Annotated in this window: 49 protein-coding genes; 30 read left to right on the plus strand and 19 right to left on the minus strand. The window is 66.7% G+C overall.

What is annotated here, in order from left to right:
* The first annotated feature begins 120 nt into the window (after window positions 1–120).
* The 6 genes from gcvP to lipA all read left to right on the plus strand — a co-directional run bounded on the left by gcvP (window position 121) and on the right by lipA (window position 8,797).
* The gene (gcvP, locus tag ACV095_RS18475; protein ID WP_478222452.1) at window positions 121–2,994 is read left to right on the plus strand and encodes an aminomethyl-transferring glycine dehydrogenase; all 2,874 of its coding nucleotides are present in this window, start codon (window positions 121–123) and stop codon (window positions 2,992–2,994) included.
* A 9-nt stretch (window positions 2,995–3,003) separates the two neighbouring features.
* Window positions 3,004–4,152 carry a glycine cleavage system aminomethyltransferase GcvT gene (gene gcvT, locus ACV095_RS18480; protein ID WP_224084231.1) on the plus strand — a complete coding sequence of 383 codons (1,149 nt, stop codon included), beginning with the start codon at window positions 3,004–3,006 and terminating at the stop codon, window positions 4,150–4,152.
* A gap of 49 nt (window positions 4,153–4,201) precedes the next feature.
* Window positions 4,202–4,585 (plus strand): glycine cleavage system protein GcvH, encoded by a 384-nt coding sequence (gene gcvH, locus ACV095_RS18485; protein WP_018772259.1) that lies wholly within the window; start codon window positions 4,202–4,204, stop codon window positions 4,583–4,585.
* Window positions 4,582–5,904 carry a serine hydroxymethyltransferase gene (gene glyA / locus ACV095_RS18490; RefSeq protein ID WP_478222453.1) on the plus strand — a complete coding sequence of 441 codons (1,323 nt, stop codon included), beginning with the start codon at window positions 4,582–4,584 and terminating at the stop codon, window positions 5,902–5,904. Before gcvH ends, glyA begins: the two co-directional genes overlap by 4 nt.
* 392 nt (window positions 5,905–6,296) lie before the next feature.
* Entirely contained in the window at window positions 6,297–7,736 is a 1,440-nt protein-coding gene (locus tag ACV095_RS18495) for an L-serine ammonia-lyase (protein ID WP_478222454.1), read from the plus strand.
* Window positions 7,737–7,783: 47 nt separating this feature from the next.
* On the plus strand, window positions 7,784–8,797 hold the full coding sequence (gene lipA, locus ACV095_RS18500; RefSeq protein WP_144601432.1) for a lipoyl synthase: 1,014 nt from the start codon (window positions 7,784–7,786) through the stop codon (window positions 8,795–8,797).
* Window positions 8,798–8,822: 25 nt separating this feature from the next.
* Here the strand turns inward: lipA and ACV095_RS18505 are convergent, their stop codons facing one another.
* The 3 genes from ACV095_RS18505 to ACV095_RS18515 all read right to left on the minus strand — a co-directional run bounded on the left by ACV095_RS18505 (window position 8,823) and on the right by ACV095_RS18515 (window position 12,882).
* Entirely contained in the window at window positions 8,823–11,168 is a 2,346-nt protein-coding gene (locus ACV095_RS18505) for a glycoside hydrolase family 65 protein (RefSeq protein ID WP_478222455.1), read from the minus strand.
* A 140-nt stretch (window positions 11,169–11,308) separates the two neighbouring features.
* Window positions 11,309–12,046, minus strand: a complete 738-nt coding sequence (locus tag ACV095_RS18510; protein ID WP_223993567.1) for an HAD family hydrolase — start codon at window positions 12,044–12,046, stop codon at window positions 11,309–11,311.
* A 218-nt stretch (window positions 12,047–12,264) separates the two neighbouring features.
* The gene (locus ACV095_RS18515) at window positions 12,265–12,882 is read right to left on the minus strand and encodes an alpha/beta hydrolase (protein ID WP_056391027.1); all 618 of its coding nucleotides are present in this window, start codon (window positions 12,880–12,882) and stop codon (window positions 12,265–12,267) included.
* A 172-nt stretch (window positions 12,883–13,054) separates the two neighbouring features.
* Between ACV095_RS18515 and ACV095_RS18520 the strand changes: the two genes are divergently transcribed.
* The 5 genes from ACV095_RS18520 to ACV095_RS18540 all read left to right on the plus strand — a co-directional run bounded on the left by ACV095_RS18520 (window position 13,055) and on the right by ACV095_RS18540 (window position 17,862).
* Window positions 13,055–13,312, plus strand: coding sequence for a DUF6458 family protein (locus ACV095_RS18520; RefSeq protein ID WP_018769660.1), 258 nt, complete (start codon window positions 13,055–13,057; stop codon window positions 13,310–13,312).
* A 268-nt stretch (window positions 13,313–13,580) separates the two neighbouring features.
* Window positions 13,581–14,387 carry a DeoR/GlpR family DNA-binding transcription regulator gene (locus ACV095_RS18525; protein ID WP_056391029.1) on the plus strand — a complete coding sequence of 269 codons (807 nt, stop codon included), beginning with the start codon at window positions 13,581–13,583 and terminating at the stop codon, window positions 14,385–14,387.
* Window positions 14,384–15,421 (plus strand): 1-phosphofructokinase family hexose kinase, encoded by a 1,038-nt coding sequence (locus ACV095_RS18530; protein WP_224084228.1) that lies wholly within the window; start codon window positions 14,384–14,386, stop codon window positions 15,419–15,421. Before ACV095_RS18525 ends, ACV095_RS18530 begins: the two co-directional genes overlap by 4 nt.
* A gap of 2 nt (window positions 15,422–15,423) precedes the next feature.
* A complete protein-coding gene (locus ACV095_RS18535; protein ID WP_056391033.1) occupies window positions 15,424–17,520 on the plus strand; it encodes a PTS fructose transporter subunit IIABC in 2,097 nt (698 codons plus the stop codon).
* Between the two features lie 66 nt (window positions 17,521–17,586).
* The gene (locus tag ACV095_RS18540) at window positions 17,587–17,862 is read left to right on the plus strand and encodes an HPr family phosphocarrier protein (protein ID WP_018769656.1); all 276 of its coding nucleotides are present in this window, start codon (window positions 17,587–17,589) and stop codon (window positions 17,860–17,862) included.
* A gap of 142 nt (window positions 17,863–18,004) precedes the next feature.
* On the opposite strand, the gene ACV095_RS18545 is transcribed toward ACV095_RS18540, so the two are convergent.
* The 3 genes from ACV095_RS18545 to ku all read right to left on the minus strand — a co-directional run bounded on the left by ACV095_RS18545 (window position 18,005) and on the right by ku (window position 20,511).
* Complete coding sequence (locus ACV095_RS18545) at window positions 18,005–18,436, minus strand: SRPBCC domain-containing protein (protein WP_056391037.1); 432 nt, start codon at window positions 18,434–18,436, stop codon at window positions 18,005–18,007.
* A 3-nt stretch (window positions 18,437–18,439) separates the two neighbouring features.
* Window positions 18,440–19,282: a class I SAM-dependent methyltransferase gene (locus ACV095_RS18550; protein WP_223993563.1), complete on the minus strand. Its 843-nt coding sequence runs from the start codon at window positions 19,280–19,282 to the stop codon at window positions 18,440–18,442.
* A gap of 131 nt (window positions 19,283–19,413) precedes the next feature.
* Window positions 19,414–20,511 (minus strand): non-homologous end joining protein Ku, encoded by a 1,098-nt coding sequence (ku, locus tag ACV095_RS18555; RefSeq protein ID WP_134166066.1) that lies wholly within the window; start codon window positions 20,509–20,511, stop codon window positions 19,414–19,416.
* A gap of 40 nt (window positions 20,512–20,551) precedes the next feature.
* Between ku and ACV095_RS18560 the strand changes: the two genes are divergently transcribed.
* Complete coding sequence (locus ACV095_RS18560; protein WP_478222456.1) at window positions 20,552–23,095, plus strand: ATP-dependent DNA ligase; 2,544 nt, start codon at window positions 20,552–20,554, stop codon at window positions 23,093–23,095.
* Between the two features lie 125 nt (window positions 23,096–23,220).
* On the opposite strand, the gene ACV095_RS18565 is transcribed toward ACV095_RS18560, so the two are convergent.
* The gene (locus ACV095_RS18565) at window positions 23,221–23,478 is read right to left on the minus strand and encodes a hypothetical protein (RefSeq protein WP_018769651.1); all 258 of its coding nucleotides are present in this window, start codon (window positions 23,476–23,478) and stop codon (window positions 23,221–23,223) included.
* Window positions 23,479–23,915: 437 nt separating this feature from the next.
* On the opposite strand from ACV095_RS18565, the gene ACV095_RS18570 reads away from it, so the two are divergent.
* Window positions 23,916–25,505 (plus strand): MFS transporter, encoded by a 1,590-nt coding sequence (locus ACV095_RS18570; RefSeq protein WP_018769650.1) that lies wholly within the window; start codon window positions 23,916–23,918, stop codon window positions 25,503–25,505.
* 208 nt (window positions 25,506–25,713) lie between these two features.
* Window positions 25,714–26,829, plus strand: a complete 1,116-nt coding sequence (locus tag ACV095_RS18575) for an FUSC family protein (protein WP_478222457.1) — start codon at window positions 25,714–25,716, stop codon at window positions 26,827–26,829.
* Here the strand turns inward: ACV095_RS18575 and ACV095_RS18580 are convergent.
* Window positions 26,797–27,570: an SDR family NAD(P)-dependent oxidoreductase gene (locus ACV095_RS18580; protein ID WP_478222458.1), complete on the minus strand. Its 774-nt coding sequence runs from the start codon at window positions 27,568–27,570 to the stop codon at window positions 26,797–26,799. The two genes, ACV095_RS18575 and ACV095_RS18580, sit on opposite strands and share 33 nt — an antisense overlap.
* Window positions 27,571–27,734: 164 nt before the next feature.
* Between ACV095_RS18580 and ACV095_RS18585 the strand changes: the two genes are divergently transcribed.
* Window positions 27,735–28,058, plus strand: a complete 324-nt coding sequence (locus ACV095_RS18585; protein ID WP_144601428.1) for a hypothetical protein — start codon at window positions 27,735–27,737, stop codon at window positions 28,056–28,058.
* Window positions 28,059–28,064: 6 nt separating this feature from the next.
* Here the strand turns inward: ACV095_RS18585 and ACV095_RS18590 are convergent, their stop codons facing one another.
* The 7 genes from ACV095_RS18590 to ACV095_RS18620 form a co-directional block, all read right to left on the minus strand.
* On the minus strand, window positions 28,065–28,394 hold the full coding sequence (locus ACV095_RS18590) for a GNAT family N-acetyltransferase (protein WP_018769646.1): 330 nt from the start codon (window positions 28,392–28,394) through the stop codon (window positions 28,065–28,067).
* A 15-nt stretch (window positions 28,395–28,409) separates the two neighbouring features.
* Window positions 28,410–29,750, minus strand: coding sequence for an acyltransferase family protein (locus tag ACV095_RS18595; RefSeq protein WP_224084223.1), 1,341 nt, complete (start codon window positions 29,748–29,750; stop codon window positions 28,410–28,412).
* 89 nt (window positions 29,751–29,839) lie between these two features.
* Entirely contained in the window at window positions 29,840–30,244 is a 405-nt protein-coding gene (locus tag ACV095_RS18600) for a DUF1304 domain-containing protein (protein WP_478222459.1), read from the minus strand.
* A gap of 59 nt (window positions 30,245–30,303) precedes the next feature.
* On the minus strand, window positions 30,304–31,167 hold the full coding sequence (locus ACV095_RS18605; RefSeq protein ID WP_144601426.1) for a class II fructose-bisphosphate aldolase: 864 nt from the start codon (window positions 31,165–31,167) through the stop codon (window positions 30,304–30,306).
* Window positions 31,167–32,633: a GntP family transporter gene (locus tag ACV095_RS18610; protein WP_134166059.1), complete on the minus strand. Its 1,467-nt coding sequence runs from the start codon at window positions 32,631–32,633 to the stop codon at window positions 31,167–31,169. Before ACV095_RS18610 ends, ACV095_RS18605 begins: the two co-directional genes overlap by 1 nt.
* 163 nt (window positions 32,634–32,796) lie before the next feature.
* The gene (locus ACV095_RS18615; RefSeq protein ID WP_018769641.1) at window positions 32,797–33,696 is read right to left on the minus strand and encodes an NAD(P)-dependent oxidoreductase; all 900 of its coding nucleotides are present in this window, start codon (window positions 33,694–33,696) and stop codon (window positions 32,797–32,799) included.
* A 51-nt stretch (window positions 33,697–33,747) separates the two neighbouring features.
* Window positions 33,748–35,226 (minus strand): four-carbon acid sugar kinase family protein, encoded by a 1,479-nt coding sequence (locus ACV095_RS18620; RefSeq protein WP_134166058.1) that lies wholly within the window; start codon window positions 35,224–35,226, stop codon window positions 33,748–33,750.
* Between the two features lie 175 nt (window positions 35,227–35,401).
* On the opposite strand from ACV095_RS18620, the gene ACV095_RS18625 reads away from it, so the two are divergent.
* Window positions 35,402–36,106, plus strand: a complete 705-nt coding sequence (locus ACV095_RS18625) for a FadR/GntR family transcriptional regulator (protein ID WP_018769639.1) — start codon at window positions 35,402–35,404, stop codon at window positions 36,104–36,106.
* A gap of 97 nt (window positions 36,107–36,203) precedes the next feature.
* Window positions 36,204–36,416, plus strand: coding sequence for a dodecin (locus ACV095_RS18630; RefSeq protein WP_018769638.1), 213 nt, complete (start codon window positions 36,204–36,206; stop codon window positions 36,414–36,416).
* 82 nt (window positions 36,417–36,498) lie between these two features.
* Here ACV095_RS18630 and ACV095_RS18635 read toward each other — a convergent pair whose 3' ends face one another.
* Window positions 36,499–36,705 carry a hypothetical protein gene (locus tag ACV095_RS18635; RefSeq protein ID WP_018769637.1) on the minus strand — a complete coding sequence of 69 codons (207 nt, stop codon included), beginning with the start codon at window positions 36,703–36,705 and terminating at the stop codon, window positions 36,499–36,501.
* Window positions 36,706–36,845: 140 nt separating this feature from the next.
* Window positions 36,846–37,745 (minus strand): helix-turn-helix transcriptional regulator, encoded by a 900-nt coding sequence (locus ACV095_RS18640; protein ID WP_056391093.1) that lies wholly within the window; start codon window positions 37,743–37,745, stop codon window positions 36,846–36,848.
* A gap of 211 nt (window positions 37,746–37,956) precedes the next feature.
* Here ACV095_RS18640 and ACV095_RS18645 point away from each other — a divergent pair, with 211 nt between their 5' ends.
* The 11 genes from ACV095_RS18645 (at window position 37,957) to ACV095_RS18695 (ending at window position 49,642) form a co-directional block, all read left to right on the plus strand.
* A complete protein-coding gene (locus ACV095_RS18645) occupies window positions 37,957–38,790 on the plus strand; it encodes an aldo/keto reductase (RefSeq protein WP_056391069.1) in 834 nt (277 codons plus the stop codon).
* Window positions 38,791–38,839: 49 nt separating this feature from the next.
* Window positions 38,840–39,811 (plus strand): aldo/keto reductase, encoded by a 972-nt coding sequence (locus ACV095_RS18650; RefSeq protein WP_056391073.1) that lies wholly within the window; start codon window positions 38,840–38,842, stop codon window positions 39,809–39,811.
* Window positions 39,805–40,827, plus strand: a complete 1,023-nt coding sequence (locus ACV095_RS18655) for an SDR family oxidoreductase (RefSeq protein ID WP_134166056.1) — start codon at window positions 39,805–39,807, stop codon at window positions 40,825–40,827. The genes ACV095_RS18650 and ACV095_RS18655 overlap by 7 nt, the downstream gene beginning before the upstream one ends.
* A gap of 80 nt (window positions 40,828–40,907) precedes the next feature.
* Window positions 40,908–41,618, plus strand: coding sequence for a TetR/AcrR family transcriptional regulator (locus ACV095_RS18660; RefSeq protein WP_166673153.1), 711 nt, complete (start codon window positions 40,908–40,910; stop codon window positions 41,616–41,618).
* A gap of 118 nt (window positions 41,619–41,736) precedes the next feature.
* Window positions 41,737–42,993 (plus strand): acyl-CoA dehydrogenase family protein, encoded by a 1,257-nt coding sequence (locus ACV095_RS18665; protein ID WP_478222460.1) that lies wholly within the window; start codon window positions 41,737–41,739, stop codon window positions 42,991–42,993.
* A 31-nt stretch (window positions 42,994–43,024) separates the two neighbouring features.
* Complete coding sequence (locus tag ACV095_RS18670) at window positions 43,025–44,221, plus strand: acetyl-CoA C-acetyltransferase (RefSeq protein WP_478222461.1); 1,197 nt, start codon at window positions 43,025–43,027, stop codon at window positions 44,219–44,221.
* A gap of 23 nt (window positions 44,222–44,244) precedes the next feature.
* Window positions 44,245–45,801: a long-chain-fatty-acid--CoA ligase gene (locus ACV095_RS18675; protein WP_478223478.1), complete on the plus strand. Its 1,557-nt coding sequence runs from the start codon at window positions 44,245–44,247 to the stop codon at window positions 45,799–45,801.
* A gap of 35 nt (window positions 45,802–45,836) precedes the next feature.
* Window positions 45,837–46,670 carry an aldo/keto reductase gene (locus ACV095_RS18680; RefSeq protein WP_018769628.1) on the plus strand — a complete coding sequence of 278 codons (834 nt, stop codon included), beginning with the start codon at window positions 45,837–45,839 and terminating at the stop codon, window positions 46,668–46,670.
* 132 nt (window positions 46,671–46,802) lie between these two features.
* On the plus strand, window positions 46,803–47,069 hold the full coding sequence (locus ACV095_RS18685) for a GlsB/YeaQ/YmgE family stress response membrane protein (protein ID WP_018769627.1): 267 nt from the start codon (window positions 46,803–46,805) through the stop codon (window positions 47,067–47,069).
* A 126-nt stretch (window positions 47,070–47,195) separates the two neighbouring features.
* Window positions 47,196–47,609 (plus strand): hypothetical protein, encoded by a 414-nt coding sequence (locus ACV095_RS18690; protein ID WP_056391090.1) that lies wholly within the window; start codon window positions 47,196–47,198, stop codon window positions 47,607–47,609.
* 218 nt (window positions 47,610–47,827) lie between these two features.
* Window positions 47,828–49,642 (plus strand): HNH endonuclease signature motif containing protein, encoded by a 1,815-nt coding sequence (locus ACV095_RS18695; protein WP_478222462.1) that lies wholly within the window; start codon window positions 47,828–47,830, stop codon window positions 49,640–49,642.
* A gap of 134 nt (window positions 49,643–49,776) precedes the next feature.
* Here the strand turns inward: ACV095_RS18695 and ACV095_RS18700 are convergent, their stop codons facing one another.
* Window positions 49,777–50,556: a putative protein N(5)-glutamine methyltransferase gene (locus ACV095_RS18700; protein ID WP_478223479.1), complete on the minus strand. Its 780-nt coding sequence runs from the start codon at window positions 50,554–50,556 to the stop codon at window positions 49,777–49,779.
* 266 nt (window positions 50,557–50,822) lie between these two features.
* Here ACV095_RS18700 and ACV095_RS18705 point away from each other — a divergent pair, with 266 nt between their 5' ends.
* Entirely contained in the window at window positions 50,823–51,869 is a 1,047-nt protein-coding gene (locus ACV095_RS18705) for a lactonase family protein (protein WP_018772081.1), read from the plus strand.
* Between the two features lie 182 nt (window positions 51,870–52,051).
* Window positions 52,052–55,207, plus strand: coding sequence for an alpha-amylase family glycosyl hydrolase (locus tag ACV095_RS18710; protein ID WP_478222463.1), 3,156 nt, complete (start codon window positions 52,052–52,054; stop codon window positions 55,205–55,207).
* A gap of 94 nt (window positions 55,208–55,301) precedes the next feature.
* On the opposite strand, the gene malQ is transcribed toward ACV095_RS18710, so the two are convergent.
* Complete coding sequence (gene malQ / locus ACV095_RS18715) at window positions 55,302–57,524, minus strand: 4-alpha-glucanotransferase (protein WP_478222464.1); 2,223 nt, start codon at window positions 57,522–57,524, stop codon at window positions 55,302–55,304.
* Window positions 57,525–57,671 lie beyond the last annotated feature (147 nt).

A 57,671-nucleotide genomic window follows, 5' to 3' on the forward strand; every position in this document is an offset into this window, starting at 1 on the left:
ACGGTGCAAGCGGTCCCCTGCCAACAGCAGGCAACGCGGAATCTCTCAGGTCCAATACAGAGCGGGGAGGAACCCATCCCACGCCGTGCCACCTTCGGCCGGCCAGATCTGGAGTTCCTCATGACGATTCATTCGCATCCAACATCGTTTGTTGACCGCCATATCGGCGCGCGCCGCCAGGCCGACATCGACACCATGCTCAAGGCCATCGGCTACGACAGCCTGGATGGCCTGGTTGACGTGGCCGTCCCCGCGCCCATCCGCCAGGAAACTGCGCTCAAGCTGACCGACGCCCTCAGCGAGGTTGAAGTCCTCACGGAACTGCGGAAGCTTGCCGCCAAGAACAAGACGGCAGTCCAGATGATCGGCCAGGGCTACTACGACACCGTGACTCCGCCGGTGATCCGCCGCAACATCCTGGAATCCCCGGCCTGGTACACCGCCTACACGCCCTACCAGCCGGAGATTTCCCAGGGCCGGCTTGAGGCGCTGCTGAACTTCCAGACCATGGTGCAGGACCTGACGGCGCTCCCGGTAGCCAACGCTTCCTTGCTGGACGAGGCAACGGCGGTGGCCGAGGCCGTGCTGCTGATGCGCCGCGCCAACAGGTCCAAGGCAGCGAAGGACGGCAAGACGGTGCTCGACGCCGACTGCCTCCCCCAGACCATCGCCATCGTGCTGGGCCGGGCGGAGGCGCTCGGCTTCGAGGTGGAGGTCGCCGACCTGTCCAAGGGCCTGCCCGACGGCGACATCAACGGCGTCGTGCTGCAGCAGCCCGGGGTCTCCGGCCGCGTGTGGGACCAATCCGCCGTGATCGCCGCTGCCAAGGACGGGGGCGCGCTGGTCACCGTGGCTGCGGACCTGCTGGCCCTGACACTGATCACACCTCCGGGCGAGCAGGGCGCGGACATTGCCGTCGGCTCCACCCAGCGTTTTGGCGTGCCGCTGTTCTTTGGGGGGCCGCACGCCGCCTACATGGCCGTCCAAAAGGGAATGGAACGTACCCTCCCGGGCAGGATCGTGGGCGTCTCCAAGGACAACGCCGGCACGCCTGCCTACCGGTTGGCCCTGCAGACCCGCGAGCAGCACATCCGCCGCGAGAAGGCCACGTCCAACATCTGCACCGCCCAGGCGCTGCTGGCCATCGTGTCCTCCTTCTACGCCGTTTACCACGGCCCCGACGGCCTGAAGGCGATCGCAGAGACCGTCCACCACAAGGCCAGGGTCCTGGCAACAGCACTCACGTCACTGGGCCGCGAACTGGTCACGGACTCCTTCTTCGACACCCTCACCGTCCGCGTTCCGGGCAAGGCCGCCAAGGTGATCACCGCCGCTGAAGCCCGCGGCATCAACCTGCGCTTCATCGATCCGGACACGGTGGGCGTCTCCGTTGATGAGACGACGACGGCGGCAACACTTTCCGCCGTCGCCGTCGCCTTTGGCGCCGGTCCGGTGGGTGACGCCCAGGGATTCGAACTGCCCGACACTATTTTGCGTTCCTCGGCCTACCTGCAGCACCCGGTCTTCAACACGCACCGGTCTGAAACCCAGCTGCTGCGTTACATCCGCAAGCTCTCGGACCGCGACCTGGCGCTGGACCGCACCATGATCCCGCTGGGTTCATGCACCATGAAGCTGAACGCCACGGCCGAGATGGAAGCCATTTCCTGGCCGGAGTTCGCCTCGATCCACCCGTTCGCCCCGGACTCCCAGACCGAAGGCTGGCACGAACTCATCGCCGGCCTGGAAGCGGACCTCGCCGAGATCACCGGGTATGACCAGGTGTCCATCCAGCCCAACGCGGGCTCGCAGGGCGAACTCGCCGGGCTGCTCGCGATCCGCGGCTACCACCATTCCCGGGGCGAGCAGCAGCGCAACGTCTGCCTGATCCCGGCCTCGGCGCACGGCACCAACGCCGCCTCCGCCGTGCTCGCGGGCATGAAGGTGGTGGTGGTTGCCACGGCTGCCGACGGCACCATCGACCACGACGACCTGACGGCCAAGATCGAGGCCAACAAGGACGTCCTCTCGGCCATCATGATCACGTACCCGTCCACGCACGGCGTGTACGACTCCGATGTCCGCGAGGTGTGCGACGCGATCCACGCCGCGGGCGGCCAGGTGTACGTTGACGGCGCCAACCTCAACGCACTGGTAGGGCTGGCCCAGCCGGGCCAGTTCGGCGGGGACGTGTCCCACCTGAACCTGCACAAGACCTTCTGCATCCCGCACGGCGGCGGGGGACCCGGCGTCGGGCCCGTTGCCGCCAAGGCGCACCTGGCACCGTTCATGCCGGGCGACGCGAACAAGGCGACGCACGAAGCCGGGCACGGTGTGGCGATCTCGGCGTCCCGGTTCGGTTCGGCCGGCGTGCTGCCGATTTCGTGGGCGTACGTGAAGCTGATGGGCGGTGAGGGCCTGACCGAGGCCACCAAGTCCGCGCTGCTGGCGGCCAACTACGTCGCGTCCCGCCTGAACGAATACTTCCCGGTCCTCTACACCGGTGAAGGCGGGCTGGTGGCGCACGAGTGCATCCTGGACCTGCGCGAACTCACGGCGAAGACGGGAGTCACGGCCGAGGACGTGGCCAAGCGGCTGATCGACTTCGGTTTCCACGCACCCACCCTTTCGTTCCCTGTCGCGGGCACGCTGATGGTGGAGCCCACCGAGTCCGAGGACCTGGCCGAGATCGACCGCTTCATCGAGGCCATGATCACCATTCATGGCGAGATCCAGCAGGTGGCCAGCGGCGACATCACCCTGGAGGCATCCCCGGTGCGCAACGCACCCCACACGGCGGCCGCCGTCGTCAGCTCTGGCTGGGACCGCGCCTACCCGCGGGAGCAGGCGGCCTTCCCCGTTGCCTCTCTCCGCCAGGACAAGTATTTCCCGCCCGTCGGCCGGATCGACGGCGCCGCCGGCGACCGGAACCTGGTCTGCTCCTGCCCGCCCCTCGAAGCGTTCGAGGACAGCACAGCCGAATTTGAGAACTGAGGACTTCCAATGACTGAGAACTACACCGCTCTTTTCGAGCAGCACAAGAAGGCCGGGGCCTCGTTCACGGACTTCGGCGGGTGGCAGATGCCGCTCAAGTACGAGTCTGAACTCGCGGAACACCATGCCGTGCGCAGGGCGGCCGGCCTGTTCGACCTCTCCCACATGGGCGAGGTCTGGGTGACCGGCCCCGACGCCGCCGCCTTCCTGGACTACGCCCTTGCCGGCAAACTGTCCGCGGTGGCCGTGGGCAAGGCAAAGTACTCGCTGATCTGCAACGCCGATGGCGGCATCATCGACGACCTCATCACCTACCGCCGGCCATCCCCCGAAGAGGGCGTGGACAGGTACCTGGTGGTGCCCAACGCGGGCAACGCCGCAGTGGTGGCCAAGGAACTGCTGGAACGCGCCGCCGCCTTCGACGTCACTGTGGAGGACGCCTCCGCCAACACCTCGCTGATCGCCGTCCAGGGACCGAATTCCGAAGCGATCCTCCTGACGCTGGTCCCGGCCGAACAGCACGCACTGCTCACCGGGCTCAAGTACTACGCCGCCGTCGAGGTGGGCATCGCCGTCAACGGTACGGTCCAGGACCTGCTCGTGGCCCGGACCGGCTACACCGGCGAGGACGGCTTCGAGATCTACGTTCCCAACCTGGACGCCCCCGCACTGTGGGAGGCCCTGCTCCAGGCCGGCGAAGGCTCCGGCCTGGTTCCAGCCGGACTGGCCGCACGCGACTCGCTCCGCCTCGAAGCCGGGATGCCGCTCTACGGCAACGAACTCTCCCGCCACGTCAACGCCTACGCGGCCGGCCTGGGCCCCGTGGTGTCGCTGGCGAAGGAGAGCGGCTTCGTAGGCAAGGACGCCCTGGCCGCCATCAAGGCCGCAGGAGTCGGTTCAAGCATCGGGCAGAAGCTGGTGGGCCTCAAGGGTGCCGGACGCCGCGCTGCCCGCGCCCATTACCCCGTCCTCAAGGACGGCACCCTGGTGGGCGAAGTAACCTCCGGCCAGCCCTCCCCCACCCTCGGATACCCCATCGCCATGGCCTACGTCGACGTCGAATTTGCTGAAGTCGGGACCGTCCTGGACATCGACCTCCGCGGCAAGCCCGAGCGCTTCGAAGTCGTCCCCCTCCCCTTTTACAAGCGCCAGAAGTAAATCGATTTCGCCCAACCACCACAGGTTTTGAAGAGAAGGAAAGTAGACAATGAGCAAAGTTGTTTCTGAACTGAAGTACTCCGCCGAGCACGAGTGGGTTGCTGTTGACGGATCCGGCCCCGCGGGGATCGGGATTTCCGCCGTTGCTGCCGACGCCCTGGGCGACATCGTGTACGTGGACCTCCCCGAGGTCGGCTCCACCGTGACGGCCGGCGAGACCTGCGGCGAGGTGGAATCCACCAAATCCGTCTCCGACCTCTACGCCCCCGTGACCGGTGAGGTCACCGAGATCAACGACGGCGTGGTCACGGACCCCGCCCTGATCAACAGCGATCCCTACGGTGCGGGCTGGCTCTTCAAGGTGGCCGTTACCGAGGAAGGCCCGCTCATGTCGGCAGAGGAATACGCAGCAGCAAACGGCGGCGAGCTGTGAGCGCCCCGGCAGAAGTGGGCGCCTTCGAGCAGGTGGCCTCCCCAAGCCTGAACGCCGACCTGTCCGTCCTGGACCCTGAGGTTGCCGCGAAGATTGACGACGAGCTTGGCCGCCAGCGCGACGGCCTGGAGATGATCGCGTCCGAGAACCACACGGCCGCTGCGGTCATGCAGGCCCAGGGCTCGGTCCTGACCAACAAGTACGCCGAAGGCTACCCCGGCAAGCGCTACTACGGCGGCTGCGAGCACGTGGACGTCATCGAGCAACTCGCCATCAACCGGGTCAAGGACCTCTTCGGCGCCGGGTTCGCCAACGTCCAACCACACTCCGGTGCACAGGCCAACGCCTCCGTCATGCACGCCCTGATCAAGCCCGGCGACACCATCATGGGCCTCAACCTGGCGCACGGCGGCCACCTGACCCACGGCATGCGGATCAACTTCTCCGGCAGGCTCTACAACGTGGTCCCGTACCAGGTCCGCGAGGACACCCACACCATCGACATGGCAGAGGTGGAACGGCTGGCCCAGGAGCACAAGCCTCAGCTGATCGTGGCCGGCTGGTCCGCTTACGCCCGCCAGCTGGACTTCGCAGAATTCCGCCGGATCGCCGACTCCGTGGGGGCCCACCTGATGGTGGATATGGCGCACTTCGCCGGACTGGTGGCGGCCGGGCTGCACCCGTCGCCGGTGCCGCACGCCCACGTCACCACGTCCACCACGCACAAGACCCTGGCCGGTCCGCGCGGCGGCATCATCCTGACCAACGACGCCGACATCGCCAAGAAGATCAACTCGGCTGTGTTTCCCGGTCAGCAGGGTGGCCCGCTGGAACACGTGATCGCCGGCAAGGCCGTGGCGTTCAAGATCGCAGCGTCCGAAGAGTTCCGCGAGCGGCAGGAGCGAGTCCTTGCCGGTGCCCGCCTCCTGGCGGAACGCCTGGTCCAGCCGGACGTCACCGCCAAGGGCATCAGCGTGATCTCGGGCGGCACCGACGTGCACCTGGTCCTGGTCGACCTGCGCAACTGCGACCTCGACGGGCAGCAGGCCGAAGACCGGCTCGCCGCCATTGACATCACCGTCAACCGCAACGCCGTTCCCTTCGACCCCCGCCCGCCGATGGTCACCTCAGGCCTGCGCATCGGCACGCCCGCACTGGCCACCCGCGGGTTCGGCGAGGACGCCTTCCGCGAGGTTGCGGACATCATCGCCCAAGCTTTGATCGCCGACGCCGACGCCGACCTCTCCGGTCTGCGTCACCGCGTCGAGGTCCTGGCTTCGGCGCACCCGCTCTACCCGGGCGTGGCACCTCTGTCCTGACCGTTTCTGGTCGCCTTTGGCCCGGTGGGAGCGGCATCCTCCGCGTGCTCGGTCGCGAAGACGCCCGCTGAGCGGACGTATCGCTCCCTTAGACGCACGCTTCCGGATACCGCTCCCACAGGGGCCGGGGGCAAGGCACCTTGGGCACGGACGCGAGTTCGCTGCCGCATACGGGTGGGAGCGGAGCGTGTTGTTTTTCTTCCGCCCATCCCGGGTCGCGGAGGCCGTCTCCTGCTTACCCTGTCGCTTTGGTGACGGACCCTTGGGTGGCTGGGGGATTCCGGAAGCGTGCGTCAGAGGCGAGGAACGAGCCAGCACGCGGAGGAATTCCGCTGGCGCCCACCCAAGCCCGGCCACACCAACCGAACCACAGTTTCAGTAAGGATTTAGTTATGGCAGTCGGAGTCTTTGACCTGTTTTCGATCGGGATTGGGCCTTCGTCTTCGCATACTGTGGGGCCGATGCGGGCTGCTGCGGTGTTCGCTGAGGAGCTTAAGGGCGTGGGTGTCCTGGGTGATGTGGCGGGGTTGCGGGTTGATTTGTATGGGTCGTTGGCGGCGACGGGTCATGGGCATGGGACGATGACCGCCGTTTTGTTGGGGTTGGAGGGGTTCCATCCGGAGTTGATCCTGCCCGCCGAGGTGGAGGAGCGGTTGGCCTCGATCGCGGAGACCGGGGTGCTGAGCCTGGCCGGTGCGGTGGCCTTGCCGTACGGGGTGAAGGATATGGTGCTGCGGCCGTTGACGGTGTTGCCGCGGCACACGAACGGGATGACGTTCACGGTCACTGATGCGGCCGGTGGGGTGCTGCATGCGGCGACGTTTTTCTCGGTGGGTGGCGGGTTCATCGTCCGGGAGGGCGAGGAGGACGCGGCGCAGCAGGAACTGGACGCGTCCAAACAGGAACTGCCGCTGCCGTTCCGGACCGCGGCGGAGCTGCTGGGGCACTGCGCGGTGACCGGGCTGGGCATCGCCGACGTGATGCTCGTGAACGAAAAAGTCTCCCGGGACGAGGAGCAGATCCGGGCGGGGCTGCTGCAGATCTGGTCGGTGATGGAGGGCTGCGTGGCCGCCTCGTTGAGGCGGGAAGGGGTGCTGCCGGGCGGGTTGAAGGTCCGCCGCCGCGCCCCTAACTGGTACGACCGGTTGAAGAAGGAATCCGCGGGCGGCCCGGTCGAGGAGACGGATGCGGCGTGGGACGCGGGCCCGTTCGATGCCAGGTATTGGCAGGAGTGGGTTAATTTGGTGGCGTTGGCGGTGAACGAGGAGAACGCCTCCGGCGGGCGGGTGGTCACCGCCCCGACGAACGGGGCGGCCGGGATCATCCCCGCGGTGCTGTTCTACGCCCTGCATTTCGCCCCGGGCATGGACAAGGCCACCCAGGAGGACCGGGACGCTGTGGTGGTGCGGTTCCTGCTGGCCGCGGGCGCGGTGGGGGTGCTGTACAAGGAACAGGCCTCGATCTCCGGGGCCGAGGTCGGCTGCCAGGGCGAGGTGGGGTCGGCGTCCTCGATGGCGGCCGCGGGCCTGGCCGAGGTCATGGGCGGGACCCCGGCGCAGGTGGAGAACGCCGCGGAAATCGCGATGGAACACAACCTGGGCCTGACCTGTGACCCGATCGGCGGGCTGGTCCAGGTCCCCTGCATCGAACGGAACGCGATCGCGGCCGCGAAAGCGATCAACGCCGCGAAAATGGCGCTCTGGGGCGACGGCACCCACCGCGTGTCCCTGGACGAAGTCATCATCACCATGCGCGAAACCGGCAAGGACATGTCCTCCAAATACAAAGAAACCGCCATGGGCGGCCTCGCCGTCAACGTCGTCGAATGCTGACCGGCAACAACCTGCCGCGAATCCCCAAGCAAGCAAAGGAAACAACCATGACATTGGCACCTGAAGGCCGGAAGATGCTGCGGATTGAGCAGCGCAACGCTGCGGTCCCGGTGGAACGCAAACCGGAGTGGATCAAGGCCAAGGTCCAGATGGGCCCGGAATTCGTCCAACTCAAGAACCTGGTGAAAAAGGAAGGCCTGCACACCGTCTGCGAAGAGGCCGGCTGCCCCAACATCTTCGAGTGCTGGGAAGACAAGGAAGCCACTTTCCTGATCGGCGGCTCCGAATGCACCCGCCGCTGCGACTTCTGCCAGATCGACACCGGCAAACCCTCACCCCTGGACCGGTTCGAACCCACCAAGGTGGCCCGCTCCGTCCAATCCATGCAGCTGCGCTACGCCACTGTCACCGGCGTGGCCCGTGACGACCTGGAAGACGAAGGCGTCTGGCTCTACGCGGAAACCGTCCGCAAAATCCACGAACTGAACCCTGGCACCGGCGTGGAACTGCTCATCCCGGACTTCTCCGGCAAACCCGAGCACATCAAGGCCATCTGCGACTCCGCCCCCGAGGTCTTCGCGCACAACGTCGAAACCGTGCCCCGGATCTTCAAGCGGATCCGCCCCGCGTTCCGCTACGACCGCTCCCTGGACGTCATCACCCAGGGCCGGAACCTGGGCATGGTCACCAAGTCCAACCTCATCCTGGGCATGGGCGAAACCCGCGAAGAAATCAGCGAAGCACTCCGCGACCTCCACGCCGCCGGCTGCGACCTGATCACCATCACCCAATACCTGCGCCCCAGCGAGCGGCACCTGCCCGTGGACCGCTGGGTCAAACCCCAGGAATTCGTGGACCTCCAGCACGAAGCCCAGGAAATCGGCTTCCTCGGCGTCATGTCCGGCCCCCTGGTCCGCTCCTCTTACCGCGCCGGCCGGCTCTGGGCCACCGCCATGCGCAAAAAAGGCCGCGACATCCCCGCCGAACTCGCCCACATCGCCGACGGCATCCAGGACTCCGGCACCACCCGCCAGGAAGCCGCCACCCTCCTGGCAGGCTAAGGAGCCCCTGCACGCACCCGTGAACCTAGCTTCTGCCGCGCACCACGGGAATGCTCGCCGTCGGTGGTCCGCTCGGGAAGACTGTGGGCTCCGGCTCCGGGATGCGCTCCAGGTGCACCTGCACGGGCTGGCCCGTGACCATCAACCGCTGGCCGCGGACGTCCACCTCCAGGGGTTCGCCCTCCTGGACCGTGAGCGTAATGGCGTCGGCAGAAAGCCGGACCAGCAGCAGGCGGCCGCGGATCTTCAGGTGGAAGGCAAGCCCTTCCCACTGTCCAGGCAGGCGCGGATCGAAAAACGGGACCGGGCCCTGGTCGCGCAGTCCGGCGAAACCGCACACCAGGGAACTCCATACGCCGCCTGTGGACGCGATATGCACGCCGTCGATGGTGTTGCCGTGGGTGTCGTCGAGGTCGATGAACACGGCGTTGGTGAAGTGGTCCAGGGCCTCCTTGAAGTAGCCCACCTCGGCGGCCATGATGCCCTGGACGCAGGCGGACAGGGTGGAGTCGCCCGTAGTGATGGGATCGTAGAAGTCAAAGGCGCGCTGCTTTTCCTCCGCCGTGAAATCCTGCCACTGCAGGAACATGGCAAGCACCGTGTCGGCCTGCTTGAGGACCTGGTGGCGGTAAATCACCAGCGGGTGGAAGTGCAGGAGCAGCGGATACTTGGACCGCGGCGTGGTCCAGTCCCAGGCCTCCAGGGTCATGAAGTCATTGTCCTGGGAGTGCACCTGCATCCGCTCGTCGAACGGAAGCTGCATCCGGCTGGCCGCGGCCTCCCACATCTGGCGCTCTTCGTTGGTGATTTCGGCATGCTCAAGCGCGGCGGCGGCACGCAGGTTGAAGCGGGCCATCACGTTTGTGTACAGGTTGTCGTTCACCACGGCCGTGTACTCATCAGGGCCGGTGACGCCGTGGATGTGGAAGAGGCCGTCCTTGCCGAAGAAGCCCAGGGAGATCCACATCCGGGCGGTCTCGATCAGCAGCTCGGCACCCATTCCTTCCCGGAAGGCGGCGTCGCCGGTGGCCCAGAGGTACCTGTTGGTGGCAAAGGCGATGGCGGCCGCGATGTGGAACTGCGCGGTGCCGGCGGCGTAATAGGCGCTGGCCTCGAGCCCGTTGATAGTGCGCCACGGGAAGAGGGCGCCGTCAACGCTCAGCTCCTTGGCGCGGATCTTGGCTTCGGGCAGCATGCCGTGGCGGAACTCCAAAACCTGCCGGGCGCCGTCGGGATTGGTGTAGGTGAGGTACGGCAACAGGTACACTTCCTGGTCCCAGAAGTAGTGCCCCTCGTAACCCGAGCCCGTCACGCCCTTGGCAGGGATGCCGGCAACATCGGCGCGCGCGGTGGCCTGCGCCAGCTGGAACAGGTTCCACCGGATAGCCTGCTGCAGGCCGGGCCCGCCGCCCTCAACCACAATGTCCGATGTGGCCCAGTAGCCGCGGAAATGGGCTTCGCTCTCGGCAAAGATGTCATTCACCGGGCGCAGCGCCTCTTCGGCCACTGCAGCTGCGTCGACGTCAGGGTCCTGCACCGTGCGGCCGGCGGCGTAGCTGACGCTCTTTTCCAGCCGGAACGGCTCGGCGGCATCCACTGCCAGGACGTACCGGACGCTGCTGTCGTCCTGGTCCACCAGAGTCTCGAACGGCTGGTGCCCGGGGGACGTCCAGTGGTCAACCGCGATCCCCACGCGCTGCTTTGATTCGGAGGCCTCCCAGGACAGGCGCAGGGAGCCATCGCCGCCGTCGAGCCGCACGGGCAAAAGCACGCGCCCGGCGTGGCGGCCGGCGCGGCGCGGATCATGCACGGAGTGGTCTTCCACCGGCTGGTCCTGCCGGTTGATGACGGAGGAGGTGACGTCCAGGGAGACCTGGCGGTCCGTGGCAACGTCAAGCGAAATACCAAGGCTGCCGCGGGAGGCGAAGCCAACGGCCCGCCGTTCCGTGGTGGTCACCACGGCGCCGGACCGGCATTGCCAGGTGATGCGGCATTCGTAGATGCCGGTGCAGAAGTCCATGCTGCGCCGGTAGTCGACGACCTCGGATTCGGCCAGGCTCAGGCTTTCCCCGTCCACCACCACCGTGAAGTTGTTGGCGTCCGGGATGTAGAGGATGCGCTGCCCCGTCCGGGCGAACCCAAACGCATTCTCGGCGTGCTTGATGTCCCAGATTTCGTGCAGCCCGTTGATGAAGCTGCCCGGGAGTTCGGCGTCGGCCGCAGCCCAATGGGCACCCCGGATGCCCAGGTGCCCGTTGCCCAGGGCAAACAGGGTCTCAAGCGTTCCCGCGTTTTCGGATTCATGGCGCGTTTCAACGAGCTGCCAGGGGGTGTCGGGGAACCGTTCGCGGTCCGCGGTGATCAGTGCCATGGTCGGGGTCCTTTTGGCGATGCCGTGCGGGCGGGCGGGCCGGCACGGAATATTCGGGGGAATGCGGTATTCGAATTGGTGCTGCCGGGGAAGCAGCAGGGGTTGCCCGGGGGAAGGCAACGGGGTTTCTGGCGGCGGGTTTAGGGAAGAAGTTCCTGGAGGTCGTTGACCACCAGGGTGGCTCCGGCATCGAGCAGCGTCTGCCGCCCTGCGCCCCGGTCCACGCCAATGACCGAGTGGAACGATCCCGCGTGTCCGGCCTGCACGCCGGACACGGCGTCTTCCACCACCACGCACCCGGAGCTGGACAGGTCCAGCAGCTTGGCTGCGTATTCGTAGGTGGCCGGGCTTGGCTTTCCGGGGAGGCCACGCTCTGCGGCCACCACCCCGTCCACTACGACGGCGAAATGGTGGCTGAGTCCGGCGGCCTTCAGGACGGCGGGGGCATTGCGGGAGGAGGAGACGACGGCGACCTTGAGTCCGCGCTCAAGCGCAGCCTGGAGGAAGCGCACCGAGCCTTCGAACGGTTCGACGCCGGCGCTCACGATGTCGTTGAAGATCGCGTTCTTCCGGTTGCCCAGGCCCTGGACCGTGTCGTTGGAAGGGTCGTCATCCAGCGGGCCTTCCGGCAGCGTGAGTCCCCGGGACGCCAGGAAGTCGCGCACTCCGTCAAAGCGGGGCTTGCCGTCGATATGGTCGAAGTAGTCGCTTTCGCTGTAACCGGAGACCCCCGGCTGCGAGGCCAGGTATCCGTCGAACAGTTCCTGCCAGGCACGCTCATGCACAGTGGCCGTGGGCGTCAGCACCCCGTCCAGGTCAAACAGGATTGCTGCCGCGCCGGTCCAGGCGGCGGTATCAGCTGCAGTTTGTTGTGTCATCAGCAGTGCGGTGTCCTCTCGGGTTGCGGACTACCGGCCCTGCCGGGACAGCCTGAAGGAAGGTGCTGCCGGCGCATTTGCGCACAGCATCGCTTCCTTGCCCGCCCACTGCAGGACCGATCATGGCCGTAGACGAGTGTAAGCGCTTGCAAATTTGACTTGCAAATGTTTTTTTAGCCGTTCACACAACTGCCCACGGCCATGCAGCAGCATAGGGGTCAGCGCAGCACGTAATGGCGCAGGAAGGCGCTGACGTCCACCATTTCCGCCTTGGACATGGCGTGCCCCATCCCCGGGTAGGTGCGGGCAGTCAACAGCGTGTTCTTTTCGAGCCATTCGGCGGTGTAGGCAACGGCGTCTTCGTTAATCACCAGGTCCGCCTTGTCCCGGCCCCAGAAGAACGGCGGCTTGGCCTCGAACGAATCCATCACGGAGAGGAGCTCGTTGTTGAGTACGAAGCCGGACAGCCCCACGACGGCCTTATAGTCTTCGGGATGCAGCCGCAGGAGGGTGCTGGCCATGGCCATGCCCTGGGAGTACCCCATGAGGCTGACGCTGCTGTGCCGGTCCTTGACGGAACTGATCCAGGCGTGCACCGCGTTGGCGGCCGAGATGACGTCCGCAAAGTCGTTGGCCAGGAAGTAGTCGAGCAGGAACCAGCCCCAGTGGTCGCCGATGGGCATGGGGGCCCGCAGCGCCGCGAAGGTGAACTCCTGCGGCAGGTACTCGAACAGGCGCACCATCCGCGACTCGTCCGTCCCGTATCCATGCATCATCACCAGTAAGGGAGTGCCGGCGCGTTGCCCTTCCGGCCTGGACCACACAACTGTTTCCACCGGACAAGCCTAGCCATGGAACCGCGCCGTCCCGGGCGGGTCGTTGAATCCGGAATCACAGGGAGGTAGCGTGACGCTTGACAGACAGCAGGCTTAGCTTTCGAAGTGTACGCACCACCTTTCCGTCAGGCCCTACCAGCGCCGCGCAGGACGCGGCCCTAAGGAGCAAGTCATGAGAATCGGCTCGTCAATCTTCCTCATCGCCCTCGGCGCCATCCTTGCCTGGGCCGTTGCTCCAGGGCTGATTCCATTCGTGGACCAGCAGCTAGTGGGCTACATCCTGATGGCCGTGGGCGTGATCGGACTGATCGCTTCGCTCATCCTCGCTTCCCCCGGCCGCAGCCGCCGCGTGAGCGAGTCCCGCTCCGTCATTGACCCCAATACCGGCGAGCGCATCACGCGGCACGAAAGCCGCGACGGCGGCGTCTAAGCAAGGCGCAATTCGGGGCAGGTGCCCGGAGAGGCGTCGATGAAAACCCGGAAAGCCGGGCTGGACAGAACCTGTCCAGCCCGGCTTTTGCCATTCCCGGCAACGTCCCCCAAAGAAACGCAAATATTGTTTCATGTTGGTTTCCATTGACAAACCAACAGAAGCAAAGATAAAGTCAAGTAACCCAACATCGATGTGATGCCAGTCACGTCGATGTCGGGAACCCGCAAGGCAACAGAAACAGCAGGACCTACGCAACGGAGGGTACGTGTTCGCCGAGGAGCGCCAGCAAAAGATTGCCGAGCTTGTCGCCGGCAGTGGCCGGGTCAGTGTGACCCTGCTGGCTGAGCGCTTCAGTATCACCACCGAAACAGTCCGCCGGGACCTTGCAGCCCTGGAAAATGCCGGCACTGTCCGCCGTGTCCACGGCGGCGCGGTAGCGGCAGACCGCTTCAGCACCACCGAGGAAAGCGTTACTGACCGGGCCATCCAGCGGCCGGACCAAAAAATCCGGATTGCCGAAGCCGCCCTGGCCCTGATCCCCCGGAACTCGTCCGCCAGCGTCCTCATGGACGGCGGCACCACCACCGAGGTGCTGGCAGACATGCTGGCGCGGCGCACCGCCGTCGAACCTTCCGACGGGAACGGACCCCACCACGAACTGGTGGTCATCACCCACGCCGTCCCCATCGCCAGCAAGCTCTCCAACGTTCCCGGCGTTGCCCTGCAGATCCTGGGCGGCCGGGTCCGCGGAATCACCCAGGTGGCCGTGGGGCAGGCAACCGTGAACGCCGCCGCCCGCATCCGCCCCGACATAGCGTTCATCGGCACCAATGGCATCCACGCCACTTTTGGTGTCAGCACTCCCGATCCTGAAGAAGCAGCCGTCAAGGCAGCCTTCGTCCAGTCGGCACGCCGCATTGTGGTGCTGGCCGACTCCTCCAAGCTGGACACGGAAACCCTGGTCCAGTTCGCCTCCCTGAAAGATCTGGACACCTTGATCACAGACAGTGAACCCGGACCTGAGCTCGCAGCCGCCCTGGAAGATGCCGGCGTAGACGTGGTGGTCGCATGATTATCACCTTCACGGCCAACCCCAGCCTTGACCGGACCGTCGCCCTCCCGGGCCCGCTGGAAAGGGGTGAGGTGCAGCGCGCCGTCTCCGTCCGCCAGGAGTCCGGCGGTAAGGGCGTCAACGTCTCCCGTGCACTGGTGGCTTCCGGCCTGGAGTCGCTTGCCGTCCTCCCCGGGGCGGACAGCGATCCCGTCCTCGCCGGCCTGCGTGAAAGCGCAGTTCCCTTCGTCTCGCTCCCCATCGATGAGCCGCTGCGCACCAACGTGGCGCTCACCGAGCCCGGCGGCGTGACCACCAAGATCAACGAACCCGGCCCCGTCCTGGCCGCCGACCAGCAGGAAGCCCTCGTCAAGCTGCTGCTGGAAAGCTCCCGCGGTGCCAGCTGGGTGGTCCTGGCCGGCTCGCTGCCGCCTGGATTCCCGGACAACTTCTACGCCACGGTGGCCCGGCGGATCCGGGAGGCGGGCAACGGCACTGCGCCGCTGATCGCCGTCGACTCCTCCGGGGCGCCCCTGGCCGCCGCGTTGACTGGCAACGGCGCCTCTGACGCCGGAACCAGCGGCGGACCAGGCACCGGCGGCGGAACAACCACAGGTTCCGGGAAACCGGACCTCCTCAAGCCCAATGCCGAGGAACTGGCGGAGCTGGCCGCAGCCGCCGGCTTCGCCCCGGCCTCCGGTGACGAACTGGAAGCGGACCCGGCTGCTGCCGCGGCCGCCGCAGCCGCCGTCGTACGTTCCGGTGTGGGTGCTGTGCTGGCAACTCTCGGTTCCAAGGGAGCTGTCCTTGTAACGGCCGACGGCGCGTGGCTGGCCACGCACCCGCCGGTCGCCGCGGTCAGCACGGTAGGCGCGGGCGATTCCGCTCTTGCCGGCTACCTGCTTGCCCACGGCCGGGGCGCCGCCCCTGCCGACTGCCTTCGCCAGGCGGTGGCCCATGGTGCCGCCGCTGCCTCCCTGCCGGGTTCCACTGTTCCGGCAGTAAACCAAACCACCCCGGATGCCGTAACCATCACGGCCCTTCGAAAGGATTGACAGTGACCCAGCTCATCACCACGGAACTGGTCGAGCTCGACCAGAACCTGGGCAATGCCCCCGAAACGGTGATCCGGCATCTGGCAAGCAAGGTAGCTGCCGCCGGACGCGCCTCAGAAGTCGAAGGCCTGTTCGCAGACGCCTTCGCCCGCGAGCAGAAGACGGCCACCGGAATTCCCGGCGGCATCGCCATCCCGCACTGCCGCTCTGCAGCGGTCACCGTGCCCACCCTGGCCATGGCCCGGCTCAACCCGAAGGTGGACTTCGGCGCCAAGGACGGACCGGCAGACCTGGTGTTCTTCATTGCCGCTCCGGACGGCGCGGACCAGGAGCACCTGAAGCTGCTGTCCAAGCTGGCACGGTCCCTGATCAAGAAGGACTTCACCGCAGCCCTCCGCAACGCTTCATCGGAAACGGAGATTGTGGAACTGGTCGAAGGCGCACTGGCTGACAAGCCGGCCGCACACGCCGCACCCGCCCCCGCTGACGCAGTCCCGGTTGGCGCCGGCGTCGGTTCAACCGGTTCCCCGGCTGCTGCCGGCGCGCCCGCAGGGGCATCGGCAGGTTCCGCCGGCAAGGGCCCCAAGCGCCTCGTCGCCGTCACCGCATGCCCCACCGGCATCGCACACACCTACATGGCGGCCGATTCCCTCGTGGCAGCCGCCAGGGAAGCAGGCGTGGACCTGCAGGTGGAAACCCAGGGTTCCTCCGGCGCCAAGGCGCTGGACCCCGCCGTCATCGCCGCGGCGGACGCCGTGATCTTCGCCGTGGACGTTGACGTGCGCGGCAAGGAGCGCTTCGCCGGCAAGCCCGTCATCAACGCCCCCGTGAAGCGCGGCATCGACGAGCCGGACAAGATGGTCCAGGAAGCGCTCGCCGCAGCCGACAACCCCAATGCCCGGCGCGTCCCGCACTTCGGGGCTGAGGAGCAGGCCGAGCACGAGGCTGAGGAAAAGGGCGAGCACATCGGGCAGAAGCTCAAGAAGGCCCTGCTCACCGGTGTCAGCTACATGATTCCGTTCGTGGCAGGTGGTGGCCTCCTCATCGCTCTCGGCTTCCTCATGGGCGGCTACCTGATCACCAAGTACGCAGACAACATCGTGGTCCAGAACAGCCTCTTCAACCTGCCCACCGAGTTCCCTGACAACGCCTGGGGCCCGCTGGGCGCCTACCTGGGCGCGGTGCTGTTCAAGATCGGTGCGCTTTCACTGGGCTTCCTGGTCCCGGCGCTGGCCGGCTACATCGCCTACGCGATCGCTGACCGTCCGGGTATCGCCCCCGGCTTCGTTGCCGGTGCAGTGGCCGGATTCATGGGAGCCGGCTTCCTCGGCGGTATCGTCGGCGGCCTGCTCGCCGGTTACATCGCCCACGTGGTGGGCCGCCTGCAGGTGGCCCGGTGGCTGCGCGGCCTGATGCCGGTGGTCATCATCCCGCTGCTGGCATCCCTGGTGGCTTCCGGCCTGATGTTCGTCATCCTTGGCGGACCGATCGTGGCCATCACCAAGGGCCTGAACGCGTGGCTGTCGGGCCTGACCGGCGCCGGCGCCATCGCCCTGGGCGTAATCCTGGGCCTGATGATGTGCTTCGACCTCGGCGGACCGGTCAACAAGGTTGCCTACTCCTTCGCCGTCGCCGGCCTGGGTGCAGCAACCATGGACAACCAGGCACCGTGGCAGATCATGGCAGCCGTCATGGCGTCCGGCATGGTTCCCCCGCTGGCCATGGCACTGGCCTCCACCGTCCTGAACAAGAAGCTCTTCAGCCTGGCTGAGCAGGAAAACGGCAAGGCCGCCTGGCTGCTGGGGGCCTCTTTCATCTCCGAAGGTGCCATCCCCTTCGCCGCAGCCGACCCGCTGCGCGTCATCCCCGCCAGCATGCTGGGCGGGGCCGTGACCGGAGCCATCTCGATGGCGGCGGGCGTGGGGTCCAAGGCGCCCCACGGCGGACTCTTCGTGTTCTTCGCCATCGACAACTTCCTGATGTTCGTCGTCTCAATCGCCGTCGGCACGGTAATCACCGCGCTGTCGGTCATCGCCCTGAAGCGCTGGGCAGTCAAGAAGACCGTTGATACGGTTGAACCGGTTCCCGTAACCGTCTGAACCGGCTTAGCCGCATACCCCACCGGCCGCTGAACCCTCAGCACGCCGAAAGACTAAGGAGCAACAATGCCAGAACGCACCGCAACCGTCGCCAGCCGCGTGGGCCTGCACGCCCGCCCCGCCGCCATCTTTGCAGAGGCAGCCGGCGAGTACGACCTGGACATCACCATCGCCCGTGAAGGCGAGCCGGTCGACGAGGCGATGGACGCCGCCAGCATCCTGTCCCTTATGAGCCTGGGCGCGTCGCACGGCGACGTGGTGGTGCTCCGCGCCGAAGGTGCCGGTGCGGACGATGCGCTGGACCACCTGGTGCAGATCCTGGAAACGGACCACGACGCCTAGCAGCAGCCACGCTGCCTGAGGGCAGCACACAAGCCGGCGGCCGCCGTCGGATGTTCCCCCATTGGAAGAACATCCGACGGCGGCCGCTTGGCTTTTAAGCGTTGGGCACCCCGGTTAAGCGTTGGTTCCAAGGGAGGGCGGGTCAGCGGCGTTCAGCGAGCGCCTTGACGTCGGCCAGGAGCTTGTCCCACATGGCTTTCGAGTGCGCGGCGGCTTCCTCGGTGGGGTTCCTGTCCTGGGCCAGTGTCAGCCGGGTGGCGCCGCCCTGGTCCTCGAGCGTCCATTCGAGTGTGTGGTAGTTGTCCGGCTCGTCCTCCTGGCCGGACAACGGGCTGAAATGGGTGTGGACCAGTTTCCGTCCCGGTTCAACCGCCAGGATTTCGCCTTTGTCCTGGTACGCCTTTCCTTCCCACTCGCCCTGCCAGGTGATGGGGCTTCCAACGTTCCAGTCGGTCTCCAGCGTGGTCCCGAACATGAACTCCTTTACGGCAGCCGGGTCCGTGATCACCTCCCACACCCGCCCAGGACTTGCGTTGATGGTGGTGGCGGACGTTGCCACATGGTTCTCCGCCATGGCTCAGGCTTTCCTGGCCGTGAAGAGCAGGTACTCCCATTCCATCTGGAAAGGCACGTCGCCGTGGGCGTCGCCGAACGAGTCCGCCAGTTCCGTGAGGGCCTGGTCCAGTGCCTTGACCTTGTCCTGGTCCTCGCCCAGTGATTTGTACACGGAGATCATGGGGCCGTAATGGGACTTGAAGTACCTGACGAAGTCCGCGGGCTGGTGGAAGCTCTTGACCGCCAGGTTCTGCTTGCGGGTATGGATTTCGGTAACCCTGTCGCCCAACAGTTTGCGGACATGCTCCTCGCTCCCCCACAGCGGCGCCGGCTGCGCGCCCGGCGGGGGCGGTGGAGCGAACGGCTTCATCGCGGTAAACATCTGCCCGATGAACCCTTCCGGCGTCCAGCACAGCAGCCCTATGGACCCTCCCGGCTTGCACACCCGGAGCAACTCGTCGGCCGCCGCCTGGTGGTGCGGCGCGAACATGACGCCGATGCAGGACATCACAGCGTCGAACTCTGCATCGCCGAAGGGCAGGGCTTCGGCGTCCCCTTCCTGCCACTCGAGGCTGACGCCGCGGTTCGCGGCTTCCCGGCGCCCCGCCTCGAAAAGCTCGGGGGTGAGGTCGCTGGCCACCACTTTGGCACCCATCATGGCTGCGGGAATGGCTGCATTGCCGGTTCCTGCCGCCACGTCGAGGACCCGCTGGCGCGGCCTGATACCGGAGGCTTCGACGAGGACGGCGCCCAGTTCCAGGAGCATCTCATCGGCGAGGGCCGGGTAGTCACCTGACGCCCACATGGCCCGGTGCTTCTTCTTCAGCTCCCGGTCAGCGTCCATCACGTCGGTCTGGTTGTCCATGTCCGTGCCCCTCTACGTGTCCGTTCAAAATGGGCGACAGCACACTGTTGGCACAGCGGAGGCTGCGATGCGACTCATTGTGGACGCGATACAGGCCGCTGTAAAGGCAGGATTGCGGCTGGGCGCCCGGGTCAGGCAGGCTTGCGCGCCCTGGTGGCCTTGGCCGCAGGCTTTTCTGCGGTCTTGGTTCCAGTGGACTTGGTGTCCGTGGACTTGGCCGCTGATTTAGACGCTGTTGATTTGGAGGCGGTTGATTTGGCTGCACCCGATTTGGCGGCCGTTGACTTGGAAGCCGTCGATTTGGCTGCGCTCGACTTGGCGGCAGCGGTTTTCGGAGCCGGGGACTTCGCGGACGCTTTCCGCGCCGGTTTGGCCGGCCCGGCCTCCTCCTCCCCGGTATCTGCTTCGTGATCGGAAGTCCCCGTGGCAGCGGCCTCGCCGCCGCCACGCTTCCTGTCCAGGCTCCGCTTGAGGGCCTCCATCAGGTCGATGACCTCGCCCTTGCCGCCCTCACCGGCTTCGACGCCGAAGGTCTCCTCCGTGTCCAGCGATTCACCCTGTTCGAGCTTGGCCTCGATGAGCTGGCGGAGCTGCACCTGGTACTCGTCGGTGAAGGACGTGGGGTCGAAATCGGCAGCCATGGACTCCACCAGCGCCGCGGACATGTCCCGTTCCTGGGCGGAGATCCTGATGTCGGCGTCCAGGGCGGGAAAGTTCGCCTCCCGTACCTCGTCGGGCCAGAGAAGGGACTGCAGCACCAGCACGTCGTCCTTGATCCGCAGGGCCCCCAGCCGGGTTTTCTCCCGCAGCGCGAACTGGACGATGGCCACCCGGTCCGTGTCCTCCAGGGCCCGGCGGAGCAGCACGTAGGCCTTGGGCGACTTGGAGTCCGGCTCCAGGTAGTAGCTCTTCTCGAACATCATGGGTTCGAGCTGCTCAGACGGGACGAACTGCACCACCTCGATCTCGTGGCTGTTCTCCGCGGGAATGGACTTGAGCTCATCCTTGGACAGGACCACTGTGCGGCCGTCCTCCTCGAACGCCTTCTCGATGTCCGAGTAGTCCACCACCTCGCCGCACACTTCGCACCGGCGCTGGTAACGGATCCTGCCGCCGTCGGCATTGTGAACCTGGTGCAGACTGATGTCATGATCCTCAGTGGCGCTGTAGACCTTGACGGGCACGTTGACCAGCCCGAACGCGATGGCACCTTTCCAGATGGCTCTCATTCATACAGTCAACATCAGAGCGGGCCGGAGGTGAAGCCCCGTGGCCGGGAGTAGGGAACGTGTCCGGGTAGCGGGGCGCGAACTGACGCTGACCAACCTGGACAAAATCATCTATCCGGAGACCGGCACCACCAAGGCGGACGTGCTGGCCTACTACGCCGCGGTGGCCCACGTCCTGATCCCGGCGGCGGCCAACCGTCCCGCCACGCGCAAGCGGTGGGTCAACGGCGTGGGCACCGCGGACAAGCCGGGTGAGGTGTTTTTCCAGAAGGACCTGGAGGATTCAGCGCCGGGCTGGCTGCCACGGGCGGCGATCACCCACAAGGACCGGACCATCTACTACCCGTTGGTCAACGACGCCGCCACCCTGACCTGGTTCGGCCAGATCAACTCGATCGAAATCCACGTACCGCAGTGGCGGGTGGATTCGCATGGCAACCAACTCAACCCGGACCGGCTGGTGCTCGACCTGGACCCGGGCGAGGGGGCCGGGCTGCCCGAATGCCGCGAGGTGGCCCTCCTGGCGCGGTCCATCCTGCAGGATGTGGGCCTGGACCCGGTGCCGGTCACCAGCGGCAGCAAGGGCATCCACCTCTACGCGGCGCTGGACGGGACGCAGACCTCTGAGCAGATCTCCGCTTTCGCCCGGGAACTGGCCCGGGCCCTTGAAGCGGACCACCCGGACCTCGCCGTCAGCGACATGAAGAAGTCGCTCCGTGCGGGAAAGGTACTGGTGGACTGGAGCCAGAACAACGCCGCGAAGACCACCGTGGTCCCCTACTCACTGCGGGGCCGGCCCACGCCCCTGGTGGCCGCACCACGGACCTGGCGGGAAATCGCATCCCAGGGGCTCAAGCACCTGGACTACCAGGAGGTCCTGCGCCGGGTGCGCGACGGCAAGGACCCTTTCGCCGCCGTCGTCAATGCCGGGGCCCGTGCCGCGGCCGGCGCTGCGGAAGGCGCTGACGGCACTCCCGACGGCGGCCCCGGCCAGGGGGAGGCATCCCACGACGGCGATCCCCGCCTGGGCAGGTACCGTTCCATGCGCGATCCCAAGGCAACGCCTGAACCCTTCGCGGGCATCCCCGCCGGTGGCAACAGTTTTGTGATCCAGGAGCACCACGCCAGCCGGCTGCACTACGACCTCCGGCTGGAACACGAGGGTGTCCTGGTGTCGTGGGCCCTGCCCAAGGGCATTCCGGAGTCCGGGGCCAAGAACAACCTGGCGGTCCAGACCGAGGACCATCCCATGGACTACCTCACCTTCCACGGCACAATCCCCAAGGGACAGTACGGGGCGGGCGTCATGACCATCTGGGACACCGGCACGTACGAACTGCACAAGTGGATCAACGGAAAGGAAGTCATCGTCACCCTGACCGGGTCGGAGGGCGGCGGCCTTGGCGGGACCAGGAAGATCGCGCTTATCCATACGGGCCGCGGACAGGGCAAGGACGCCGAAAGCCAATGGCTGGTCCACCTGATGGACCAGGAGCATCAAGGCGGACGACGGCGGCACGCGGCCCCGGCAGCGACGGAGCCGTCGCAGGAAGCAGGCGCAGTGGACCCTGCACCGGCCGCCGCGCCTGCTGAAACTGTGGACCCTGCCAACGGCGCTCCCGCAGACCCACTGGAATACCAGCCCATGATGGCCACCTCCGGGAACACCAGTGACCTGCAGGGCAGCGCATGGCAGTACGAGCTCAAATGGGACGGCGTCCGGGCCGTCCTGGTGGCAGACCGGGAGAGGGTCCGGATCTTCTCCCGCAACGGCAACGACGTCAGCCGCACCTATCCCGAGTTCACGGACCGGGCCTGCTGGCCGGAGCACCCTTTCGTGGCGGACGGTGAGATCATCGCCGTCGGGCCCGGCGGGAAACCCGACTTCGGCCTGCTGCAGGGACGGATGAAGCTGACCCGGGCCGCCGACGTTGCCAAAGCCCGCACCATTATCCCGGTCCAGCTGATGCTGTTCGACCTGCTCTTCGACAACGGAGAAGACCTCCGGCGCAAGCCGCTCAGCACCCGGCGGCGCCGGCTGGAGGAATTCTTCCGCCCGTCCGGCTGCCCCGTGGAACTCTCCATGGTGCTGGACGAACCTGTGGACCTCCTCATGGAAAGCGCGCAGGAGCTTGGGCTGGAAGGAATCATGGCCAAGCGGACGGACAGCCGCTACGTGAGCGGCCAGCGGACCCGAACGTGGATCAAGCTCAAGACAGAACAGACCCAGGAAGTGGTGGTGGGCGGCTGGCGGCCGGGAAAGGGCGGACGCCAGGACACGGTGGGGTCGCTGCTGGTGGGAATTCCCGACGGCGACAAGCTGCAATACGTCGGCAGGGTGGGCAGCGGTTTCAGCATGCGCGAACTCACGGAACTGCGGCAGACGGTGGAGCGGCTTGGCCGGAAGACGTCGCCGTTCCATGACGTCCCCCGCCCCGACGCCGCCGACGCCCACTGGGTCTCGCCGGAACTCGTGGGCGAGGTGACCTACGGCGAATGGACCGGGCCGGGCAGGCTGCGGCATCCCCGGTGGCGCGGCTGGCGCGTGGACAAGGACCCGGCCGAAGTGGTTCGGGAAGCCTGACCCGGGTTTTCGACGCGCCAACCACCCCACGACGCGCAAATTACCTGGCGCCCGCCAAATTTCGGGGGCGCCAGGTAATTTGCGGGTCGACGGCGGTTTTAGGTGCCGGTTACTTTAGGTGCCGGTTACGAGGAGTGCGGCATCTGCGGCCGGCCGGTGCGGTGGACGGCGGTCACGGCCGCCTCATGCCCCATCCGGCCATGGCCGGCAGCCCGGTCCTTGGGATGCCGGCGCTTCCCGTAGCCGTCCGGCCATCCACTTTGCTGCTCCATCGGGCCGGTGCCCATGACCGCAGGGCCCGGGGCCACCGGCGCATCCATGGCCGCCGCAAGGTGGTCCGCCACCTCGGGGTTGATATGGAACTGGTTGGACTGTTCACCCATTGTGGTTCTTCCCTTCTTTCCTTCGTTCTTCCTTGAAACGAAACGCCAACGAAAAGCGTCCGGGCGCGCGCGGACTGTTACCCGGAAAGAGGTGTGTTCATCGCTCTACCATAGGCATGCCACGGGGTCCTGTGAACCCCCTCCAAACGCCGTGGCCCCGGTCACTTTCGCGGCCGCCATCACCCAAAAATGGGACCTGAAACGGTTCCGGACGGAAAATTTTTGGTAACACCGCCGTTGATCAGCGTGCTTCCCAGTAATGGCGCGGGAAAACACGGCACAAAAAATTGCGGAATCCACCCCTGGAGTGGCCCAAAAGGGCGGACTCTACGCCATTGAACTGCCGGCGCGCTACAGAAATCCCGTAAAATTGAAGGCCTGCCCAGAGCGGGGCAGCTACAAGTCGCAAGCAAATGACCTCCATAGGAGTTGCCCAAATGCCCACAGACCGAAGCAGGACCGACTCTCCAGCAGGCGCCAGGAACGCCAGCGGAACAGACCTGGCAGCCCCCGTGGCTGCCAAGAAGCCCAGGCTGCTGCCGCGCCGCCGGCTCAAGGAATCAGATGTCAACGTGGTGGACCAGCCCATGCTCAAAAAGGCGCTCGGCGGAACCATTGTTGGCAACACCATGGAATGGTACGACGTAGGCGTCTTCGGCTACCTCATCACCACCATGGGGCCGGTATTCCTTCCCGAGTCCGACCCCACCACCCAGACGCTGTTCCTGCTGGGAACCTTCGCCGCCACCTTCATCGCCCGCCCCCTGGGCGGCGTCATCTTCGGCTGGCTGGGCGACAAGGTGGGCCGCCAAAAGATCCTGGCCACCACGCTGATGATCATGGCGGCAAGCACCTTCGCCGTCGGCCTCCTGCCCGGGTACGCACAGATCGGGCTGTGGGCCGCCGCGCTGCTGGTGCTCCTAAAGGTCGTCCAGGGCTTTTCCACCGGCGGCGAGTATGCCGGTGCCACCACGTTCGTGAGCGAATACGCGGCTGACAAGCGCCGCGGCTTCTTCGCCAGCTTCCTGGACCTGGGCAGCTACCTCGGCTTCGCTATTGGCGCCGCCCTGGTTTCCGTCCTGCAGCTCACGCTTGGCCAGGACACCATGGAGGACTGGGGATGGCGCATTCCGTTCCTGGTGGCAGGTCCGCTGGGCCTGATCGCCGTCTATTTCCGGAGCAAGATCGAGGAATCGCCGCAGTTCCAGGCAACCCTTGATGCCCAGGAAGAGAACGCCAAGAATGCATCCGCCGGAGACACCGCGACGGCCAAGGGACCTGTGGGCATCGTCAAGGCCTACTGGCGCCCCATCATCGTTGCCATGGTGGTGGTGGCCGCTGCCAACACCGCCGGTTACGCCCTCACCTCCTACATGCCCACCTACCTGACGGAGTCCAAGGGCTACGACGAAGTCCACGGCACGCTGCTCACCATTCCGGTGCTGGTGGTCATGAGCCTGTGCATCCCGCTGACCGGCAAGCTGTCCGACCGGATCGGCCGCCGCCCGGTGCTATGGATCGGCGCCGTGAGCACCATCGTCCTGGCTGTTCCGGCATTCATGCTGATCGGCATTGGGCAGATCTGGTCCACCCTTGCAGGGCTTTCGCTGATTGCCTTCCCGGTGACCTTCTACGTGGCCAACCTGGCCTCGGCCCTGCCGGCACAGTTCCCCACGTCCAGCCGCTACGGAGCCATGGGCATTGCCTACAACTTCGCCGTGGCCATCTTCGGCGGGACCACGCCGTTCATCGTGGCAGCCCTGATCAGCGCCACGGGCAACGACATGATGCCTGCCTACTACCTCATGGCAACCTCCCTGGTGGGCGCCATCGCCATCTACTTCCTGAAGGAATCCGCCAACCGTCCCCTGCCGGGCTCCATGCCCAGCGTGGACACCCAGGCGGAGGCGAAGGAACTGGTGGCCACCCAGGATGAGAACCCGCTGATCGACCTGGACGAACTGCCGTTTGAAACCCAGGACGGCATCGACGCCCAGGCTGGCCGGAAGGTTCCGGCGGGAGCATAATCCCGCCGGCCGCCCGGGCACTCTTGTAGCCCACGCTCACAGGCCCGTCCCGCGTGTTTCCTTGGGGGAAGCACGCCGGACGGGCCTTGGCGTTCCTGCCGGATGTCCAAGTGTGACTGCCGGCAATATGACTCCGTCCGGTGCCGGTGATACGTTCCCAAAGGCCCCCGGGCCGCTGCAGGACAACAGGACAGGACAGGTCGGGAAAATGAAGCGCGTCATGGAACAGGTCCGCGCGCTGCACCGGCTTGAACCTGCCAACAACGACCATCTTGCCGCCCTGCGCGTGGCCCTCAGCGTGGCGGTCCCGTCGCTGCTCCTGCTGGCCGCGGGCCGGACCGACCTCATGATCTACGCCGTGTTCGGCGCATTGACCGGCATGTACGGCCGGTCAGAACCCCACCAGCTGCGGCTCCGGCATCAGGGCCAGGCCGCCCTGGTGCTGCTCACCGGGGTAGCCGTGGGGGTGACGCTGTCCATCAACCACATCCACTCTTGGTGGCTGGTGGCGGTGGAAGCCACGCTGGCTGGAGTGGGCTCGGTGTACTCGGACCGGGTACACCTGAAACCGAACGGGCCCTTCTTCGGCATCCTTGCCCTGGGTGCCTGCGCCTCCGTTCCCACCACAGTCCCCTGGTACGCCGCCATACTCATCGCGGGCGGGTCCGCGCTCTTCTCCATACTGATCGGCTTCAGCGGCTGGATGCGCCGGAGGGCCTGGAAACCCGGCGCCACCAGGAGCGTGCCGGCCCGCTCGTCGGCGGGACGGCGCGAACTGGCCGTCCACGCTGCCAGGTACGTCCTGGCCGTCGGTGCTGCCGGGACCGTGGGGGTCATCAGCGGCAGCGGCCACCCGCACTGGGCCATGGCCGCAGCCGCCGTACCGCTCGCCGGCGCAGACCTGCCCAGCAGCGTCCGGCGCGGTGTCCACCGCATCGTGGGGACGTTCCTTGGCCTGGCGGTTACCGCCGTCGTCATTCTTCCGGGCCCCTGGGCGCTCGCTGCGCTCTACCCCGCCTTTGAGGAGCCGGTGCACCACGCCACGGTGCTGGCCCTGCTGGTCATCCTCTTCCAGTTCGCCACCGAGCTGTTCATGACCCGGCACTATGGCTTGGCGATGGTCTGGTTCACGCCGGTCATTCTGCTGATGACCCAGCTGGCCTTCCCTGCCGAACCGCAGGTCCTGATCCTTGAGCGTGCGGTGGAAACGCTGGTGGGCGCACTGCTGGGGATCCTGGTGGTGGTGGCTGTCCGCCGCCCCGGCGCCCGCACGCCTGCCGCGCTCCCGGCGCTACTTCGGTTTCCGCGCCGGCCCCGCCATTAGCCGCGCCGGAGCAACCTTGGCCACCGCTGCCACCATCTTGTAGCGCTTGGACGGGATGGACAGGGCCTTGCCGCGCTCGTTATCCGCCAGCCCTTCACGGACCACCCGATCCGCCCGCAGCCACGTCCAGGACGGGGCCACGGACTTGTCCATCCCCATCCGGTCGTGGAACTCGGTGTGGGTGAAGCCGGGGCAGACCGCCGTGACCTTGATGCCCCGGCTGCGGTAAGCCAGATTGGCCCACCGGCTGAAGCTCACCAGCCAGGCCTTGGCCGCCGAATACGTGCCGCGCGGCAGGAACGCCGCCACGCTGGCCACGTTGATGATCCTGCCCTGCCCGCGCTCCAGTATGCCTTTGAGCGCCGCATGTGTCAGCACCATGGCCGTTTCCGTGTGCAGCTTCAGGTGCTTCTTCTCCTCTGCCGCGTGGTTGTCCTCGAAGTTGTGCAGCAGGCCGATCCCTGCGTTGTTCACCAGGATTCCCACCGGGCGGCTGGTGTCTTCCAGGCGTTCGACGACGGCGGCAACGTCGTCATCGTCCGTCAGGTCTGCGGGAAGCACCTCAGCCGTGATTCCGTACCGGCGACGGAGGTCCTCTGCTGTTTCCGCCAGCCGGGACGCGTTGCGCGCCACCAGGACCAGGTCATGCCCCTGGGCGGCAAGCTGCCTGGCGAATTCGTGGCCGAGCCCGGCGCTGGCCCCGGTGACGAGTGCTGTGGTTCGGGAGGTGGTAGGCGTCATGCTGCAAGCCTAACCACGGGATGGACAACCACTGTATGGGCGGCCCTGACTTGTGCATTATTTAGTAAGCATGCTTTGCTTATGGCGTAGATGAACCTCCGCAAGCAGTTCGCGGCGGGGCTGCCAACGCCGGCGGTTCCGTGAAAAGCCCAAGGAAGAACATAATGACCACCGCACCGGAAAACCAGCTGACGGCGTTTGGGGAACGCAGCGAGGCAGCTGGGCAGCTCTTGGCCACCACCGTACCCGTGGACGCTGGGCTGCTCATGACCCTGAATTCCCGCATGCACTGCCGTATGCCGATGCAGCGCGTAGACCATGCGGAGATGTCGGTCCGGGAGCCCGTTTACGTCGACGGGAACTCCATCGTTGCCCTGGGGCCCGGGTCCGTCCCGGAGAGCGTAGTCACCTACCGGTGCGCCTGCGGCTTCACCATCGACGATCCCGGCGCCGCCATGCCCGTCACCGACCAGGCCCTGGCCAGCTAGTTCCGCTCAGCGTTCCGGCCAGTCGACGAATTGGCCGTAGCCTTCGTGCTTGCGGAGGTAGCTGGAGATGAACGGGCAGTGCGGAATGATGCGCTTCCCGGTGGCCACCACGTCGTCCAGGGCAAAATGCGCCAGGACCTTGCCAAGGCCCTGGCCTTCAAACTCCTCGCCGGTCTCGGTGTGGGTGAAGTCGATGTGCCCGGGAAGGTCGCGGAAGAAGGCCTTGACAGCCAGCCTTCCATCCACCAGAAGCTCATACCGGTGCTCGGCGTCATTGCGCTGCAGCGAGACATTGGCGGTGAAGGTGTCCTCCGTGGACGCGGTGTTCTCGGTCATGGTTCGACACTGGCACTACTTCACGCCGCTGGCAATGCCCCTTGGGCCCCTCTTCCCCGGACCCCGCTTCCGGCCCCCGGGGACGGCCCTCCGCCGCCGCAGCGGCAAACCGCCCAGCAGGAGGATCGCCACGGTGAAACACACGGTACCCGCTGCCAGCAGGCCCAGTGAGAGGCCGTTGAGGGCGGCGTCCGCCACGGGAATAAAGACCACCACGACGGCGGCCCCGGCGGCGGCGGGTCTGCAGCGGAAGGCCTGGGGCGCCGTCGTCCGTTCCTCCAGGCGGCCAAAGGCTGCGGTCGCCGGCAGGAGCAGGAGGACCAGCGCAAGGACCACCAGCGGGCGCGACCACCACCATCCAGCGGTACCGGACGACGGTTTGGGGACCGGCGTCAGGAGCAGCAACCCGGACATGGCGCCCAACAGGGGCAGGTGCCACAGGTAGACCGTCAGCGACCTGGCACCCGCCAGCTGCAGGAGCCGGGCGATCCAGCGGATCCCGGCGAGGGGTGCCAGGACGGGCCGCGCCAGTTCCATCACCGCCAGCTGGGAAACGCCCAGGATCACCAGGGTCAGGTTGGGCGGGTTGAGGTTGACCAGCATGTTGCCGCGGTACAGGCCCAGCCCCGTCACGAGTCCCAGCAGCAGATGTGCCGCCACCGCGACGCCCACAAGTCCGGAGCGGGAGAGCGGGGCCAGGTAGCCATCGGCGGCCAGGAAACCCAGCTGCTGTACGGCGCACCACACGAACACCAGGTTGACATTGGCAAGGTCCGGCAACGCCCCCCTGAAGCAGTCCACGGCAACCACCAGGCCGGCCAGCAGCGCAAGGGTCAGCCAGGGCGCGCGGTGGTGGAGCGCCGCCAGGACTGGAATGTTCAACTGCGCCGCGAGGTAGGCTGCCAGGAACCACAACGGCATGCCCGCCCCGGTGGCCACGAGTTGGACCACCTGCCGGTCCACGCCCAGCGCGGCTGCCGCGGACAGGCCCGCCACCATGGTTGCCAGCAGCGCCGTGGCCGGGCGGACCAGCCGCAGGAGGCGCGCACGGATGAACTGGGCCGCCGTCCCGCCGCCTGCCTTGAGCCGGCGCCAGGATTGCAGGCCCGTGATGCCGCCGGTGACGAAGAACAGGGGCATCACCATGAAGATCCAGATGACGGGCTCAAACCAGTCCTGCTCGGCCAGGGTGTTCTCGGTGGTCACGGTCCCATCAGGGTGCAGGACCGGGCTGACCATCATGGAGTGCCCCACCACCACCAGGACCAGGCAGACCAAGCGGACAAGGTCGATGGCCGGATCACGGTCTGCCGTGTCCGTTCCGGTTACTGTCCCCCGCGTCCCGGCGCTTCCCATTGGGGCCTATAAGGACTTGACGCTGCCCATGCCACCATTGTGCCCCCGGTGGCCGCGCGGATTTAAGGACTTAAGCCGGTTGTGGATCCTTACTGCAGCGTTGCCAGGAGTCCCAGCACGACGGCGACCAACGGTGTGGTGCCCTGCGTCAGGGCGGCGCGGAGGTACTTTCGCCCGGTCAAGGCCAGGACGGCGGCCGCCAGCAGCATGGAGCCGCAGCAGCTGAAGATGAGCGTCCACCCTGCCACGTCCTGCGCCGATCCCGGGCCGCCAAGCGCCACGAGTCCTATGCCGATGAATGCCCCGATGGCCAGGAACAGGTTGTAGAAGCCCTGGTTGTAGGCCATGCGCCTGGTGGTCTCGGCATCGGACCGGGAGGCCAGGCCGAAGCGCTTCCAGGTGGCAGGACGTGTCCAGGTCAGCGACTCCATGGTGAAGATGAAGACGTGCAGCGCGCCGGCGAGGAAGGCAAAAAGAAGGGAGGCCAGGACCATTGCTTGATCCTAGCCTCCCTGTGGGGTCCGCCAATCCAGCGGCGGCGCCTGCTGCGACGTCAGCGTGCCAGCGTGGCCAGCGTGGTGGCGGCAAAGCCCTTGGCCGACCGGTTCCAGATGGCCAGCAGGCCCTGCAGGTTCTCGCCGTCCGCGCGGTGGGCGGGAAGCTGGTCCTGGAGGGTGGCCAGCACCCCGGTCCGGAGCTCGGTGTTGAAGTTGACCTTGCCCACGTTCATGGCCGCAGCCTTGACGAGCTCCCCGGAGGGGATGCCGGAGGCGCCGTGCAGGACCAGCGGAATGTGGACCCGCGCCGCGATGTCCTGCAGCACGTCCCAGCGCAGCCGCGGCTCACCCTTGTACTTGCCGTGGACATTTCCAACGGCCACTGCCAGCAGTTCCGCACCGGTGCGGGCTACGAAGTCCTCCACCTGCGCCGAGTCCGTCAGTCCTGCCACGTCCACGCCGGACTGGCCGGCCGGCTGCTCGGCCGAGAAGGCACGGTCCTCGTCGCCTGCAAGGCCGCCCAGTTCCGCTTCCAGCACCACGTCGGCGCCCAGCAGGGCCCGGGCCGCCCGGACAAGTGAGATGTTCTCCTCATACGGAAGTGATGAACCGTCGGCGAGGACGGAATCCGCCCCTGCCGCGACGGCGTCGGCCATGACCTTGAGGTCGGAGGCGTGGTCGAGCTGCACCGCGACAGGCACCGCGGCAGCGTCGGCCAGGCCGCGCAGCGCCGCGATGAGCCGGAGTCCGTTTGCGGTGGCGGCGGTTTTGGGTGCCACCAGCAGGATTACGCCCCGGCCGGATTCCTCTGCGGCGCCCACCACGGCCAGCGCGGTGGTGAAGTCGTAGCAGGTGAAAGCGGGTACCGCGGAACCCTGCTGCAGGGCGGAGGTGACCAGGTGGTCCAGTCGGGTCTGCATCAGGCGCCCAGTCCTCCCACCAGGATCCAGGCCACAAAGGTCAGCGCGAAGCCGGCCAGGCCCAGGATGGTGGTCAGCACGGTCCAGGTCTTCAGGCCGTCGGAAACGGTGAGCCCGTAGTAGCGGACCACAACCCAGAAGCCGGCGTCCGTCACGTGGGACAGGCCCAGGGCGCCGAAGCCGATGGCGATCACGATCACGGCGATCTGCGCCGGGCTGTAGCCGCCGCCGCTGACCGCTGCGGACAGCAGGCCGGTGGTGGTCACGATGGCCACCGTGGCTGAACCCTGGGCCGCACGCAGCGCCAGCGAAATGATGAAGCCAAGGAGCAGCAGGGGTACGCCCAGGGTGTCCAGGGTCTTGGAGAGCGCCGAACCGATACCTGAAACCTGCAGCACGTTGCCGAACACGCCGCCGGCGGCCACCACCATCAGGATGGAGGCGATGGGAGGCAGGGAGCCTTCGAAGATTTCGCCGGTTTCCTTGAAGGACCAGCCGCGGCGGACGGCCAGCAGGAAGAAAGACAGCGCTACTGCCACCAGCAGCGCCAGGAAGGGGTTGCCAACGAAGGCCGCCAGGCCATACAGGGGGTGGGACTTGGGGAGGATGAGGGTGCCGGCGGTACCCAGGAGGATCTGCACGATGGGCGCGGCAATCAGGAAGATGATCAGGGCCGGCCGGGGAGGTGCGATGGCGGCGGCACCGGGGCCGTCGTGGCCCACCTTGACCAGCGAGTCGGAGCCGAACTCCTCCACCTGGGCCTTGACGGCGGGCAGCAATTCGTAATCCTTGCGGTTCATGATGGCGGCAACCCAGTAGGACAGGAACCCCAGCGGGATGCAGATCAGCAGGGAGATCAGGGCGATGAGTCCGATGTCGGCACCGAGCACGCCCGCACCGGCCACAATCCCGGGGTGCGGCGGGACTGCCACATGGATAGCGAGCATGATGCCGGCCATGGGCAGGCCGAACTTGACCGGGTGGACCTTGGCGATCTTCGCGAACGCGTACACGATGGGCACCAGCACGATGATGCCGACTTCGAAGAAGACGGGGATGGCCACCAGGAAGCCGACGGCGGTGAGCGCTACGGCCACCCGCCTGGCGCCCAGCTTGCGGGTGAAGTGGTCCGCAAGGGACTGGACGCCGCCGGACACCTCGATCATCCGGCCCAGCACGGCGCCAAGCGCAATCAGGATGGCCACCTTGCCCATGGTGCTGCCCACGCCGCCGGACACCACCGTGAAGATGTCCTGCAGCGGGATGGTGGCAGCCACGGCAACCAGGATGCTGACGGTAAGCAGGGCCACGAAGGCCTGGATCTTGAAGCGGATGATCATCACCAGCAGGATGGCAATGCCCACCGCCGCGATGGTGAGCAGTACCGGGGTGCCCAGCTCAACGGCGGGCTTGATGGCCGGGGCGTCGGCCGCCCGCTGTATCAGCGGGGTCATGAGGTGGTTCACGGGAAAATGTCTCCTTTGACGTGCCGTCCGGGGCAGACGGGCATCAGGTCTTACGGCGGGGATGGAACGCTGCGGAACAAAGCCGGCAGCGCTGGGAGGTACGACGACGGCGGAGGGGGGACCGCCGTCGTCGCACCGTTTGAGGGCCTACTGCCGGGTAGGCCTACTTGGTGCGCTTGGTGGGCGCAACGACCTTGATGACGGCGGAGTCATCGGCGGCGGCGAGTCCCTGGGCCTGGCCCAGGAGGTAGAGCTGCTCGGCGGCGGCGGCAACGGGGGCTGCCAGGCCGGCGGCACGGGTGGCCTTGCCCACGATGCCCATGTCCTTGACGAAGATGTCCAGGCGGGACAGGACCTCGGCGCCGTCCTCGTCGTAGGCCTCAAGGATGCGGGGGCCGCGGTTGGAGAGCATGAAGGAACCTGCGGCACCGGCTTCCAGGGCGGCGAGGGTCTTGGCCTGGTCCAGTCCCAGCGCGTCGGCCAGGGCCAGGGCCTCGGCCGCAGCGGCGATGTGCACGCCGCACAGGAGCTGGTTGACGGTCTTCAGGGCCTGGCCGTCGCCGGGGTTGTCGCCCACCACCGTGAGCGTGGAGGCCAGCAGGTCCAGGGCCGGGGCGGCCTTCTCGCGGGCTTCGGGGGAAGCGCCCACGACGATCAACAGGTCACCTTCGCCGGCGCGTTTGGGTCCGCCGGACAGCGGGGCGTCCACCAGGTCCACGCCGTATTCGGCCAGCTTGGCCACGGTGGCGGGAATGGCGTCCGTGCCCACGGTGCTGCCGAGGATCACGACGGCGCCCGGCTCGAGAACGGAGGCCACGCCGTTCTCGCCGAAGAGGACGTCGTTGAGCTGTTCGCCGTTGCGGACGGCCAGGAGGACTGCGTTGGCGCCCTTGGCGGCTTCGCGTGCCGTGGTGAAGGTGGCGATGCCGGCTTCTTCCGCCAACTTGAGGCGGGGCTCGGCGATGTCGAAGCCGTGGACGGTCAGCTGGGATGCCAGGCGGGTGGCCATGGGCAGGCCCATGGCGCCAAGGCCCAGGACGGTGACGGTGTAATTGCTGGTCATGGTGTTCTCCATTGAATTCTTGCGGGAATCAGGGTTCGTGCCGGGTGGGGATCAGAAGGTGTTGCTGAGTTTGCGGGTGACCTGGGCCAGGGAGTCGTCGTCGCCAACGTTGCCGGCGAACACGATGTACGGGATGCCCTTGGCAGGTCCGTCCACCGGCTCCCAGAGGCTGACGATGCCGGGCAGCATGGGGCCGCGGACAATGGCGTGGCGGATTTCCAGGCCGTGGGCCGCGACGTCGGAGGAGGTGATGCCGCCCTTGGCGATGACGAACCGCGGCGGGAAGGTCTTCAGGGTCCGGTTGACCACGTCCACGACGGCGGCGGAGACGGTCCGGGCGATCCGCAGGCTCTCGGCGGGGTCGTCCGTCTTGATGAGCAGGCGGCTGGTGTGGACGATGACGTCACCGGCGCGGAGGGCGTCGACGACGGCGTCCACCGTCTGGTCCAGGTGCGCCTTGGCGTCCGGTTCGGCGCCGAGGAGCTTTTCGACGTCGATCTCGATGATGCGCGCGGAGCTGTGCTGGGCCGTGAGGACGTTCAGCTGCCGGGTGGTGAGGCCAACATGCGAGCCCACCACGATCAGGCCGCCCGCCTCTGACGGGGTGTTGCCGGCATAGGCCTCTTCGGCCGTGAGCGCGGTGCGGATTTCCTGGCCGATGCGGCCGCGGACGAATGGGGGGCCGACGCGGTAGAGGAGGTTCTTGCCGCGGCGTTCCGCTTCTTCAAGGCCCAGGGCCAGTGCCCGGAAGTCGTTCTCGGTGACGATGTCGGCCACGATGGGCGTGGAGTCGGTGGCCGGCTCGATGGCATCGGCAATGGCCTTGGCGGAGATGGCCGGGTCCTGCGCGGCGGCGCCTGCACGGATGATGTTCAGGTCCAGGACGATCACGGAGTCTGCGGGGAACCTGCCCTGCGACTTTTCCGCCACGTAGTCGGCCATGACGGATGTGCTGAAGCCGAAGGAGGCGTCCCTGGCGAACTCGGTCTCGGAGACGGGGACCAGGGTGCCCTTGGCGTCACCGGTGCCGCGCATGTAGTGGACGCCGCCGATGGTGAGCCGGCCGGCGTCGGGGAATGCGGGAACCAGGACAACGCCGTCGGTCGTTTCCCCGCTCACGGCGGCAACAGTGGCTGCGATGACGTCCGGTTCCAGCGGGTAGTGGCCCCGGAGGGTGGAGTCGCTGCGGCTGACGAAGCCCAGGCGCAGGCCGGAACCTGCTGCTGCCAGGGCGTTCCGGACCACTTCGCCGTTGCGGGCCGCGGCCTCTGCCGGGTCGAGGCTGCGGGTGTTTGTGAGGACGTAGACGGCGGGCTTGTCCTGGCCGAAGGCCCAGGTGAAGTCCTCCACGTCCCAGCGGGTGAGAACGGGCAGGTCCGCCACGGACTGCGTGCCGGTGGGGTCGTCGTCGAGCACTACCAGGACACGGGGAACCTCCGCGTTGGAAGCGGCCAGCGCGCCGGCAACCAGCCCGGCGGGGATCTCCATGTCAGCCGGGTAGGCGGCCAGAACGTCTGCTTCAAGCGTCACAGTGCACTCCGTTGTGTAGCGATCCGGGCGGACGGATCCTGATGTAAGGGTAACTGTAAGATGTCTGACATCTTGCATTTGAATGTTAGTGTGGCACACGGCATACGGACGCGCAAGTACACTTGTCTGACATATCCGCCAGGCGTCGGCCGGGCACAGGGATCGGGGGGGCAACATGGCACGGAAGTCACTGGTAGGCGTGGTGGCGGACGAACTGCTGGACCGCATCATCGAAGGCGAGTTTCCACCCGGTTCCACCGTTCCCGGCGAGCACGAACTGAGTGCCCGCCACGAGGTCAGCCGAATGACCGTCCGCGAAGCCATGAAGACGCTGCAGGCCCAACGCATCCTGAGCGTGGAGCGGGGCCGGGGAACATTCGTCAACCCGTTGAGCCGCTGGGCTTCGCTGGAAGCCGTGCTCCGGGCCGCGTCCGAGGGCAAAAATGATGCAGACGCCTCCATCCAGCTCATCGAACTCCGCCGGATGCTCGAAACGGGAGCCTGCGAGCTTGCGGCCGGACGGATCGCCGAGGAGGACATCAAGGCCCTCTTCAACTACATCGCGGCAATGAAGGCCGCCCACAGCATCAACGACGTCGCGGCCTTCGTGGAGGCAGACCTGGCCTTCCATGACGTCATCCTGCACGCATCCGGGAACGTCTTCGTATCGGTCCTGTTCGAGCCGCTGCACCGCGTGCTGGAAAAGCGCCGGACTGAGACCTCTGCCGTTCCGGCAATCCAGGAGCACGCCATCGGCCATCACCAGAACATTGCCGAGGCCCTGGAGTCCCGCGATGCAGCCCGGTCACGCCAGGCCATGGACGCCCACATGCAGCAAACCCTCGACGACCTGAAGCAACTGGTGCTGGAAGCCAAGTAGCCGGCGCGCGGACAGGGTCTGTTCAACGCTCCCGCAGTCCCACTAGGCTTCAGGGACGGCCCGCAACCGGGAGCAACGATGATCACGAGGAGCGAAGTTGTCCAACCACACGTACAGCATTTCTGAAATTGTCGGCACCTCCACCCAGGGCGTGGATGACGCCGTCCGCAACGGTATTGCCAAGGCATCCCAGACCCTGCGGAACCTTGACTGGTTTGAGGTCAAGGAGGTCCGCGGCCACCTGGAGGACGGGAAGATCGCAGACTGGCAGGTCACCATCAAGATTGGCTTCCGCCTGGAAGAGCACTGACTAAAGCAACTGACCCGCAGCCATCGTCGCGAAACCTGGTTTCAACGACGGTGACTGCGGGTCAGTTCTGCTTTAAGGCGCCCTAGTTCGCTGTGCCCTGGCTGCGCCGCCGCCAGACTGTTGGGACGCCGTCGAACGCGGGGAAAACGTGGCCCTCAAAGAAGGACAGGACCGTGTGCGGATCGAGGTCCGGGCTCCAAAGACCCGAAACCGGGCAGTGCGAACCGGTGGCGGTGGAAGCGGCGCCGGCGGACGCCTGGCGCTCCTTCAGCAGGGCGATGCGTTTCATCGTTGAGACCATCCTGGGTGTGAAGACTGGGCAGGGAAAACGTGTACTCCCACCCTAGGAAACGCCTGGTCAACAGCCAATGGGCGGCTGGCCAGAATCACCGCCCTTCGCTGGACGAATGTACAGGAGCACGGCGGCTTTCAGCCCGCTTCACCGCTTTCGCCCACCGCCGCGGGGTCGCGGTCCGGGCGGACGTCCGTCCCCGCGCCAAGGCTGCCCAGCAGGGCAAGGGCGTCCGACGACGGCGATCCCGGCCGCGCGGAGTACACCCGCAGCGTCTGATCAGGATCCTCCGGCAGGACAAGGTTTTCGAAGTTCAGCTCCAGGTCCCCTACCGCGGGATGGTGCAGCCGGACGGTGCCGGCCGAGCGGGTGGCCACCCGGTGCCCGGCCCACCACTGGCGGAAGTGTTCACTGTGGACCGCGAGCTCGCCCACCAGGTGGCTGGCCTGGGGGTCGTTGGGGTGCCGTCCCACGTCCAGCCGAAGGGATCCCGTGGCCTCCGCCGCCACCGTCTTCCAGTCCCTGAACAGTTCCCGGGCTGCGGGGTCCAGGATGGTCCAGCGGGTCAGGTTCCGCTCCGCGGGCGGCAGTGCAGGGAAGTCCGTGAACAACAGGAAGGCCATCCGGTTGCCTGCAAGGACATCGCTGCGCCGGCCCAGCACCATCGCGGGCACCTCCCCCACGGCGTCGAGGAGCTGGCGCAGCGCCGGGCGGACACCCTGCGCAGTGTTCGCGCCGGGTTCGCGGGGAGCGCCGGCGCAGTTCTCCAGCAGGTCCAGCATGTGCGCGTGTTCGCTGCTGTCCAGGCGCAGCGCCCTGCCCACTGCATCCAGGACCGTCCGCGAGGGGTGGATGTTCCGCCCCTGCTCCAGCCGCACGTAATAGTCGGTGCTGACGCCGGCAAGCCGCGCCACCTCCTCCCGCCGCAGCCCCGGAACCCGTCGGGCCCCGGTGCTGGGACCCGTTCCGGCAACGTCCGGGCTCAACCGGGACCGCATGGCTTTGAGGAACTTTCCGAACTCCGCGCTTTGACCCATGCAGACCATTCTGCCTGCGATGACTGCCCTCCTCTACAACGAAGGTAGGACTGGCAGTCCTAGGAAAACAGGAACAGCCTTGCCTGCTGACTTGATGGCGAAAAGTGCATAGGCTCGAAAGTGAGCCGGTGGAAACCGCTTTCTGGACGGCGTCATACCCCCGCACCACCCGGCCCTAAATCCCAGCACCAGACTTTCCAAGGAGCACACCATGTCAGAGCTGACCCCGAACCTGACCCTGAATAATGGCGTCACCATCCCGCAGCTTGGCTTCGGCGTCTTCCAGGTCCCTCCGGAGGACACCCAGCGGACCGTGGAGGACGCGCTGGAAGCGGGCTACCGCCACATTGACACCGCCGCGGCCTACCGCAACGAGGCAGGGGTTGGGGCGGCACTTGCCGCCACCGGGATAGCACGTGAGGACATCTTCGTCACCACCAAACTCCGCAACGGCGAGCAGGGCCGGGCGCAGGAAGCGTTCCAGAACAGCCGCAAGGCACTGGGCCTGGACTTCATCGACCTCTACCTCATCCACTGGCCGGTCCCCTCACAGGGGCTCTTCGTCCAGGCCTGGAAGGAGATGGAGCGGTTGTACGAGAACAAGGAAATCCGCGCCATCGGCGTCTCCAACTTCCTCTCCGACCACCTCGACACACTGCTGCAGTCGGCTGAAACCGTTCCGGCCGTCAACCAGATCGAACTGCACCCCAGCTACCAGCAGGTGGACCTCGCAGCCAAGTGCCGGGGCCTGGGCATCGCGGTGGAGGCCTACAGTCCGCTGGGGCAGGGCGGGGACCTGAACGGAAACGCCGTCACGGCAATCGCCAATGCCCACAACGCCACGGCAGCCCAGGTTGTGCTCGCCTGGCACCTTGCCGGCGGAAACATCGTCATTCCCAAGTCGGCGAACCCGGACAGGATCCGGGAAAACTTCGCAGCCTCATCCCTGCAGCTTTCCCAGGACGAACTGGCCGCCATCACGGCACTGGAGTCCGGTGCCCGCATCGGGTCCGATCCCGCCGTCGCCGCCTTCACCCAGATGTAGCGTCCGGCAACCCAGCCGCCGGAACGCTCCGCCACCGAAAGGATTTTCCATGCAGTACACGCACCTTGGCCGCTCCGGCCTGAAAGTTTCCCGCCTCTGCCTGGGCACCATGAACTTCGGGCCTCAGACGGAGGAAGCGGACGCCCACAGCATCATGGACTCCGCGCACGGGTCCGGCATCAACTTCTTTGACACCGCCAACGTCTACGGCGGGGCAGACCACCGCGGCTGGACCGAGGAAATTATTGGGCGCTGGTTCGCCAAGGGCGGCGAGCGCCGCGAGCACACCGTCTTGGCCACCAAGCTCTACGGCACCATGACGGACCGGCCCAATGAATCCAAGCTCTCGGCACTGAACATCCGCAGGGCCCTGGATGCGAGCCTCAAGCGGTTGCAGACCGACTACATCGACGTGTACCAGTTCCACCACATTGACCGTGACACGCCATGGGACGAGATCTGGCAGGCCATCGAAGTTGCCGTCCAGCAGGGGAAGATCCTCTACTCGGGCAGCAGCAATTTTGCCGGCTGGCACATCGCCCAGGCCCAGGAAGCAGCCCGCCGCCGGAACTACACCGGCCTGGTCAGCGAGCAGTCCATCTACAACCTGTTCATGCGCCAGGTGGAACTTGAAGTCATCCCGGCGGCACAGCAATATGGCCTTGGCTTGATCCCCTGGTCGCCCCTGCAGGGCGGGCTGCTGGGCGGTGTGCTGAAGAAGGAACGCCAGGGCGTGCGGCGGACCGAAGGACGGGCGGCCGAAACCCTGAAGAAGCACCAGGACCAGATCCGCCAGTACGAGGACTTCGCCGATGAACTGGGCCATGAGCCCGGCGACGTTGCCCTGGCGTGGCTCCTGCACCAGCCTGCCGTGACCGCCCCGATCGTCGGCCCGCGCACCCAGGAACAGCTGGACGCCGCCATCCGCGCCCTGGACGTCTCCCTCGATGACGACGCGCTCAAGCGGCTGGACGACATCTTCCCGGGACACCGCACGGCGCCGGAAGACTACGCGTGGTAACCCCGCCTGTTGCCGATACGGTGGCGCCGCGGAGCATCCTCTTCATCGGCGGCACCGGCGTCATCAGCACCGCGGCGGCGGAACGGGCCGTCGAGCTCGGCCACCGGCTGACCATCCTGAACCGGGGCCGGTCCACCCGGCCGGTCCCGGACGGGACCGAAGTGCTGCACGCGGACGTCCGGGATGCGGCGTCGGTCCGGGAGGTCCTGGGAGGCAGGGAGTTCGACGCCGTCGCGGACTTCATCTCCTACACCCCGGACCAGGCGCAAACAAGCATGGACCTGTTCCGGGAGCGGACCGGCCAGTTCGTCTTCATCAGTTCCGCCTCCGCGTACCAGAAGCCGCCCACCAGGCTGCCTATCCTGGAGTCGACGCCGTTGAAGAACCCCTTCTGGCAGTACTCCCGGGACAAGATCGCGTGCGAGGAACTGCTTTTCCGGGCCTACCGGGAGCAGGACTTCCCCCTGACAGTCATCCGGCCGTCGCATACCTACGACCGCACCAAGATCGCCATGGTGGGCGGCTGGACGGACATCCACCGGATGCGCAGCGGCCTCCCCGTCATGGTCCACGGCGACGGCACCTCGCTGTGGACGCTGACGCACAGCAAGGACTTCGCCAAGGCGTTCGTCGGGCTGCTCGGAAGGCCGCAGGCGGTGGGCGAGAGCTACACCATCACCTCTGACGAGTACCTGCCCTGGAACCAGATCTACCGGCTGTTCGCCCGGGCAGCTGGGATCCGGGAGCCGGAACTGGTGCACGTGGCGTCCGAGACCATCGCCGCCCATGACCAGGAACTCGGTTCCAACCTCCTGGGCGACCGGTCCCATTCAGTGGTCTTTGACAACACCAAGATCAAGTCCCTGGTCCCGGACTACACCGCAACCATCCCGTTCGCGGACGGGGCCCGGGAAATTGTGGACTGGTACGACAGCCACCCGGAGCTGCAGCAGGTGGACGAAGCCTATATGCAGCTTTCGGACAAGCTCACCGGCTGGTCCCGCCAGGGCGCCTGAGCCTGCGTCGCCGGTATCGCTGGGGCCGCCGCATCCAGCGGCGGGCCAGCGATGCCTGCCGGCTGTGCTAATTTCGGCGCATGACGTTGCCCCCTTCCGAACAGCCCGTCGATAAGCCTGTCGCCGCCGCCATCGCGCTCCTGGCCTCGCAGGGTTTCGATGCAACGTCCGTTGAGGAGCTTGCCGAGGCCTCGGGCATGAGCCGGAGCACGTTCTTCCGACGCTTCGGGTCAAAGGAGGACGTGGTCTTCGCCGACCACGAACGGATCCTGCGCCAGGTGAATGACCGGCTCGCGGAATCCAGGCTCGAGCCCCTGGCCGCCGTCGCGGACGCGGCACTGCTGGTCTTCGAACACCATATGCGGAACCGCGATACGTCCCGGGCCCGGTATGGACTGCTGCAGGCGGTTCCGGCCCTCAGGGACCGCGAGCTGGTCACGTCGCACCGGTACGAGCGGGCATTCCTGAAATACTTGAACGACAGGCTGCCCGACGACCAGCGGAGCGGATACAAGGCCGTGGCCTTCGCCGCAGCCGTGGTGGCCGTGCACAACGCCTTCCTGCGGCAGTGGTTGCGCGCCTCGCCCGGCGCCGGGGAAACCGACGATGGGGACCGGAAAAGGGCTGCAGCCCTCGCGGCCGAACTTCGTGCCCTCTCAGATACGTTCCGGCCTGCACTCCTTGGTGCCGCCGCCACCGCCCAACCCGCGCCGACCGTCGTCGTCACCGTTCTCCCGGGCCAGGCCGGCAGGGAGGCGATCGCCCAGGCCGTCCTCGACGCCCTTCCCTAGTCCGCTGCATCCCTCCGTGGTACCCAGTTTCTTGACGTGGAACTGAGTTTCAAGGCATCCTTAGTCGGTGTGGTGCAAGCCACATGCTTCCCGCCACTGATTTAAAGGATGCAGATTAATGACGACGACGTCGCGGACCGACGTGTCCGGCCGCACCGAAAGCCCCGCAGGCTTTCCTGCAGGCACCGTGGAGCCGGACTACTTTCTGACCGAGGCCCTCGGGACTGACCCCGCATCCGTTTTCACCCGCATCGGCGATGAGGACCGCGCGTACTGGGACCGGGCCCGCCGCTTCGTCCAGGATGAGGTCCTCCCCGTCATCGACGGCTACTGGGAACGCGGCGAGTACCCGCTGCACCTGCTCCGGCGCCTTGGCGAACTGGACCTGCTGCGGGACGGCGTGGCGGTTGATGGTTTCGCGCCGATGAGCAGCATTGCCGCCGGGCTGGTAAACATGGAGATCAGCCGCGGTGACGGCTCCGTGGCAACCATGATCGCTGTCCAGGGCGGCCTGGCCCTGCGGTCCGTGGCGGAATGCGGATCAGCCGCGCAGCGGGAGCGCTGGCTCCCGCCGATCGCCAGGGGCAGCGAGTACGCCGCTTTTGCCCTGACGGAGCCCACCCACGGCTCCGACTCGGTGGCCCTGGAAAGCACGGCGACCCGTACCGACGGTGGTTTCCTGCTCAACGGCGAAAAGAAGTGGATCGGCAACGGCTCCGTAGGTGGCGTCACCGTTGTGTGGGCCCGCGGCGACGACGGCCAGGTCCATGGCTACCTGGTCCCGCAGGACTCCCCCGGCTACACCGCCACCAAAATCGAGGGCAAGCTGGCCCTGCGCGCCATTTGGCAGGCCCATATCAGGCTGGAAAACGTCTTTGTCCCGGAAGGGAACGTCCTGCCGGGCGCCCGGACCTTCAAGGACACAGCCCGCGTCCTCCTGGCCACCCGCCTGGGCGTGGCCTGGTCCGCCGTCGGGCACGCCACCGCCTGCTACGAGACTGCCGTGCAGTACGCCAGGCAGCGCAAGCAGTTCGGGCGGCCGCTGGCCGCCTCCCAGATCGTGCAGGAACGGCTGGCCCGGATGCTCAGCGAACTGGCCACCATGCAACTGATGGTGGTGCAGATGACACGGCTGGACGACGCCGGATTACTCACCCCGGAGCAGGCGTCGCTGGCCAAGTACACCTGCACCCGGACCGCCCGGGGTATAGCGTCCAATGCGCGCGACCTGCTGGGCGGCAACGGCATCCTGCTGGAAAACCGCGTGGCCCGGCACCTGGCCGACATCGAAGCCATCCACACCTACGAAGGCACCGAGACTGTGCAGGCCCTGATCATCGGCCGGGGCATCACCGGCATGTCCGCCTTCGCCTGATCTCCGCCCCGCATCCCTGAAAGGACCGTTCTTGAATCAGAACGCCAACATCCCCGTCATCCTGGGCGGCGCCCGCACCCCGTTCGGCAGGTTCCGCGGCGGACTCACGCCCTTTTCCTCCAGCGAACTGGGCGCCCATGCCATCCGCGCCGCCCTGGAACGCACCGGCGTGGCGCCGGAGCAGATCGGCGCCGTGATCGTGGGCCAGGTCATCCAGGCCGGCGCCGGCCAGGGTCCCGCACGCCAGGCCAGCCTGGCCGCCGGAATCGGCTGGGACGTCCCCACCATCACCATCAACAAGCTCTGCCTGTCCGGCCTCACGGCCGTGATCGACGCCGCCCGGATGATCCGCACCGGGGAAGCCGACTTCATTGTCGCCGCCGGCCAGGAGTCGATGACCAACGCACCGCACCTGGTCCCCGGGCTTCGCGCCGGCGTCGTCATCGGCGACGCTCCCATGCTCGACTCCCTGAACCACGACGGGCTGCAGGACCCCGTGAGCGGCAAGCTGATGGGCGAGGCCACCGACGCCGGCAACGCCGAGCGCGGGATCACCCGTGCCGGGCAGGACGCCGTGGCGGCCCGCTCCCACCAGCGCGCCGAAGCGGCCCGGGCCGCCGGGGTGCTGGCCGAGGAAATCGCGCCAATCGAGGTGCCGCAGCGGAAAGGACCTGCCGTAGTCCTTGAACACGACGAGGGCATCCGCCCGGAAACCACGGCCGAATCACTGGCGCAGCTCCGGCCCGCGTTCTCCAAGGAGGAGACGGCCACCATCACCGCCGGTTCATCGTCTCCCCTCTCCGACGGCGCCGCAGCCCTGGTCATCGCCAGCAAGGCGGCCGCCATTGCCGCAGGGCTGGAGTGGATCGCCGAGATCGGAGCACACGGCCAGACGGCGGGACCGGATGGATCCCTGCACTCCCAGCCTGCCCGGGCCATCGAACGTGCCCTCAAGGACGAGGGGCTCACGGTCCAGGAACTGGACCTGGTGGAAATCAACGAGGCGTTCGCCTCGGTCCTCATCCAGTCCGCCAACGACCTGGGCATCGACCCCGAAGCCGTGAACGCCGAAGGCGGTGCCATCGCCCTGGGTCACCCCGTTGGCGCCTCGGGCGCACGCCTGGTGCTGCACCAGGCGCTGGCGCTGAAGCGCCGCGGCGGTGGCACCGGCGTCGTGGCCCTCTGCGGCGGCGGCGGACAGGGCGACGCCCTCATCCTCAAAGCATGACCCTCCCACCGAAGAAGCAGGCCATGACCAATACCCACTCCGCCGACGGCTTCGCCACCATCTCCGTCGCAGCCGTCCTGGCTGAATCAGCCAAAAGGACTCCGGACAGCATTGCCCTCGTCGTTGGGGAGGACCAGGTCAGCTACGCCGACCTCTGGAGCCAGACCCGGGCCTACGCCGGAGCCCTGCGGGCCCGCGGCATCGGCCCGGGAGACGCCGTCGCCGTCCTGATCCCCAACGTCCCGGACTTCGCCCGGGTGTACTACGCCATCCTGTCGCTCGGCGCCATCGTTGTCCCGGTGCATGCCCTGCTGAAGGCACGCGAAATCGAGTACGTCCTCCAGGACAGCGGTTCCAAGCTGCTGGTCTGCGCCGCTCCCCTGCTGGCGGAGGGGGCCGCCGGCGCGGCGGCCAACGGCATTGACGTGCTGACCGTGATGGCTCCCGACGACGGCGGGTTCCCCCGACTGGAAGCGGAGGCCGCCCGCACCGAGCCGATCCGGACGTATGAGCCGTGCCGCCCGTCGGATACAGCCACCATCCTGTACACCTCGGGCACCACCGGTAAACCGAAGGGCGCGCTGGGCACGCACTTCGCCCTGGTGGAACAGACCAGTGTCCTGCTGACCAGCGTGATGGACTTCCGGCCTGGCGACGTCCTCTTCGGCGGACTGCCGCTCTTCCACACCTTCGGACAGACCGTGGTCCTCAACACCGGACTGCGCGCCGGGGCCACCATCGTGCTTATGCCGCGCTTCAGCGGCGAGGACGCCCTGAAGCTGCTGGCACGGCACAACGTCAACATCTTCCTGGGCGTACCCACGATGTATGTAGCGCTCCTGGAAGCCGCCAAGACCGTGCCGGACCGGCCCACGGCGCTCCGCTACGGCATCTCCGGCGGAGCATCGCTTCCACTGGCCGTCATGGACAAGTTCCGCGACGTCTTCGGGGTGGAAATCCATGAGGGCTACGGCCTGACGGAGACCTCCCCGGTGGCGGCCTTCAACCATGTGGGCACGGCGCCGCGGCCCGGAACGATCGGGATCCCGATCTGGGGCGTCGACATCGAAATCGCCCGCCCGGAGACGGTGGAGAGCATTGAGCTGCTGCCCAACGGGGAACTCGGTGAACTCGTCATCCGCGGGCACCTGCTGATGAAGGGGTACCTGAACCGGCCGGAGGCAACGGCGGAGGCGGTGGTGGACGGCTGGTTCCGCACCGGTGACCTGGGGACGAAGGACGACGACGGGTACCTCACCATCGTGGACCGCAAGAAGGACATGATCATCCGCAACGGATACAACGTCTATCCCAGGGAAGTGGAGGAAGTCCTGCTGACCCACCCGGCTGTGGTGAGTGCTGCCGTCTACGGCATCCCCGATGACGTCCACGGGCAGGAAATCGCAGCGGCGATCGTGCTGGATGCCGGGGCAACCGTCAGCGAAACTGAGCTGATGGATTTCGCCAGCAACCAGCTCGCGGCGTACAAGTACCCTCGGGTGATCAGGATTCTTTCCGAACTCCCGCTGGGGCCCAGCGGGAAGATTTTGAAGCGGAAGCTGGCTGAGGACCCCGCCTAGGGACAGGAACGGCCGTGGGAGGGCAGACTGATGGCATGACACTTGCACCCCTCATCGACCTCAATGATGGCAACAGGATTCCGCAACTGGGGCTTGGCACCTGGCCGCTGGACGACGAACAGGTGGCTGCCGCCGTCGTACACGCCGTGGAAGCCGGCTACCGGCACATCGATACCGCCGTGAAGTACGGCAACGAACGCGGCGTGGGCAACGGCATCCGCGCCAGCGGGGTGGACCGGAGCGAACTCTTCATTACCACCAAGCTGGACGGGGAATTCCAGGGCCACGACCGCGCTGTGGCGGGCCTGGATGGATCCCTGAAGCGCCTGGGGCTGGATTATGTGGACCTGCTGCTGATCCACTGGCCGCTGCCGGGACGGGACCAGTATGTCTCCACGTGGCAGACGTTCGAACGGCTGCAGGCACAGGGGAAAGTCCGGTCCATCGGGGTGTCCAACTTCAAGCCCGCGCACCTGGAACGGCTGATGGCGGAGACTGATGTGGTTCCGGCGGTAAACCAGATCCAGCTCAGCCCCGCAATCACCCGAACCGCAGAACGTGAATTCCACGCACGCCACGGGATTGTCACGGAATCCTACAGCCCGCTTGGCGGATCGGGCGCCGGCTTATTGGGTGCTCCCATCCTTACCCAGTTGGCCGAAAAGCATGGAAAAACACCTGGCCAACTGGTCCTTCGGTGGCACATACAAAACGGATTGGTAACGATTCCCAAGACCGCTTCCCCGGAGCGGATGGCAGAGAATTTGGACGTGTTCGATTTCGCCCTGGACCCGCAGGATCTAGCGGAATTATCGATCCTCGACGAGGGCCCCGGTGCGGGCAACGACTCGGACAAAACCGGGCACTAAAACACTCCTGAACTGCTCTTTTTCCCAAAAGCGGGGTTGGCAAATAGATAGTAAGCATGATTACTATTGGGGCAGAAGGATGAAGTGCCTCCGGAACCCGGAGGCCTCCTCTAAGCAGGAAGAGAGCAACAAATGGGATTTATTGCATTTCTGATTCTCGGACTTATTGCTGGTGCGATCGCTAAGGCGATCCTGCCGGGCAGGCAGGGTGGCGGCTGGGTCATCACCTTGATCCTGGGCGTCGTTGGCGCCTTCCTCGGTGGCTGGCTGGGTGGAATGATCTTCGGCAGCGGACTGCAGGAGTTCTTCTCGATCCAGACGTGGCTGCTGGCGATCGTCGGCTCGCTGATCGTCCTTGCCATCTACGGCATGGTCACCAAGCGAAGCGCCCGCGGATAACTGTACGGGCAAGCCAGGAAGCCGGCCTGGGGACACCATCCCCAGGCCGGCTTTCTTTTTCTCCGGTATTAGGCGCCCGATACGCCGGCCGGGACTGACAACCTTCTCGCAGAGCAGGAGTTCATCGTGAAAAACAAGCTTCTTTTGGGTGTAGGCGTTGCTGTAGGTTATGTCCTCGGCTCGCGGTCAGGCCGTGCCGCCTATGACAAGCTCAAGGCCCGGGCAGCCGGCATCTGGGACAGCAAGCCGGTCCAGGACAAGGTATCCGTGGCCACCGAGGCCATCAAGGAAAAGGCTCCCGAGGTTGCGGACCAGTTGGGTGAAGCCGCACGCCGGGCAGGCACGGTCATTGGCTCTGCGATGCACCGGGAGGGCAGCTCCAGCGGAAGCCAGTCATCCGGGCCTTCCACAGGTACTCCCACCACCTCTTCCGTGGGGAGCGATGCCAACAGCCTGGGCGAAGACCACATCCCGGCCCACAGCACGCACCCGGACACCACCAACCTTGGTACGTCCGACGGGACGGGCACAAAGGCCTGATTCCCGCTTCCGCCCTCATCATTACGCATGGAAGTGCGTATGACATGGGAAGATGCGGGCTTTGTGCTACAACTGAATCGCCTTGCCGGCCGTCGCGATCCTTGGGGGACGCGGCGGCCGGCAGCGTTTAACGCGGCCTGCATTGCCGCCCTGCCGGGTTTTCCACATAGGGGTTTTGGGGGCTCTTGATTGTCGGTGGTGGCTGGCAGAGTTGGGTTATGGAGGCCATTGGGGAGCAGCTGGACGGGCCGTTCGGCGGGTTATACGGTGGGTTGCTCGGCGGGAACGCTGACGACGCCGACAGCCGGGTGGTGAGTCCGGCCCGCCTTCGTGCCGTCCCCGGCGGTGAGGGATCCAGCCCTGACGGATCCCGCCTTGACGGATCCAGCCCCCGTTGGCCTGTACCCGCGGCTGAAAACCCGGCTGCGAAGCTGTCCGCGCCTCCGCCCATCCCGCGGACACCTGCCACGCTCGGGGAACTTGCCGAAGAACTCGCCACCGCCGCCCTGGCAGCCCCGGGCATCCTAGCCACTGCCACCTATCTCGAGGCCGCCGATTACGCCGGCCACGCCGAGGAACTCGCCCGCACCGTGGAGTACCTTCAACTCCTGGCCGCCGGCGCCGTGGACCGCACCCGCACCCAGGCCACGGCCAGGACCACAGCAGCCCGCAGACCCCTGGCCCCGCCCTCCCCTGCCGATGACGGCTGCCGCAACACCGCGGAGTTCCTCCGCCTCAGGCTCCGCATCCCCATCCGCGAAGCACGCCGCCGCCTCACCCTCGCCCAGCACACCCTGCCCCGCACCAGCCTCACCGGCCAACCACTCCCACCAACCCGGCCCCACCTCGCCACCGCCCTAACCCCCCACCCCGCCACTGACGGGACCACCACGCAACCGCCCACCGGGAGCCTCCAGGCACCGGCCGTGTCCTCCTACGCCGCGACCCTCATCACCGCCACCCTGGACCGGCTCCAACACCACACCACCCCGGACACCCTGGACCGGATCGAACACCACCTCACCACCGCCGCCACCAGCACCGACCCCGACTTCCTCACCCGCCTGGCCCAACGCTGGACCGACACCATCGACGCCGACGGCACCGAACCCACCGAAGAAGCCCTCCGCCACACGCAAGGCGCCTTCATCCGCAAACCACGCCACGGCCTGCACCACCTCGAAATCTTCGCCACCACCGACCAATACGAACACCTCCTCACCGTCATGAACACCGCCACCAACCCCCGCACCACCACCCCAAACACCAGCACCGGCACTACCACCCCAACCACCGGCACCGGGACCATCGCAACGGCGAACAACGCAACCGACCACACCGCCCAGCCGGCCCCGCCTGACCTGGACAGGCGCACCCGCGCCCAAAAACAACTCGACGGCATCATCACCGCCACCAAAACCGCACTCGCCACCAACACCCTGCCCACCACCGGCGGCAACAAACCCCAAATCATCGCCACCATCCACTACCGGGACCTCTTCCCCACCCACACCACAGCAACAGCGACAGGAGAACGGCCGGGAAGACCCGCACCACCAGGGACACAGACAGGCACAGGGACAGAGGCAGGGACCGGGGCTTTCGCGTTCACCGGACCCGTCGCCGCCACCACCCTGCGCAAAATCGCCTGCGACGCCGACATCATCCCCGCGCTCCTGGGCACCCACGGCGAAATCCTCGACCTCGGCCGCAAAACCCGCCTCTTCACCCCCGCCCAACGCACCGCCCTCACCACCCGCGACCAAGGCTGCGCCTTCCCCAACTGCACCATCCCCGCACCCTGGTGCGAAGCCCACCACATCACCTACTGGTCACACGGCGGACCCACCACCATCAACAACGGCGTCCTGCTCTGCAGCCACCACCACCACCTCATCCACAAAGAACAATGGACCATCACCACCACCAACCACACCCCAACCTTCATCCCCCCACCCCACATCGACCCCATCCAAAAACCCCAACAAAACCACTACTTCAAACCACCACCACCCCAACCCCAAGACGAATAGATAACGCAGACGGGCCGGTCCTGGGGTTTTCCGGACGGTTCAGAAGGACCGTTACGTGCGGTCCACGGCTGCTGGGCCTGGTTGGCTCGATCCTCCAGGCGGCAGGCAAGATATTGGGGAGCGGGAGGACGGGGTTAGTGGGTCCCTGCCGCCACGCGCCCCACGACCACGGTGCCGTCCACTTCCTCCGAATGGACTGTCCGGGTGCCGAACCCGGCGGCGGCCAGGATTGCGGAGGTGCCGGATGCCTGCCGCTGGCTGGTTTCGATGATCAGGTGCCCGCCGGGAGCCAGCCATCCGATGCCCCCGGCGGCGACGCGTCGGTGGAAGTCCAGTCCATCAGGACCGCCATCGAGGGATGCCGCAGGTTCGTACAGCCGCGCTTCGGGGGGCATGGTGCGGATTGCCTCCGTGGGCACGTAGGGAGCATTGACCACGAGCACCCGGACGCGGCCACGCAGTTCACGCGGCAGGGCATCAAACAGGTCCCCCGCGTGAACCTGGCCGCCCACGGGCCCGACGTTCCGCCTGGCGCACCGGACGGCCACAGGATCGATGTCCGCCGCATGCACCTCCGTCCATGGCGCCTCATGAGCAATGGCCGCTCCCACGGCTCCGGACCCGCAGCAGAGGTCCACTACAACAGCGGGCTTCCGCCGGGGCCCCTCCGGCCACGTCGCCGGCAGCAGGGCGAGGGCCTCATTTACCAGCAGCCCGGTACGGCGGCGCGGCACGAAGACACCGGGCTCCACCAGAATGCGCCGGCCCGCAAATTCGGCCCAGCCCAGGATGAGTTCCAAGGGGACGCCTTCCACCCTGCGCCGGACATTTCGCGCTAAGTCGCCGGGAAGTGAGGCCTCCGCCAGCAGCAGGCGGGCCTCTTCCTCCGCGAAAACGCAGCCGGCGGACCGCAATGCGGAGACAATGCCTTCGAAGACCGGCGACGGGGCAGGACTGCCGGCAGTCCGTGAGTCGAGAGGGGGCACAGCAACGCCTTTCGGTGGGAAGACGGGCGTCCCCATGGCGGCTAGGCCAAGCTCTCCGGACGGCACCGAACGGGAATACCCAAAACTGTGACTGCGGTAATGGGATCCACCTCCTTCGTCCGCTGCTGGAAATCCCATGCTAATAGGTGGCCTTGTGCTCGGGAATGGATGCCAACTCTTGGCAGGATGGGTTAATGACCACGGGAACAGCCAGCAACATTCTTTGGATCGGCACCTACACCCCCGACGGCGGCGGCCGCGCCAATGGCATCGGGGCCGTGCGGGAGCATCAGGACGGAAGCCTTGAATGGTTGGGCACGGCAGTCCAGGCACAGTCGCCGTCGTTCCTGGCCGTGCACCCGACGCTGCCGTTGGTTTACGCAGCGGCGGAGCAGCGCAAAATGGTTCAGGCCTACCGCCGACGGGGTGACTTTGCGCTGGAACTGTCCGGGGCACCGGAGCCTGCCGGAGAGGCCACCTGCCACGTCGCCGTGGACCCGGACGGCCGGTTTGTCACCGCTGCATGCTGGGGTGACGGGCAGGTCCTGCTCTACGAGTTGGATGACGACGGCGGCATGACGGCACGGTTCCCCGCGGCACCGTCGGTTGACCCCCACGCCGGCCTTTTCCCCGGCAGCCCCAGGCCGAGCCGCGCCCATGCCAGCCTGATGCTGCGCGACGGGCGCATCATGACGACCGATCTGGGCCACGACACCCTCCGCATTTGGACCTATGAGCCGGGCACCGGCCTGGTAGCCGACCACGAGGTGGTCCTCCCCTGCGGCACCGGTCCCCGGCACATGGTGGAGCACCCCACGGGCAACGTCTTCATTGTGTCGGAGTACTCCGTGGAGGTCTTCGTGGTCCGGCCCGAGGCCGGCACCTATGAGCTGATATTCCGCGGACCTGCAACTGCGGGCGGCAGCCAGGACGGTGATTCGGCCGCCGAAATCTGCCTTGGCCCGCAGGGGAACTTCGCCTACGCCGGCGTGCGTGGATCCAACCTCCTCAGCGTCCTGGAAGTAGCAGCCGGCGGCACCGAACTGATCCCCGTCAAGGACTTCGACAGCGGCGGGGACTGGCCGCGGCACCACATGGTCCGGGGCAGCTGGCTGCACGTGGCCCACGAAAGGTCGGACAACATTGCCACTTTTGAACTGGATCCCGTCACCGGGCTCCCGGGCCCCGTGCTTCATGATCTTCGCACCCCCTCTCCCACTGCCTTGGTGTCCGCCGGCTAACTGCGATGCCCGCTACGGCTTCCCCCCCTTACTCTTCCCCAGACGCTGGAGTAATTCAGTGCAAGCGCTTACAGTTGTGACTTGGTTCACAGGTCTGCATGCTGTCCTTAGAACCCTCCTGCCGCATCCCTTGTCAACGGCAAGCCTGTACAGCAGCGCTGCTTCCCAGGAAGGTCTCACCCTTGTTATTCCGCACCCCTCCCGGCGCGCCCCCACGCGCCCAACTGCAGGCAAAGCCCGCAGGAACACAGCACCCCACAACCCGCCGCCGGGCCCCGGGCCGGGCAATCACGGCGAGGTCGGCGGCCGGCCTCCTTGCCGCTGCGGTGGCCGTTTCCGCAGCAGTCCTCCCGGCCCATGCCGCGGTGGGCCTCAAGGATTCAGGCTCCAAGAATCCCGGCGCCCAGGGCCAGGGATCCTCCACCGCCCTGCATTCGCTCCGCGGTCCCGTGACGGACGAGAACTTCTACTTCGTCATGGCAGACCGGTTCAGCAACGGCAGCACCGCCAATGACCAGGGCGGCCTGGGGCCGGATCCCATGGTCTCCGGCTTCGATCCCACCAGGAAGGGCTTCTACAACGGCGGCGACCTGGCCGGCCTGCGCAGCAGGATCGACTACATCCAGGGCCTGGGCACCACATCCATCTGGCTGACCCCCAGCTTCAAGAACAAGGCGGTCCAGCCCGAGGACAAGTCGGCAGGCTACCACGGCTACTGGGTCACCGACTTCACCCAGATCGACCCCCACCTGGGCACCAACGGTGAGCTCAAGGCCCTGATCGACGAGGCCCACGCCCGCGGCATGAAGGTCTATTTCGACATCATCACCAACCACACGGCCGACGTCATCGGCTACCAGGAGGGCAACCGGAAAGGCTACATCTCAAAGGACGCAGTCCCTTACAAGACAGCCTCCGGCGAAGCGTTCGACGACCGCGACTACGCCGGTACCGGAACCTTCCCCCGGCTGGACGCCAACACGTCATTCCCCTACAAGCCGGTCCTGGCACCGGGCGAAGAAAACCTCAAGGTTCCCGCCTGGCTGAACGACCCCACGCTGTACCACAACCGCGGCGACACCACCTTCACGGGTGAGGACTCCATGTACGGCGACTTCTTCGGCCTCGATGACCTCTTCACCGAAAACCCCGCCGTGGTGCACGGCATGGAGGACATCTATAAGTCCTGGATCGGCGACTTTGGCGTGGACGGTTTCCGGATCGACACCATGAAGCACGTGAACAACGAGTTCTGGCAGGAATTCGGCCCCAACGTCCTCAGCTACGCCAAGGAGCACGGCAAGGACGAGTTCTTCATGTTCGGCGAGGTCTTCGACACCACCAAGAGCTTCACGTCCCAGTTCACCACCCGCAACAAGATGCAGGCCGTGCTGGACTTCCCCTTCCAGGATGCCGCCCGCAACTTTGCCTCCAAGAGCCAGGACGCCAAGGCGCTCCAGGCGTTCTTCGCCGGTGACGACTGGTACACCGACGCCGATTCCAACGTCTATGAGTTGCCCACGTTCCTGGGCAACCACGACATGGGCCGCATCGGCAGCTTTATCGCCCAGGACAACCCCGCCGCAGGCGATGCCGAGAAGGTGGCACGCGACGAGCTGGCCCACGAGCTGATGTACTTCTCCCGCGGCAACCCGGTGGTGTACTACGGCGACGAACAGGGCTTCACCGGCCCGGGCGGCGACCAGGATGCCCGCCAGACCCTCTTCGCCAGCAAAGTCCCGGACTACCTGGACGACGACCTGCTGGGCACGGACGCCACCCACGCCACGGACAACTTCAATCCAAGCCACCCGCTTTACGCCAAAATCCGGGAGCTTGCAGCCCTCACCAAAGAGCACCCGGCACTGCGGAATGGCGCACACCAGCACCGCTACGCCTCTGACGGGCCGGGCATCTACGCCTTCTCCCGCACCGATGCCAAGGACCAGCGCGAATACGTGGTGGCACTGAACAACAGCACCCAGACACAGACGGTGGAAGTCCCCACCTACATCGCCAAGCGCAGCTACATGCGCGTTTACGGCGAAGGCGCCGATGAAGCCAAAACCTCTGACGACGCAAAACTGACCGTGACCGTGCCGCCGCTTTCCGCCGTCGTCTACGAATCCTCGGGCCGCATTCCGCACTCCAAGGAGGCTCCCGCCGTCGCCCTCCGGCAGCCGGCCGCCGCGCCTGGTGACAACGGACGCATCAACGTAACGGCCGACGTCGACGGTGCTTCGTTCTACGAGGTCACCTTTGAAGCCCGGACGGCGAGCGGCGCGTGGCAGCCGATCGGCACGGACGACACCGCTCCGTACCAGGTTTTCCACGACGTCGCGGCGCTGGATGCCGGCACACCGCTGGAGTACCGCGCCACCGTTCTGGACAACGGCGGGCATTCCGCCACCAGCCAAAGCCGCTCCGCGGCCGTACCCGCGCCCGTGCTGACCCTGCAGAAGCCTGCGGAGGGCAGCAGCGTGGAAGGCAAGGTTGAGCTCAGCGCCACCGCTGACCCGGAGAAGGCCAACCACGTGGTGTCCTTCGAGCGCAGTGTTGGCGGCGGGGTCTGGACCGCTGTGGGCACCGACTCGTCCTCGCCCGTCTACTCAGCAACCGACGACGTGACCGGGCTGGCGGACGGCACCAAGGTCCAATATCGGGCGGCCATAACCGGCACCGGCTACAACGTCACCAGCGAAACCAGGACTGTCACGGTGGGCCAGGCCCCGCAGCCCGACTCGGTCACGGTGGCCGGATCACTGAACCAGGCGATGGGCTGCAGCGCACAATGGGATCCAGGCTGCAGCCAGGCCCGGATGGTGTTGGACCCGGCGGACCGCATTTGGCGGCTGACCGTGGACCTGCCGGCCGGGAAGTACGAATACAAGGCAGCGCTCAACGGCGGCTGGGACGAAAACTACGGCGCCGACGGCCAGCTCAACGGGCAGAACATCGTGCTGGACCATCCCGGCGGCCCGGTGACTTTCCGTTATGACAACAGCACCCACCTGCTCAGCGCCGTCTACGCCTCGCAGCAGCCGGCCGCCGTGGCGGCAGCCGGAAGCATGGACAGCGAGCTGGGCTGCGCCTCGGACTGGGAGCCGTCCTGTAACCAGGCGCAGTTGGTGCTGGACCCGGCAGACCTCGTGTGGAAGCTGTCCGTTCCGGACCTTCCTGCGGGAAGCTACGAGTTCAAGGCGGCCCTGAACCGCAGCTGGGACATCAGTTATGGGGCCGGCGGCGCTTCCCCGGGTGCCAACATAGTGTTTGAGCACGACGGCGGCCCGGTCACCTTCCGGTACGACCACTTCACCCATGTGATCGCCGCTAACTAGTTCACCCGCCGAACAAGGCAAACCAGGCAAAGCAACTACGGCAACAGGCCCCGCCGCTTACAAAAGCGGCGGGGCCTGTTGCCTTGAGAACCGCTTAGGCCCGGTGCAGGGCTCCCTCCACCGCCGCGAGCAGCGAGTTGAACCGCTTGTTGGCGGGGAGGTCATCAAGGTAGACGGGTTTGCCGTCCGGCCCACCCAGGGGCACCTGCCAGTTGGGGTACAGGGCTTCTGTGGTTCCGGGCTGGTTCTGGACCCTCCGCTCCCCCACCGCATCCACCAGGGCCACGCCGAGCAGGACCGACGGCGCCTGGGCCAGCAGCAGGTGCAGCGCCTCGATGGTGTGCTCCTCGGACGGCTGCCCCTCCACGCCGCCGGCGGCGCCCTCGGAGAGGTACCCGCGCTCGCGCAGCAGGGCGAACATCTTCTCCAAAGACGCGTTGTGCTCCGCGCGCTCCTCCTGCTCGGACCGTTCCAGCAGCCCCAGCCGGCTTCGGAGCCCCACATGGTCCCCGGCAAGGTAGCCGGCGGTGGGTGGCAGGTCGTGGGTGTTGACGCTGGCGAGCGCCTGCGTGCGGTACTTTTCGGGCGCAAGGGGCGAATCGCCGTCGTACTCAAACCACAGGATGGACGTGCCCAGGATCCCCCGGGCCGCAAGGTAGTCACGCACCCAGGGCTCGAAAGTGCCCAGGTCCTCCCCGATCACCACGGCACCGGCGCGGTGCGCCTCGAGCGCGAGGATGCCGATCAGGGCCTCGTGGTCGTAGCGGACGTAGGCGCCATCCCCCGGAGCGTTCCCCATGGGGATCCACCACAGCCGGAAGAGTCCCAGGATGTGGTCCACGCGGATGCCGCCGGCATGCCTGAGCACGTTGGCCAGCATGTTGCGGAACGGTTCATATCCGGCCTCGGCCAGGCGTGCGGGGTGCCATGGGGGCTGGCCCCAGTCCTGCCCCTGCTGGTTGTACATGTCAGGAGGTGCGCCCACGCTGGTGTTCGGGGTCAGCACGCCGCGCAGCGTCCAGGCGTCGGCACTGCTGTGGTCCACGCCTACTGCAAGGTCGTGCACCACGCCCAGCCGCATCCCCGACCGGAGCGCGGCCCTCTGGGCGTTCTCGAGCTGCTCGTCGCAGATCCACTGCAGCCAGCGGTGGAACCCGATCCGGTCCGCCAGCTTCTCCCGGAGGGCTTCGGCTTCCGGTGTTCCGATGGCGCACTCCGGGTCTGTCCACAGGGGGTCGTCCGGCGCCAGGTCCTCGCGGATGGCTGACCAGAGCGCGAAGTCCTCCAGGCCGCGGCCGGAGCTGCGGCAGAACTCATCGAAGGCGGCCTGCCGGGCCGGTGAACGGCGCGTGTGATAAAGCATTTCCAGCGCCTGCAGCTTGGCCGCGTACACGGCATTGCGGTCGAGGCGGGTGCCTTCCCGGTTCAGCCATGCCACTTCCTCGTGCAGCTTTTCCAGCGCCGCACGTTTCCGCGGCCGGAGGTATGCCAGCTCGGGAATGGCCTCGATGCGGATGTACAGCGGATTGAAGAACCGGCGGGTGGACGGCGAATAGGGCGACGGCTGGACCGGCGGTACCGGCTCGGCCGCGTGCAGCGGGTTGACCAGCACGTAGTCGGCGCCGCGCGCACCACTGATCGCGGCCAGGTCCGCCAGGTCCGCAAAGTCGCCGATGCCCCACGACCGCTTTGAGCGGACCGAATACAGCTGCGTGGCCAGCCCCCAGCCGCGGCGTTCCTCCAGCGGCTTTGCCGTGGCCAGCCGCGCAGGGGTTACCACCAGGGCGGCGCTGGCCGTAGCGCCCTCCGACTCGACGTGCAGCGTGTGCCAGCCCAAGGGCAGGTCCTGGGGAAGGGCGAAGGTGGCACGTCCCGTGGAGACGCCGTCCACCTCCCGGGGCTGGACCCAGACATCCTGCTGGACCGCTTCGCGCTGTCCGGTTCCACCTTCCAGGGTGACGGTCAGGCGCGCGGTGGCGCCGTCGCGCACGTGGACCGGCACTTGGGCCGGTTCGCCCTGCTTAATGACGACGGCGGGCGGCAGCATCCGCCGCCACGGCGCCAGTTCGGCTTCGGCCAGTGCAGCCTCAATGTGACTGTTGGTGTGTGCCTCCACACCGAGGGCTGCCAGCACCTTGACCAGCGTCTCCTGGGCAACGGAATGCGGCAGCCCATCCCAGCCCTGGAAGGACGTACCCACACCATGCGCGTCGGCCAGCTGCTGCAGCAGGTGCGGATCGACTGGCCCGGCCGCAGCGGCGGGAGGGCCTGCTGGGATCGCTGGGCCTGGTGCGTGCTGCTGGTCTGAAGCCGTCATGGGTGTCCGCCTCGTCTGTGATGGTCCCGGAACTTACAGTGCTGTTGTACCGGGCGCTGACACCCCCGTGCACAACCGTTGGTTCAGATTATTGCAGGGCGGCGCGGAGGCGAAACCGGGACGGCATCCAGGCGGATCAGGACGGGT

This window comes from Arthrobacter sp. JDC6, from assembly GCF_056484025.1.

What these genes read in the sequence shown, in the direction of transcription:
- ACV095_RS18675 (WP_478223478.1), top strand. Translation starts at nt 44,245, where the DNA reads ATGACCAATACCCACTCCGCCGACGGCTTCGCCACCATCTCCGTCGCA.
- ACV095_RS18540 (WP_018769656.1), top strand. Translation starts at nt 17,587, where the DNA reads ATGCCAGAACGCACCGCAACCGTCGCCAGCCGCGTGGGCCTGCACGCC.
- ACV095_RS18600 (WP_478222459.1), bottom strand. Translation starts at nt 30,244, where the DNA reads ATGGTCCTGGCCTCCCTTCTTTTTGCCTTCCTCGCCGGCGCGCTGCAC.
- ACV095_RS18580 (WP_478222458.1), bottom strand. Translation starts at nt 27,570, where the DNA reads ATGACGCCTACCACCTCCCGAACCACAGCACTCGTCACCGGGGCCAGC.
- ACV095_RS18585 (WP_144601428.1), top strand. Translation starts at nt 27,735, where the DNA reads ATGACCACCGCACCGGAAAACCAGCTGACGGCGTTTGGGGAACGCAGC.
- ACV095_RS18550 (WP_223993563.1), bottom strand. Translation starts at nt 19,282, where the DNA reads ATGGACAACCAGACCGACGTGATGGACGCTGACCGGGAGCTGAAGAAG.
- lipA (WP_144601432.1), top strand. Translation starts at nt 7,784, where the DNA reads ATGACATTGGCACCTGAAGGCCGGAAGATGCTGCGGATTGAGCAGCGC.
- ACV095_RS18615 (WP_018769641.1), bottom strand. Translation starts at nt 33,696, where the DNA reads ATGACCAGCAATTACACCGTCACCGTCCTGGGCCTTGGCGCCATGGGC.
- gcvP (WP_478222452.1), top strand. Translation starts at nt 121, where the DNA reads ATGACGATTCATTCGCATCCAACATCGTTTGTTGACCGCCATATCGGC.
- gcvH (WP_018772259.1), top strand. Translation starts at nt 4,202, where the DNA reads ATGAGCAAAGTTGTTTCTGAACTGAAGTACTCCGCCGAGCACGAGTGG.
- ACV095_RS18570 (WP_018769650.1), top strand. Translation starts at nt 23,916, where the DNA reads ATGCCCACAGACCGAAGCAGGACCGACTCTCCAGCAGGCGCCAGGAAC.
- ACV095_RS18635 (WP_018769637.1), bottom strand. Translation starts at nt 36,705, where the DNA reads ATGAAACGCATCGCCCTGCTGAAGGAGCGCCAGGCGTCCGCCGGCGCC.
- ACV095_RS18510 (WP_223993567.1), bottom strand. Translation starts at nt 12,046, where the DNA reads ATGACACAACAAACTGCAGCTGATACCGCCGCCTGGACCGGCGCGGCA.
- gcvT (WP_224084231.1), top strand. Translation starts at nt 3,004, where the DNA reads ATGACTGAGAACTACACCGCTCTTTTCGAGCAGCACAAGAAGGCCGGG.
- ACV095_RS18565 (WP_018769651.1), bottom strand. Translation starts at nt 23,478, where the DNA reads ATGGGTGAACAGTCCAACCAGTTCCATATCAACCCCGAGGTGGCGGAC.
- ACV095_RS18520 (WP_018769660.1), top strand. Translation starts at nt 13,055, where the DNA reads ATGAGAATCGGCTCGTCAATCTTCCTCATCGCCCTCGGCGCCATCCTT.
- ACV095_RS18705 (WP_018772081.1), top strand. Translation starts at nt 50,823, where the DNA reads ATGACCACGGGAACAGCCAGCAACATTCTTTGGATCGGCACCTACACC.
- ACV095_RS18605 (WP_144601426.1), bottom strand. Translation starts at nt 31,167, where the DNA reads ATGCAGACCCGACTGGACCACCTGGTCACCTCCGCCCTGCAGCAGGGT.
- ACV095_RS18640 (WP_056391093.1), bottom strand. Translation starts at nt 37,745, where the DNA reads ATGGGTCAAAGCGCGGAGTTCGGAAAGTTCCTCAAAGCCATGCGGTCC.
- ACV095_RS18650 (WP_056391073.1), top strand. Translation starts at nt 38,840, where the DNA reads ATGCAGTACACGCACCTTGGCCGCTCCGGCCTGAAAGTTTCCCGCCTC.
- ACV095_RS18695 (WP_478222462.1), top strand. Translation starts at nt 47,828, where the DNA reads ATGGAGGCCATTGGGGAGCAGCTGGACGGGCCGTTCGGCGGGTTATAC.
- ACV095_RS18590 (WP_018769646.1), bottom strand. Translation starts at nt 28,394, where the DNA reads ATGACCGAGAACACCGCGTCCACGGAGGACACCTTCACCGCCAATGTC.
- ACV095_RS18665 (WP_478222460.1), top strand. Translation starts at nt 41,737, where the DNA reads ATGACGACGACGTCGCGGACCGACGTGTCCGGCCGCACCGAAAGCCCC.
- ACV095_RS18505 (WP_478222455.1), bottom strand. Translation starts at nt 11,168, where the DNA reads ATGGCACTGATCACCGCGGACCGCGAACGGTTCCCCGACACCCCCTGG.
- ACV095_RS18495 (WP_478222454.1), top strand. Translation starts at nt 6,297, where the DNA reads ATGGCAGTCGGAGTCTTTGACCTGTTTTCGATCGGGATTGGGCCTTCG.
- malQ (WP_478222464.1), bottom strand. Translation starts at nt 57,524, where the DNA reads ATGACGGCTTCAGACCAGCAGCACGCACCAGGCCCAGCGATCCCAGCA.
- ACV095_RS18530 (WP_224084228.1), top strand. Translation starts at nt 14,384, where the DNA reads ATGATTATCACCTTCACGGCCAACCCCAGCCTTGACCGGACCGTCGCC.
- ACV095_RS18680 (WP_018769628.1), top strand. Translation starts at nt 45,837, where the DNA reads ATGACACTTGCACCCCTCATCGACCTCAATGATGGCAACAGGATTCCG.
- ACV095_RS18545 (WP_056391037.1), bottom strand. Translation starts at nt 18,436, where the DNA reads ATGGCGGAGAACCATGTGGCAACGTCCGCCACCACCATCAACGCAAGT.
- ACV095_RS18660 (WP_166673153.1), top strand. Translation starts at nt 40,908, where the DNA reads ATGACGTTGCCCCCTTCCGAACAGCCCGTCGATAAGCCTGTCGCCGCC.
- ACV095_RS18685 (WP_018769627.1), top strand. Translation starts at nt 46,803, where the DNA reads ATGGGATTTATTGCATTTCTGATTCTCGGACTTATTGCTGGTGCGATC.
- ACV095_RS18575 (WP_478222457.1), top strand. Translation starts at nt 25,714, where the DNA reads ATGAAGCGCGTCATGGAACAGGTCCGCGCGCTGCACCGGCTTGAACCT.
- ACV095_RS18595 (WP_224084223.1), bottom strand. Translation starts at nt 29,750, where the DNA reads ATGGGAAGCGCCGGGACGCGGGGGACAGTAACCGGAACGGACACGGCA.
- ku (WP_134166066.1), bottom strand. Translation starts at nt 20,511, where the DNA reads ATGAGAGCCATCTGGAAAGGTGCCATCGCGTTCGGGCTGGTCAACGTG.
- ACV095_RS18625 (WP_018769639.1), top strand. Translation starts at nt 35,402, where the DNA reads ATGGCACGGAAGTCACTGGTAGGCGTGGTGGCGGACGAACTGCTGGAC.
- ACV095_RS18645 (WP_056391069.1), top strand. Translation starts at nt 37,957, where the DNA reads ATGTCAGAGCTGACCCCGAACCTGACCCTGAATAATGGCGTCACCATC.